General features: G+C 59.4%; 56 protein-coding genes, 1 tRNA gene and 1 pseudogene (1 of these 58 only partly in view). 37 read left to right on the top strand and 21 right to left on the bottom strand.

Annotation, left to right across the window (positions count from 1 at the left end; genetic code table 11):
* The 6 genes from AC2LD7_RS09050 to AC2LD7_RS09025 form a co-directional block, all read right to left on the bottom strand.
* On the bottom strand, window positions 1-171 hold the 5' portion of the coding sequence (locus AC2LD7_RS09050; protein WP_484597420.1) for a winged helix-turn-helix domain-containing protein. It extends 126 nt beyond the left edge of the window; 171 of the gene's 297 nt are visible here — the first part of the coding sequence; its start codon is at window positions 169-171; the stop codon falls past the left edge of the window.
* Between the two features lie 80 nt (window positions 172-251).
* Window positions 252-1,634 carry a sodium:proton antiporter NhaD gene (gene nhaD, locus AC2LD7_RS09045; RefSeq protein ID WP_484597419.1) on the bottom strand — a complete coding sequence of 461 codons (1,383 nt, stop codon included), beginning with the start codon at window positions 1,632-1,634 and terminating at the stop codon, window positions 252-254.
* Window positions 1,635-1,996: 362 nt separating this feature from the next.
* A complete protein-coding gene (locus AC2LD7_RS09040; protein WP_484597418.1) occupies window positions 1,997-4,861 on the bottom strand; it encodes a valine--tRNA ligase in 2,865 nt (954 codons plus the stop codon).
* Window positions 4,862-5,033: 172 nt separating this feature from the next.
* The gene (locus AC2LD7_RS09035; protein ID WP_484597417.1) at window positions 5,034-5,402 is read right to left on the bottom strand and encodes a DNA polymerase III subunit chi; all 369 of its coding nucleotides are present in this window, start codon (window positions 5,400-5,402) and stop codon (window positions 5,034-5,036) included.
* Window positions 5,403-5,528: 126 nt separating this feature from the next.
* Entirely contained in the window at window positions 5,529-5,948 is a 420-nt protein-coding gene (locus AC2LD7_RS09030) for a DNA polymerase III subunit chi (protein ID WP_484597416.1), read from the bottom strand.
* A 22-nt stretch (window positions 5,949-5,970) separates the two neighbouring features.
* A complete protein-coding gene (locus AC2LD7_RS09025) occupies window positions 5,971-7,464 on the bottom strand; it encodes a leucyl aminopeptidase (RefSeq protein WP_484597415.1) in 1,494 nt (497 codons plus the stop codon).
* 186 nt (window positions 7,465-7,650) lie between these two features.
* On the opposite strand from AC2LD7_RS09025, the gene lptF reads away from it, so the two are divergent.
* Both lptF and lptG read left to right on the top strand, forming a co-directional pair.
* The gene (gene lptF, locus AC2LD7_RS09020) at window positions 7,651-8,772 is read left to right on the top strand and encodes an LPS export ABC transporter permease LptF (protein WP_484597414.1); all 1,122 of its coding nucleotides are present in this window, start codon (window positions 7,651-7,653) and stop codon (window positions 8,770-8,772) included.
* The gene (lptG, locus tag AC2LD7_RS09015) at window positions 8,765-9,826 is read left to right on the top strand and encodes an LPS export ABC transporter permease LptG (RefSeq protein ID WP_484597413.1); all 1,062 of its coding nucleotides are present in this window, start codon (window positions 8,765-8,767) and stop codon (window positions 9,824-9,826) included. Before lptF ends, lptG begins: the two co-directional genes overlap by 8 nt.
* A 169-nt stretch (window positions 9,827-9,995) precedes the next feature.
* Here lptG and AC2LD7_RS09010 read toward each other — a convergent pair whose 3' ends face one another.
* The 3 genes from AC2LD7_RS09010 to AC2LD7_RS09000 all read right to left on the bottom strand — a co-directional run bounded on the left by AC2LD7_RS09010 (window position 9,996) and on the right by AC2LD7_RS09000 (window position 11,335).
* A complete protein-coding gene (locus AC2LD7_RS09010) occupies window positions 9,996-10,493 on the bottom strand; it encodes an RDD family protein (RefSeq protein WP_484597412.1) in 498 nt (165 codons plus the stop codon).
* 95 nt (window positions 10,494-10,588) lie between these two features.
* Window positions 10,589-10,801: a cold-shock protein gene (locus AC2LD7_RS09005; RefSeq protein WP_079203013.1), complete on the bottom strand. Its 213-nt coding sequence runs from the start codon at window positions 10,799-10,801 to the stop codon at window positions 10,589-10,591.
* A gap of 447 nt (window positions 10,802-11,248) precedes the next feature.
* Window positions 11,249-11,335, bottom strand: a tRNA-Leu gene (locus AC2LD7_RS09000).
* Window positions 11,336-11,452: 117 nt separating this feature from the next.
* Between AC2LD7_RS09000 and queA the strand changes: the two genes are divergently transcribed.
* The 6 genes from queA to AC2LD7_RS08970 all read left to right on the top strand — a co-directional run bounded on the left by queA (window position 11,453) and on the right by AC2LD7_RS08970 (window position 17,472).
* Complete coding sequence (queA, locus tag AC2LD7_RS08995) at window positions 11,453-12,502, top strand: tRNA preQ1(34) S-adenosylmethionine ribosyltransferase-isomerase QueA (protein ID WP_484597411.1); 1,050 nt, start codon at window positions 11,453-11,455, stop codon at window positions 12,500-12,502.
* A gap of 14 nt (window positions 12,503-12,516) precedes the next feature.
* Window positions 12,517-13,632, top strand: coding sequence for a tRNA guanosine(34) transglycosylase Tgt (tgt, locus tag AC2LD7_RS08990; protein WP_484597490.1), 1,116 nt, complete (start codon window positions 12,517-12,519; stop codon window positions 13,630-13,632).
* A gap of 40 nt (window positions 13,633-13,672) precedes the next feature.
* Window positions 13,673-14,002, top strand: coding sequence for a preprotein translocase subunit YajC (gene yajC / locus AC2LD7_RS08985; protein WP_021209500.1), 330 nt, complete (start codon window positions 13,673-13,675; stop codon window positions 14,000-14,002).
* 67 nt (window positions 14,003-14,069) lie between these two features.
* Entirely contained in the window at window positions 14,070-15,938 is a 1,869-nt protein-coding gene (secD, locus tag AC2LD7_RS08980) for a protein translocase subunit SecD (RefSeq protein WP_484597410.1), read from the top strand.
* Window positions 15,939-15,950: 12 nt separating this feature from the next.
* Window positions 15,951-16,859 carry a protein translocase subunit SecF gene (gene secF / locus AC2LD7_RS08975; RefSeq protein WP_484597409.1) on the top strand — a complete coding sequence of 303 codons (909 nt, stop codon included), beginning with the start codon at window positions 15,951-15,953 and terminating at the stop codon, window positions 16,857-16,859.
* 79 nt (window positions 16,860-16,938) lie between these two features.
* Window positions 16,939-17,472 (top strand): glycine zipper 2TM domain-containing protein, encoded by a 534-nt coding sequence (locus AC2LD7_RS08970; RefSeq protein WP_484597408.1) that lies wholly within the window; start codon window positions 16,939-16,941, stop codon window positions 17,470-17,472.
* A 54-nt stretch (window positions 17,473-17,526) separates the two neighbouring features.
* On the opposite strand, the gene suhB is transcribed toward AC2LD7_RS08970, so the two are convergent.
* The gene (gene suhB, locus AC2LD7_RS08965) at window positions 17,527-18,342 is read right to left on the bottom strand and encodes a type III secretion system regulator SuhB (protein WP_484597407.1); all 816 of its coding nucleotides are present in this window, start codon (window positions 18,340-18,342) and stop codon (window positions 17,527-17,529) included.
* A gap of 148 nt (window positions 18,343-18,490) precedes the next feature.
* Between suhB and trmJ the strand changes: the two genes are divergently transcribed.
* The 21 genes from trmJ to AC2LD7_RS08860 all read left to right on the top strand — a co-directional run bounded on the left by trmJ (window position 18,491) and on the right by AC2LD7_RS08860 (window position 37,203).
* Complete coding sequence (gene trmJ / locus AC2LD7_RS08960) at window positions 18,491-19,267, top strand: tRNA (cytosine(32)/uridine(32)-2'-O)-methyltransferase TrmJ (protein WP_484597406.1); 777 nt, start codon at window positions 18,491-18,493, stop codon at window positions 19,265-19,267.
* The gene (gene cysE, locus AC2LD7_RS08955) at window positions 19,267-20,043 is read left to right on the top strand and encodes a serine O-acetyltransferase (protein ID WP_484597405.1); all 777 of its coding nucleotides are present in this window, start codon (window positions 19,267-19,269) and stop codon (window positions 20,041-20,043) included. Before trmJ ends, cysE begins: the two co-directional genes overlap by 1 nt.
* Window positions 20,044-20,211: 168 nt before the next feature.
* Window positions 20,212-20,703: a Fe-S cluster assembly transcriptional regulator IscR gene (gene iscR, locus AC2LD7_RS08950; protein WP_484597404.1), complete on the top strand. Its 492-nt coding sequence runs from the start codon at window positions 20,212-20,214 to the stop codon at window positions 20,701-20,703.
* A gap of 30 nt (window positions 20,704-20,733) precedes the next feature.
* A complete protein-coding gene (locus AC2LD7_RS08945; protein WP_484597403.1) occupies window positions 20,734-21,948 on the top strand; it encodes an IscS subfamily cysteine desulfurase in 1,215 nt (404 codons plus the stop codon).
* A 42-nt stretch (window positions 21,949-21,990) separates the two neighbouring features.
* Complete coding sequence (iscU, locus tag AC2LD7_RS08940; RefSeq protein ID WP_255980926.1) at window positions 21,991-22,383, top strand: Fe-S cluster assembly scaffold IscU; 393 nt, start codon at window positions 21,991-21,993, stop codon at window positions 22,381-22,383.
* Window positions 22,384-22,394: 11 nt separating this feature from the next.
* Entirely contained in the window at window positions 22,395-22,718 is a 324-nt protein-coding gene (gene iscA, locus AC2LD7_RS08935; RefSeq protein WP_484597402.1) for an iron-sulfur cluster assembly protein IscA, read from the top strand.
* 7 nt (window positions 22,719-22,725) lie between these two features.
* Window positions 22,726-23,247 (top strand): co-chaperone HscB, encoded by a 522-nt coding sequence (gene hscB / locus AC2LD7_RS08930; protein WP_484597401.1) that lies wholly within the window; start codon window positions 22,726-22,728, stop codon window positions 23,245-23,247.
* Between the two features lie 41 nt (window positions 23,248-23,288).
* Entirely contained in the window at window positions 23,289-25,151 is a 1,863-nt protein-coding gene (gene hscA, locus AC2LD7_RS08925; RefSeq protein WP_484597400.1) for a Fe-S protein assembly chaperone HscA, read from the top strand.
* A 5-nt stretch (window positions 25,152-25,156) separates the two neighbouring features.
* On the top strand, window positions 25,157-25,495 hold the full coding sequence (gene fdx / locus AC2LD7_RS08920) for an ISC system 2Fe-2S type ferredoxin (RefSeq protein WP_484597399.1): 339 nt from the start codon (window positions 25,157-25,159) through the stop codon (window positions 25,493-25,495).
* Between the two features lie 14 nt (window positions 25,496-25,509).
* A complete protein-coding gene (gene iscX / locus AC2LD7_RS08915) occupies window positions 25,510-25,707 on the top strand; it encodes a Fe-S cluster assembly protein IscX (protein WP_484597398.1) in 198 nt (65 codons plus the stop codon).
* A gap of 247 nt (window positions 25,708-25,954) precedes the next feature.
* Complete coding sequence (ndk, locus tag AC2LD7_RS08910) at window positions 25,955-26,386, top strand: nucleoside-diphosphate kinase (RefSeq protein ID WP_484597397.1); 432 nt, start codon at window positions 25,955-25,957, stop codon at window positions 26,384-26,386.
* 20 nt (window positions 26,387-26,406) lie between these two features.
* Window positions 26,407-27,555 (top strand): dual-specificity RNA methyltransferase RlmN, encoded by a 1,149-nt coding sequence (gene rlmN, locus AC2LD7_RS08905; RefSeq protein WP_484597396.1) that lies wholly within the window; start codon window positions 26,407-26,409, stop codon window positions 27,553-27,555.
* A gap of 14 nt (window positions 27,556-27,569) precedes the next feature.
* A complete protein-coding gene (pilW, locus tag AC2LD7_RS08900) occupies window positions 27,570-28,328 on the top strand; it encodes a type IV pilus biogenesis/stability protein PilW (RefSeq protein ID WP_484597395.1) in 759 nt (252 codons plus the stop codon).
* Entirely contained in the window at window positions 28,325-29,311 is a 987-nt protein-coding gene (locus tag AC2LD7_RS08895; RefSeq protein ID WP_484597394.1) for a RodZ domain-containing protein, read from the top strand. The genes pilW and AC2LD7_RS08895 overlap by 4 nt, the downstream gene beginning before the upstream one ends.
* Window positions 29,312-29,313: 2 nt before the next feature.
* Window positions 29,314-30,426 (top strand): flavodoxin-dependent (E)-4-hydroxy-3-methylbut-2-enyl-diphosphate synthase, encoded by a 1,113-nt coding sequence (gene ispG, locus AC2LD7_RS08890; protein ID WP_484597393.1) that lies wholly within the window; start codon window positions 29,314-29,316, stop codon window positions 30,424-30,426.
* Window positions 30,427-30,439: 13 nt separating this feature from the next.
* Complete coding sequence (hisS, locus tag AC2LD7_RS08885) at window positions 30,440-31,723, top strand: histidine--tRNA ligase (protein WP_484597392.1); 1,284 nt, start codon at window positions 30,440-30,442, stop codon at window positions 31,721-31,723.
* A gap of 39 nt (window positions 31,724-31,762) precedes the next feature.
* On the top strand, window positions 31,763-32,404 hold the full coding sequence (locus AC2LD7_RS08880; protein ID WP_484597391.1) for a YfgM family protein: 642 nt from the start codon (window positions 31,763-31,765) through the stop codon (window positions 32,402-32,404).
* 4 nt (window positions 32,405-32,408) lie between these two features.
* Window positions 32,409-33,557 (top strand): outer membrane protein assembly factor BamB, encoded by a 1,149-nt coding sequence (gene bamB / locus AC2LD7_RS08875; RefSeq protein ID WP_484597390.1) that lies wholly within the window; start codon window positions 32,409-32,411, stop codon window positions 33,555-33,557.
* 108 nt (window positions 33,558-33,665) lie between these two features.
* Window positions 33,666-35,150, top strand: coding sequence for a ribosome biogenesis GTPase Der (gene der, locus AC2LD7_RS08870; protein WP_484597389.1), 1,485 nt, complete (start codon window positions 33,666-33,668; stop codon window positions 35,148-35,150).
* A gap of 122 nt (window positions 35,151-35,272) precedes the next feature.
* Complete coding sequence (locus tag AC2LD7_RS08865; protein ID WP_484597388.1) at window positions 35,273-36,421, top strand: pyridoxal phosphate-dependent aminotransferase; 1,149 nt, start codon at window positions 35,273-35,275, stop codon at window positions 36,419-36,421.
* Window positions 36,409-37,203, top strand: coding sequence for an amidohydrolase (locus AC2LD7_RS08860; protein ID WP_484597387.1), 795 nt, complete (start codon window positions 36,409-36,411; stop codon window positions 37,201-37,203). The genes AC2LD7_RS08865 and AC2LD7_RS08860 overlap by 13 nt, the downstream gene beginning before the upstream one ends.
* A 31-nt stretch (window positions 37,204-37,234) precedes the next feature.
* Here AC2LD7_RS08860 and AC2LD7_RS08855 read toward each other — a convergent pair whose 3' ends face one another.
* From AC2LD7_RS08855 to xseA, 10 genes are all read right to left on the bottom strand, one after another.
* Window positions 37,235-37,597 (bottom strand): DUF2784 domain-containing protein, encoded by a 363-nt coding sequence (locus AC2LD7_RS08855; RefSeq protein ID WP_484597386.1) that lies wholly within the window; start codon window positions 37,595-37,597, stop codon window positions 37,235-37,237.
* 4 nt (window positions 37,598-37,601) lie between these two features.
* Complete coding sequence (locus AC2LD7_RS08850) at window positions 37,602-38,231, bottom strand: DUF2238 domain-containing protein (protein WP_484597489.1); 630 nt, start codon at window positions 38,229-38,231, stop codon at window positions 37,602-37,604.
* A 104-nt stretch (window positions 38,232-38,335) separates the two neighbouring features.
* Window positions 38,336-39,067 carry an endonuclease gene (locus tag AC2LD7_RS08845; protein WP_484597385.1) on the bottom strand — a complete coding sequence of 244 codons (732 nt, stop codon included), beginning with the start codon at window positions 39,065-39,067 and terminating at the stop codon, window positions 38,336-38,338.
* A 102-nt stretch (window positions 39,068-39,169) separates the two neighbouring features.
* Window positions 39,170-40,024, bottom strand: coding sequence for a carboxylate/amino acid/amine transporter (locus tag AC2LD7_RS08840; protein ID WP_484597384.1), 855 nt, complete (start codon window positions 40,022-40,024; stop codon window positions 39,170-39,172).
* Window positions 40,025-40,141: 117 nt separating this feature from the next.
* Entirely contained in the window at window positions 40,142-41,200 is a 1,059-nt protein-coding gene (locus AC2LD7_RS08835) for an NAD(P)-dependent alcohol dehydrogenase (RefSeq protein WP_484597383.1), read from the bottom strand.
* 436 nt (window positions 41,201-41,636) lie between these two features.
* Complete coding sequence (gene leuA / locus AC2LD7_RS08830) at window positions 41,637-43,307, bottom strand: 2-isopropylmalate synthase (protein ID WP_484597382.1); 1,671 nt, start codon at window positions 43,305-43,307, stop codon at window positions 41,637-41,639.
* Between the two features lie 397 nt (window positions 43,308-43,704).
* Window positions 43,705-45,021, bottom strand: a complete 1,317-nt coding sequence (locus AC2LD7_RS08825) for a mechanosensitive ion channel family protein (protein WP_484597381.1) — start codon at window positions 45,019-45,021, stop codon at window positions 43,705-43,707.
* Between the two features lie 55 nt (window positions 45,022-45,076).
* Window positions 45,077-45,619 carry a hydrolase gene (locus AC2LD7_RS08820; RefSeq protein WP_484597380.1) on the bottom strand — a complete coding sequence of 181 codons (543 nt, stop codon included), beginning with the start codon at window positions 45,617-45,619 and terminating at the stop codon, window positions 45,077-45,079.
* 23 nt (window positions 45,620-45,642) lie between these two features.
* Window positions 45,643-46,461, bottom strand: a complete 819-nt coding sequence (locus AC2LD7_RS08815; protein ID WP_484597379.1) for a peptidoglycan DD-metalloendopeptidase family protein — start codon at window positions 46,459-46,461, stop codon at window positions 45,643-45,645.
* 38 nt (window positions 46,462-46,499) lie between these two features.
* Entirely contained in the window at window positions 46,500-47,879 is a 1,380-nt protein-coding gene (gene xseA / locus AC2LD7_RS08810; RefSeq protein ID WP_484597378.1) for an exodeoxyribonuclease VII large subunit, read from the bottom strand.
* Between the two features lie 139 nt (window positions 47,880-48,018).
* Here xseA and AC2LD7_RS08805 point away from each other — a divergent pair, with 139 nt between their 5' ends.
* From AC2LD7_RS08805 to AC2LD7_RS08780, 6 genes are all read left to right on the top strand, one after another.
* Entirely contained in the window at window positions 48,019-48,570 is a 552-nt protein-coding gene (locus AC2LD7_RS08805; RefSeq protein WP_484597377.1) for a transposase family protein, read from the top strand.
* A 126-nt stretch (window positions 48,571-48,696) separates the two neighbouring features.
* Entirely contained in the window at window positions 48,697-50,166 is a 1,470-nt protein-coding gene (gene guaB / locus AC2LD7_RS08800) for an IMP dehydrogenase (protein WP_484597376.1), read from the top strand.
* Window positions 50,167-50,268: 102 nt separating this feature from the next.
* The gene (gene guaA, locus AC2LD7_RS08795) at window positions 50,269-51,849 is read left to right on the top strand and encodes a glutamine-hydrolyzing GMP synthase (protein ID WP_484597375.1); all 1,581 of its coding nucleotides are present in this window, start codon (window positions 50,269-50,271) and stop codon (window positions 51,847-51,849) included.
* A gap of 301 nt (window positions 51,850-52,150) precedes the next feature.
* The gene (locus tag AC2LD7_RS08790; protein ID WP_484597374.1) at window positions 52,151-53,407 is read left to right on the top strand and encodes a tyrosine-type recombinase/integrase; all 1,257 of its coding nucleotides are present in this window, start codon (window positions 52,151-52,153) and stop codon (window positions 53,405-53,407) included.
* Window positions 53,408-53,467: 60 nt separating this feature from the next.
* A complete protein-coding gene (locus AC2LD7_RS08785; protein ID WP_131651225.1) occupies window positions 53,468-53,743 on the top strand; it encodes a hypothetical protein in 276 nt (91 codons plus the stop codon).
* 4 nt (window positions 53,744-53,747) lie between these two features.
* Window positions 53,748-54,272, top strand: a complete 525-nt coding sequence (locus AC2LD7_RS08780) for a helix-turn-helix transcriptional regulator (protein WP_484597373.1) — start codon at window positions 53,748-53,750, stop codon at window positions 54,270-54,272.
* 20 nt (window positions 54,273-54,292) lie between these two features.
* On the opposite strand, the gene AC2LD7_RS08775 is transcribed toward AC2LD7_RS08780, so the two are convergent.
* Window positions 54,293-54,640: a helix-turn-helix transcriptional regulator gene (locus tag AC2LD7_RS08775; protein WP_021209456.1), complete on the bottom strand. Its 348-nt coding sequence runs from the start codon at window positions 54,638-54,640 to the stop codon at window positions 54,293-54,295.
* A 356-nt stretch (window positions 54,641-54,996) separates the two neighbouring features.
* Between AC2LD7_RS08775 and AC2LD7_RS08770 the strand changes: the two are divergent.
* Window positions 54,997-55,296 (top strand): annotated as a pseudogene (locus AC2LD7_RS08770) (IS5/IS1182 family transposase); the annotation flags it as partial.
* 172 nt (window positions 55,297-55,468) lie between these two features.
* Window positions 55,469-56,149, top strand: a complete 681-nt coding sequence (locus AC2LD7_RS08765; protein ID WP_031311186.1) for an EcsC family protein — start codon at window positions 55,469-55,471, stop codon at window positions 56,147-56,149.
* Window positions 56,150-56,259 lie beyond the last annotated feature (110 nt).

Here is a 56,259-nt window from a genome sequence, read left to right as displayed (position 1 = left end):
ACGGCAATCGATATCGAGATCGATCAGTGCAGCCAGGGTGTCTTGGGCCGTGCGCCTGGGCATTCCGGTCGCCTCCACCAGCGCTGGCACGCTGGTAGCTGCGCCGCTGTCGATCAGCCAGGCGACGTAGAGTCGCCGGTAGAAACTGCTTTTGGTCTTGCTGACGGTCATCGTTATTCCATGACTATTAAAACCTGGCCGTTGAGTCTGCGTTACGCGACATCAGCGGGCCAGGGCTGACGGCGTGTCGGTTAAAGCAGAGCCAGAATGCCGACATAGGTGACGGCGCCGGCAGTGTAGCCGAGGAAAGCCAGCAAGCTGACGCGCTTGACGTACCAGGTGAAGCTGATCCTCTCCATACCCATTGCGGCAACGCCCGCAGCCGAGCCGATGATCAGCGCGCTGCCGCCCGTGCCGGCGCAGTAGGCAAGCATTTCCCAGAAATGTCCATCGACCACGAACTGCGACAACCAATCGGTCTCGGCAGGAGATGCCGCCGCCAGCATGGCTGGGGTAACCAGCGAGTACATCTTCATCGAGCCGGCTACCAGCGGCACGTTATCCACCACTGCCGAAAGCAGGCCGATGGAATAATTGATCGGATAGATATGGCCCAACGATTCACGCAGCGCTGTGGCAACTTGGGTCAGGTGGCCAGCGGTGGCAAGTGCGGCGACCGCCAGCAGGATGCCGAGGAAGAACAATACGCTTGGGGTGTCGACCTTGCGCAAAACGCCGACCACGGAAAGCGGATGCTTGTCTTCGTCATTTTTGTGGCGATGAATGAATTCAGTAGTGATCCAAAGCACGCCGAGGCCGAAGAGGATGCCCATGTAGGGCGGCAGGTGTGTCACGGTCTTGAAGATCGGCACGAACAGTAGTGCACCGAGGCCGAGCACCAGCACCAGGTTGCGTTCGAACGGCGTGGTGCTAGGCGGAATCTCCTCGCCCAGGTGAACGCGGGCACGGGGCCGCGGCGCCTCGCCACGCAAACGGAAGCTGAGAATGATCAGCGGCACCAATAAGCAGACCAGGCTTGGTAGGAACAGCCCGGCGATGATGCCGGATGCGGTGATCTGTCCGCCGATCCAGAGCATGGTAGTGGTCACGTCGCCGATGGGAGACCAGGCACCGCCAGCGTTGGCGGCGATGACCACGACGCCGACGAAGAGCCAGCGCTCGGGGCGGCCACGAATCAGCTTACGCAGCAGCGAGACCATGACGATGGTAGTGGTCAGGTTGTCCAGTGCGGCGGAAAGAAAAAAGGTCAGTAAGCCGACAATCCACAACAAGTGGACGCGCTTGCGGGTCTGGATGCGATCGGTGATGACCTTGAAGCCTTCGTGAGAGTCGATCAGTTCGACGATGGTCATTGCGCCGAGCAGGAAGAACAGAATCTCCGAAATTTCACCCAGATGGTGCCGCAGCGACTCGACCACCACCGTTGATGAGTCGACTGGATCGTGGCTGCCGGACTGCAGCATCGGGACGATCGAGTCGGCGCCCAGTACCAGCACGGTCCAGCAGAACACCGCTGTCAGAATTGCAGCTGCCGCCTTGTCGATCTTCAACGGGTGTTCGAAGGCTATGCATAGATAGCCAATGACAAACACAACAGCCATAAATGCGTACATCTGGAAGCTCCATTTTGAAAAACCGCGCCGGGCGTTCGGGTTGCAATGGCTCGGTTGTCGGCAGGCTCAAAATAGGCGACTGGCTGTGCGAATGAATTAAGTTGGAAACCGCGATACGGAAGGGTGGATACCTGCGTCGTGAGCGGTTGAGCGTACGGTCGCCCCCGCTCGGGGCTCGCTTCGCTGCTTACTTCATGTCGTAGAGCTTTTCTGCTTCGGCTTGGGCCTGCCAGTTATTATTCGTATTTTCCTGTGCGGCATATGCACTAGCGGCACCGGTAGTAACTTGTCACCAGTCAATATTGATGGGCGTTGCTTTTAAGCAAAAAGGCCAGCACATCAAGTGCTGGCCTTCGGCTTCATTACAGACTGGCGATGCGCTTGCGCTGCTCTACCAGGCGGGCTTTAGCCTGTTCGGCTTCGGCCAGTTTGGCGCGCTCCTTCTCGATCACGTCCGCTGGCGCCTTGTCGACGAAGCCAGCATTGCCGAGCTTGCCGCCAACACGCTTCACTTCGCCATCCAACTTACCTATTTCCTTGTCGAGCCGGGCGAGTTCGGCGTCCTTGTCGATCAGTCCGGCCATGGGCACCAGTACCTGCATATCGCCGACCAGCGTCGTGGCGGACAGTGGCGGCTCCTCACCCGCTCCAAGCACGCGGACGCTTTCGAGCTTGGCCAGTTTTTTCAGTAGCGGCTCGTTATCGGTGAGGCGCCGCTGATCCAGTTCCGAGGCGCTGCCGAGGACCACATCGATACGCTTGGCCATGGAGATGTTCATCTCGCCACGAATCTGGCGGATGCCAAGCATGAATGTCTTGACCCACTCGATATCACCCTCCGCAGCTTCGTCGAGGCGCTCCGGATTGAATTCCGGCCAAGGTTGCAGCATGAGGGTTGGGCCAGATTTGCCGGCTAGCGGTGCGACGCGCTGCCAGATCTCTTCAGTGATAAAGGGCATGAACGGGTGCGCCAGCCGCAGCGCGGTTTCCAGCACGCGCACCAGGGTACGACGGGTGCCCCGCTGACGCTCGATGCTGGCGCTTTCGTCCCAGAGCACTGGCTTCACCAGTTCCAGGTACCAGGCGCAGTACTCGTCCCAGATGAATTCGTAGAGGGCCTGGGCGGCGAGATCGAAGCGGAAGGCCTCGAGCTGGCGGGTGACTTCGGCCTCGGTGCGCTGCAGCGCCGAGATGATCCAGCGATCAACCGAAGAAAGTTCGACCGGAGCGTCGGCCGCCGGAGCGCCGGCCGCCGGCTCGCCGTTGACTCCGGTGTCCTTGCCTTCGGTGTTCTCGAAGACGAAGTTCGCGGCGTTCCAGATCTTGTTACAGAAATTGCGGTAACCCTCGACGCGGCCCATGTCGAATTTGACGTCCCGGCCGGTTGAAGCCAAGGAACAGAAGGTGAAGCGCAGGGCATCGGTGCCGTAGCTGGCGATGCCTTCTGGGAACTCCGCGCGGGTCTGCTTGGCGATCTTTTCGGCGAGCTTGGGCTGCATCATGCCGCTGGTGCGCTTTTGCAGCAGCTCATCGAGAGTAATGCCATCGACGATGTCCAGCGGGTCGAGCACGTTACCCTTGGACTTGGACATCTTCTGGCCCTGGCCATCGCGAACCAGGCCGTGCACATAGACCGTCTTGAACGGAATCTGCCCTGTCAGGTGGGTCGACAGCATGATCATCCGGGCGACCCAGAAGAAGATGATGTCGAAGCCGGTGACCAGCACATCGGTCGGGTGGAAAGTCTTGAGGAAGTCAGTCTGCTCGGGCCAGCCGAGGGTCGAGAAGGTCCACAGACCGGAGCTGAACCAGGTGTCCAGCACGTCTTCGTCCTGACGCAATTCGACGTTGTTGCAAAGGTTGTACTTGCTGCGGACCTCAGCCTCATCGCGACCGACGTAGACGTTGCCCGCTTCGTCGTACCAGGCCGGAATACGATGGCCCCACCAGAGCTGGCGGCTGATGCACCAGTCCTGAATGTCGCGCATCCAGCTGAAATACATGTTCTCGTACTGTTTGGGCACGAACTGGATTTCGCCGCTTTCGACGGCGCGAATAGCCTTATCCGCTAACGGCTTGGTCGAGACGTACCACTGATCGGTCAGCCAGGGCTCAATAATGGTGCCGGAGCGGTCGCCGCGCGGGACTTTCAGTGCGTGGTCGTCGATTTTCTCGAGCAGGCTCATGGCCTCGAACTCGGCGACGATCGCCTTGCGCGCATCGAAACGGTCCATATGCGCGTAGCCGTCGGGCAGGCTGGCATCGAGCTTGTTGTTCGGTGTGCCGTCGATATTGAACACCTGCGCCTGGGCGAGTATCGCGGCGTTGCGGTCGAAGATGTTGATCAGCGGCAGGTGGTGACGCTTGCCGACTTCGTAGTCGTTGAAGTCATGTGCCGGGGTGATTTTCACGCAACCGGTGCCGAACTCGAGATCGACGTAATCGTCGGCGATGATCGGAATCAGACGGTTCACCAGCGGCAGCATGATGTGGCGGCCGATCAGGTTCTTGTAGCGCTCGTCTTCGGGATGTACTGCAACGGCAGCATCGCCGAGCATGGTTTCCGGACGGGTGGTGGCCACGACCAGATAATCCTGGCCGCCTGCTGTCTTGCAGCCATCGGCCAGTGGGTAGCGCAGGTGCCAGAGATGGCCCTTTTCGTCGTGGTTTTCGACTTCAAGATCGGAGATCGCCGTGTGTAGCTTGGTATCCCAGTTGACCAGGCGCTTGCCGCGGTAAATCAGGCCGTCTTCATGCAGCCGGACGAAGGCTTCCTTGACCGCGTTGGACAGGCCCGCATCCATGGTGAAGCGCTCACGCGACCAGTCTACCGATGAACCCAGGCGGCGGATCTGCCGCGTGATATTGCCGCCGGACTCGTCCTTCCATTCCCACACTTTCTTCAGGAACTTCTCGCGGCCCAGATCATGACGGCTGACGCCCTGCGCGCCCAGCTGTCGTTCTACCACCATCTGCGTGGCGATCCCCGCATGGTCCGTGCCTGGCTGCCAAAGGGTATTGCGACCTTGCATGCGGCGGAAACGAATCAGCGCGTCCATGATCGCGTTATTGAATCCATGACCCATGTGCAGGCTGCCGGTGACGTTCGGCGGCGGGATCATGATGGTGTAGGACTCGCCTGAACCCTGAGGCGCGAAATAGTTGTTCGACTCCCAGGTCTGATACCAGGAAGTTTCGATGGCGTGCGGCTGGTAGGTCTTGTCCATGCGGCGGGACCCTTAGAACGGCTAATCGGAAAAGCGGGCAAGTATAAAGGCAAAGTGTGTGAGCGGCAGAACCGCGATGCCGCTTTTGTCTCACCGCAGTGGATGATCCTGCCGGGACCGGGGAGCGAGCAGGGGCGCCGTCAGTGACGTCGCTGGGTGTGGCATCGACGAATCAAGGGCGGTGAGACTTGATCAGTTTTTCGGCGTGCGATTCCAGTCGGCGACGCAGCTCGGCTTCTATCTGCGGCACGAAATCATCGATCACCTCCTGCAAAATCAGCTGTGCTGCGGTGCGCAACTCATGATCGAGATGGCGTTCGGCAAGGGTGCGAAAGGCCGTGCGCACGGCCGGCTCGCGTGGCTCTACGTCGCTCTGTGTCGCTATGGCGGGGTCGCTCTCGACGACTTCCGACAGCACGGGAATGCTGTCTGGATCCAACGTCTCGCTCAGCATTGGTGGGTCCTGATCGCCGAGCAGGGCGCGAATGGACTCCAGATCGTCGAGCAGGTGGGCGGGTTTACGAGGTGGCGTTGGCGTCATGTACGGTGGTTCCGGGGGGTTGAGCATCCAGGCGGTAATGACGCTCCTGACACGGGCTTGTGGCCCGATACCGATCTTTGTTGACTGGTCGCTGAGGCGCGGAGTTCGCGGCGTCCGATGCTAGCGCTACAGTTCGACTCTCTTTGGATCATAGCCGCGCTGTCGATAGAGGCGAAAATTGTCGCGGCAAACGGTCAGCAGCTCCGGCTGCTGGTTGACGATCTCGATCACTCGGCTGAACTGGTCGGTATGCGGTGACAGCGTCGGCGAAAGATTGATCAGCAGGCCCTGCGCTGTTGCCGGTGGCTGCTCCAGACCTATTACCACCGGGGCATGCGGATCGTCTTCATGAAGGCCGTGCGGAATGAAGCGTTCGGCACGGAAGCTCCAGAGCAACTCGTCGAGTTCGGCGCACTGATTGGCATCATGGCAGCGAATGAAAACCGCCATGCCGTACTGCCAGCCTTTGCTCGCCAGCTGGCAGGCCGCTCGGGTGCGGCCTGCCGGTTCGCTGTCAGGCAGTACGTAGAACTCGATACGCGTCATGCCGAGGTTCCGCTCGCGTGCCTCATGGCTGCTCCGCTCTATCCAGCAAATACTGAGTCAGCAGCGGTACGGGACGACCAGTAGCGCCTTTTTCCTTACCGCCGCTTATCCAGGCGGTGCCGGCGACGTCCAGGTGCGCCCAAGGGTAGGCTTTGGTGAAGCGCGACAGGAAGCAGGCCGCGGTAATGGTGCCGGCCTTGGGGCCACCGATGTTGGCGATGTCGGCGAAGGGGCTGTCCAGTTGCTCCTGATATTCGTCGAACAGTGGCAGCTGCCAGGCTCGATCGTCAGCTTTTTGGCCGGCACCCAGTATCTGCTCCAGCAACTCGTCGTCATTGCCCAGCAGGCCGGATGTGTTGCTGCCCAGCGCAACGATGCATGCACCGGTGAGGGTGGCCACATCAATGACGGCGCGCGGCTTGAATCGCTCGGCGTAAGTCAGCGTGTCGCACAGCACCAGACGGCCTTCGGCGTCGGTATTGAGAATCTCGACAGTCTGGCCGCTCATGGTGGTGACGATATCGCCCGGTCGCGTGGCACCGCCGCTGGGCATGTTCTCCGCGCAGGCGAGCAAGCCGACAAGATTGATCGGCAATTGCAGTTCCAATGCGGCGCGGAAGGTGCCGAGCACGCTGGCGGCGCCACACATGTCGTACTTCATCTCGTCCATGCCCTGGCCCGGCTTGAGGCTGATACCACCGGTATCGAAGGTGATGCCCTTACCAACGAGCGCATAGGGTTGTTCACCTTTCTTGCCACCGTTGTACTGCATGACGACGATACAGCCCGGCTGCTCGCTACCCTGGGATACCGCGAGAAAAGAACCGGCGCCGAGTTCACGCAGCTTCTTTTCGTCCAGTACCTCGACTTTAAGGCCTTTGAAAGTCTTACCGAGCTGCTTGGCCTGCTCGGCTATATAGCTTGGATGGCAAATGTTCGGCGGCAGATTGCCGAGGTCACGGGCGAAGCTCATGCCGGCGGTGATTGCGGCTGCGTGACGCGCGGCATGCTCAACCTGAGCCTGTTCCGCTTTGTCGGCAAGCAGGGTGATCTTGCGCAGCGCCGGGGCGTCGTTCTTCTTGCTCTTGAACTGATCGAACACGTACTGACCGTCCGTCAGCACTTCGACCAGCACGCGGGTGCGTGCGTAGGTGTCGCGGTCTTTGACCTGGACGTCCTGCAAGGCGAAGGTCGCATCTGTACCGCCCAAACCTTTGAGAATACCGAGTGCGGCACTGACGGCCTTGCGCCACTGGCGACCATCCAGTTCACCGTTCTTACCGGTGCCCACCAGCAAGACGCGATCGGCCTTCAGGTTCGGCAGGTTATGCAGCAGCAGGGTCTGTCCCGGCTTGCCTTGCAGATCACCACGCTTGAGTACGGCACTGATGGCGCCACCGCTGGCCTCGTCCACGCTTTGCGTGGTGACGCCGAGTTCACGGTTCTCACCCACCGCCAGAACCAGAGTGGCTGTTTTTACCGCAACTGCTTTGGTGTTTTTAACAACAAATTCCATGGCGTCGAGTCCCCAAGACAAAGAGTCGGGTTTACAGGATAATGCCGGGCTTATTTTCCGGTGGTTCGTCCACCGGGGCGTTGGGAATGCTGCATGGTTTTCCAACGTCCTGTTGCGGGCGGACCGGCTACTTGGCGGCTAGTTTGAGCGTAGCCGCCGGAGCCTGACAACCCTGGAGTGTCCGGTTTGATCGTCTTTCGTTACCTGTCCCGTGAGCTTCTGGTCACCCTGAGCGCCGTTAGCGCTGTGTTGCTGGTGATCATCATGAGTGGCCGTTTCATCAAATATCTGGCGCAGGCCGCGCAGGGGCTGCTCGATCCGGGCGTGCTGCTGATGATCATGGGTTTTCGCCTGCCGGGCTTTCTCCAACTGATCCTGCCGCTGGGCCTGTTTCTCGGTATTTTGTTGGCTTATGGTCGGCTCTACCTCGATAGCGAGATGACTGTCCTCTCCGCGACGGGTATGAGCCAACGCCGGCTGTTGGTCTACAGTCTGGCTCCGGCCGCGCTGATCGCCGCGCTCGTTGGCTGGCTGAGTCTTGGTTTGGCACCGCAAGGCGTAGCCGAGGTTGATCGCATTCTTAACGAACAGGATTCGCTGACCGAATTCGATACGCTGATCCCCGGACGCTTCCAGACGCTGCGTGACGGCACCCGCGTGACTTATACGCGCGAGTTGACTGACGATCGCACTGAACTGGCCGGCGTTTTCATATCCGAAACCAATCTTTCCAGCGCCACTGGCGAGAAACGCGGGCTATCCGTGCTAGTGGCAGAAAGTGGTCGTCAGGAAATCCAGCCTGACGGAAGCCGTTACCTGATTCTCGAAAATGGCTATCGCTACGACGGTAATCCAGGTCAGGCCAATTATCGAGCGATCCAGTACGACACCTATGGCGTGCTATTGCCCAAGCCGGAAGTCAGCATCGAGCTGAGCGAGCGCGAGGCGCTACCTACCAGCGAACTGCTCGGCAACGATGACATTCGACTGCAGTCCGAGTTGCAGTGGCGGCTGTCGCTGCCGCTGCTGGTATTCATCGTCACATTACTGGCAGTGCCGCTGTCGAAAGTGAATCCACGTCAGGGACGCTTTCTCAAGCTGCTACCCGCGATTCTCTTGTACATGACTTATCTGGCATTGCTGATCGCTGCCCGTGGCTGGCTGGACAAGGGGCGAATTCCAGCGGCATTGGGGCTCTGGTGGGTGCATGGGGTCTTCTTTGCTATCGGAGTGTTGATGCTCTACTGGGAAACGCTGAAACTCGCTATCAGCAAGCGCCGTGCGATTTCGGGGGTGGCACATGCGTAAGCTCGATCGCTATATCGGCAGCCATGTGCTGCTGGCGATTCTGACCGTGCTCGGCATCATCGTCGGGCTGGCGCTGCTGTTCGCGTTCATCGACGAACTGGGCGATGTGAAGGGCAGCTACGGCACGCTGAACGCCGCCGTCTATGTATTGCTCACGACACCCGCGCGGATCTACGAAATGTTGCCGATGGCGGCGCTGATCGGCTGCCTCATCGGCCTCGGCGCGCTCGCCAGCAGCAGCGAATTGACCATCATGCGTGCCGCCGGTGTTTCCCTCGGGCGCATCGTGCTGGCCGTGATGAAGCCGATGCTGTTGCTGATGCTGATCGGCGTGTTGATCGGTGAGTACGTGGCGCCCTGGAGCGAAAACATCGCTCAGGCCAATCGCTCATCGGCGCAGGGTGCGGGTGAGGCGCAAAGCAGCAAGCGCGGTCTCTGGCATCGGCAAGGCGAAGAATTCGTGCACATCAACGCAGTGCAGCCGAGTGGCCTGCTGCTAGGCATCACCCGCTACCGCTTCGATGATCAACGGCAGCTGTTATCGGCCAGCTTCGCTCGTCGGGCGCGCTACGATGACGACCACTGGCAACTCAGTGACGTTTCCACGACACATTTTCGCGGCGATCACACCGAGGTGATTAAGGCTGCTGACGAACGCTGGGATGTGCAGCTGACACCGCAGCTGGTCAGCACGGTAGTGATGGAGCCTGATGCATTGTCCATCACCGGGCTGTGGAGTTATATCCATTACCTGGGTGAGCAGGGTTTGAATAACGGACGCTACTGGTTGGCATTCTGGAGCAAGGTGTTGCAGCCAGCAGTGACGGTTGCCCTGGTGTTACTGGCAATTTCGTTCATTTTCGGCCCGTTGCGCTCAGTCACACTCGGACAGCGCATCTTCACCGGAGTCATCGTCGGCTTCGTGTTCCGCATTTTGCAGGACTTGCTAGGCCCCGCCAGCCAGGTGTTCGGCTTCTCGCCCTTGCTGGCGGTGGCGGTTCCGGCTGGGATCTGTGCGCTGGCAGGTGTCTGGTTGTTGCGGCGGGCGGGCTAAGCGGGAAAACGACAGAAGCGCTGAAGGCTGGGAAAGCGGGCGAAAAAGCGGGCCGGACTTTATTGGAGTGCAATGAGCGAGAGTGGCATGGCAGGGATTTGGCACAAACCGCATCCTGTCCTCCAGCCTCCAGCCTCCAGCCTCCAGCCTCCAGCCTCCAGCCTCCAGCCTATTTCTTATGAATGTTCTTCGGTAGCTGAACGACCTGACTCTCTGAATATATGTCGTGCCAGGTACGGTGCTGCTTATCCCAAAGCATCCACCAATAGCCCAGTCCGAAGACAAGCCAGGAGATGATGGCGATCAGAAAGCGCAGCAGTGCCTGCCAGGGGTCGAGGGCGCTGCCGTCGGCATTCTGGATGCGTACACCCCAGACCTGCATGCCGAGCGTCTGACCGTTGTGTGTCCAAAACTTGGCGAAGAAGCCGAACAGGCTGAACAACAATAGGGTGGACAGGATCGGGTCGATATCCAGACCACCTGTTTCTGCCAGCGCCGTGAGCCCTTCGCTGCCATAGAGCAGGCGCAATACGACCTGCTGGTAGAGCAGGGTAACCACCATCATCAGTGCAATCGAAAGAAATGAATCGTAGAAGATTGCGGCGAGTCGGCGGATCAGGCCGGCGGCTGGGAACTGGCCTTGCGGGCTGAGCAGATGGTTGCGCATGGGCGTCTCGTTGGAAATGGCAGGCGCGCATTCTACGGAATCGCGCACATAAAAAAGCCCCTGATGTCGCCATCAGGGGCTTTTCGGAGCGGGGCTTATTCCTGGACTTGAACCTGGTCAGCCTGCATGCCTTTTTGACCTTGCACAGCGACGAAGCTAACTTTCTGACCTTCTTTCAGGCTCTTGAAGCCATTGCCTTCGATCGCGCGGAAGTGCACGAACAGATCCGGACCGCTCTCGGGAGTGATGAAACCAAAACCTTTCTCGTCGTTAAACCACTTGACGGTACCGCTCTGACGATTCGACATAGCTTTGTGTCCTTGAAACTCAATAGTAGAAACGCCTCTGCAAAGGGCAGAAAGCGGAGACTGGTTGCAAGGAGTAAAGAGTCGAGCGGGATGTAGCGGATCTGAAGATCTACTGCACCAGGTCACGATTCAACGGCGACCCATGCAAACACAGTGGGCACACTCTACGATAACTCGCCGGCCGATGCCAAGCCCTCGGAGTCATAGAATTTGTCCGCTGCAAGCAGCGTTTTTCAGCAGATTGAGGTGTTGCGGGTGAACTTGTTGATGCCGCTCGGACCCACCTTCGGTGGCTCCAGTTGAATCGCGACGATGCCGTTATAACGAATGACTTGAAGTGTCGCTCCGCTATATCGACTCGATGAAGCGTGTTGCGAGGGGGCGGATACCGCTACTGCTGTGCGGCTCCCCAATACCAAAGGCTTCGGCTGCCCGTGGTTCTGATTATGGTGCCTCGAGAGAGACTCGAACTCTCACGTTGTTACCAACGGCGGATTTTGAATCCGCTGCGTCTACCGATTCCGCCATCGAGGCACAGTGGCGGCGAAGTATAAGGATGCGATACGAAGCGGTCAATCGTCTGGCGTGGTCAGATTGAGGTGTTTCCGCTAAGCTTTGCGCCCCCAAAGCCCCGTGCTGATCAAATTTTCAATGCAAGTCTCCGATTTCTCCTTCCAGCTCCCAGATTCACTGATCGCTCGTCATCCACTGGCCGAGCGTCGTGCCAGTCGGCTGCTGGTGCTCGATGGCCCGACCGGCCAGCTGGCCCATCATGGCTTCGCCGAGCTACTCGACTATTTGCTCCCCGGCGATCTGATGGTCTTCAACGATACGCGAGTGATTCCGGCGCGCCTGTTTGGGCAGAAGGACACCGGCGGCAAGGTCGAGGTGCTTGTCGAGCGGGTGCTCGATGACCGTCGGGTGCTGGCGCATGTCCGCTCGAGCAAATCGCCTAAGCCGGGAGCGAGAATTCACATTGATGGGGGCGGCGAAGCGTTGATGCTGGCTCGGCATGAGGCGTTGTTCGAGTTGGAGTTCGGAGAAGACGTGTTGCCGTTGCTGGAGCGCGTCGGTCATATGCCGTTGCCCCCTTATATAGATCGCCCGGACGAAACCGCTGATCGTGAGCGTTACCAGACGGTTTATGCGCAGCGGGCGGGTGCCGTTGCGGCGCCCACTGCGGGTCTGCATTTCGACACGGCGTTGCTGGCGGCGCTGCAGGAGAAAGGCGTCGAGCGTGCGTTCGTCACGCTGCACGTCGGTGCGGGCACCTTCCAGCCAGTGCGTGTCGATCACATCGAAGAGCATCACATGCATCGTGAATGGCTCGAGGTCGGTCAGGATGTCGTCGACGCGGTCGCGGCTTGTCGGGCGAGGGGCGGCAGGGTGGTTGCGGTAGGCACCACCAGTGTTCGGTCGTTGGAAAGCGCGGCTCGCGACGGCGTGCTCAAGCCCTTCAGCGGCGACACGGACATTTTTCTTTACCCGGGCAAGCCCTTTCATGTCGTCGATGCACTGGTCACCAATTTTCATCTGCCTGAATCGACGCTATTGATGCTGGTTTCCGCGTTTGCAGGTTATCCGCAAACCATGGCTGCCTATGCCGAGGCTATCGCCAGGGGTTATCGGTTCTTCAGTTATGGCGATGCCATGTTCATCACGCGTAATCCGGCCCCGCGCGGCCCCGAGGATTCCCAATGAGTCGTACCAGCCACATGTCCTTCGAATTGCTCGCGACCGAGGGAAGGGCGCGCCGTGGGCGTCTGACCTTTCCGCGCGGCACAGTGGAAACTCCGTCGTTCATGCCGGTGGGCACTTACGGCACGGTAAAAGGCATGCTGCCCCGGGATATCGAGGCGATCGGGGCGCAGATAATTCTGGGTAACACGTTCCATCTATGGCTGCGGCCCGGGACCGAGGTGATCAAGGCGCACGGTGACCTGCATGATTTCATGCAGTGGCAAGGTCCGATCCTGACCGACTCCGGCGGTTTCCAGGTGTTCAGTCTGGGTGCGATGCGCAAGATCAAGGAGGAGGGCGTCTACTTCGCTTCGCCGGTCGATGGCGCAAAGGTCTTCATGGGGCCGGAAGAGTCGATGCAGGTACAGCGCGAGCTCGGATCGGACATCGTGATGATCTTCGACGAATGCACGCCCTATCCGGCCGACGAAGATGTTGCGCGGCGTTCGATGGAGCTATCGCTGCGCTGGGCGCGTCGTTCCAAGGATGCCCACGGCGACAGCTCGGCCGCTCTGTTCGGTATCGTCCAGGGTGGTATGCATGAGTCGCTGCGCATGCGCTCGCTTGAGGGTCTCAGCGAGATCGGTTTCGATGGCTTGGCGATCGGCGGGCTCTCAGTTGGCGAGCCGAAGGAAGAAATGATCCGTGTGCTCGATTTTCTTCCGCCACAAATGCCGGCCGACAAACCGCGCTACCTGATGGGTGTAGGCAAGCCGGAAGACCTCGTTGAAGGCGTACGCCGCGGTGTGGATATGTTCGATTGCGTGATGCCAACCCGCAACGCACGCAACGGTCATTTGTTTACCGACAGCGGAGTAGTCAAGATTCGCAACGCCATGCATCGACATGACGATTCGCCGCTGGATGCCGGTTGCGACTGTTACACCTGTAAACACTTCTCCCGCGCATATCTTCATCATCTGGACAAATGCGGCGAAATGCTGGGCAGCATGTTAAATACAATCCATAACTTGCGACATTACCAGCGGCTTATGGCTGGTTTACGCGATGCTATCCAACAGGGTACATTGGCGGCCTTTGTCGACGCCTTCTATGCCAAGCGCGGCCTGCCAACCCCGCCGCTTGCGTGACGAATCCATAACTAACTGATCTCTGCAACAGGAGTGCTACATGAGCTTTCTGATTCCCGCCGCCTACGCTCAAGAGGCTGCCGCTGGTCCCGCTGGTAGTGGTTTCGAGTGGCTGTTTCTGGTCGGCTTTCTGGTCATCTTCTATCTGATGATCTGGCGTCCGCAGGCCAAACGCGCCAAAGAGCACAAGAACCTCATCGGCGGCCTGCAAAAGGGCGACGAAGTGGTTACCTCTGGCGGCATCGCGGGCAAGGTCACCAAGGTGTCCGACGACTTCGTCGTAATCGAAGTTTCCGATTCGGTGGAGCTGAAGTTCCAGAAAGTGGCGATTGCCGCAACGCTGCCCAAGGGCACGCTGAAAGCCATCTGAGCTGACTTCTACTCAATACCAACGACGGGGCGCGCAAGGCGCCCCGCGTCATTAGACGGGCTGCGTCATGCTCAATAGATTTCCCCTTTGGAAGTACCTGCTGATATTGGTCGTGCTAGGCATCGCGGTCATCTACTCGGCACCCAACCTGTACCCGGACGATCCGGCCGTTCAGATCACCGGAGCCACGACCTCGCTCGACGTCACCGAAGCCGATCTCGATCGCGCCAGCAAGGCGCTTGTCGAGGCCGGCATCGATGTCAAGGCAACGAGTCTGGACGAGCAGGGCCGCGGTGGCCTGTTGCGACTGACCGATCAGGACGACCAGCTCCCGGCCAAGGACTTGGTTCGTCGTGCGCTGGGCGATGCTTACGTGGTTGCGCTCAACCTGGCGCCGACGACGCCCGATTGGTTGCGCAATCTGGGCGCGAGCCCGATGAAGCTAGGGTTGGATCTGTCCGGCGGCGTGCATTTCTTGCTCGAAGTCGACATGGACAAGGCCATCGAGACGCGCCTCAACGTCTATGAAGGCGAGGTTAAGAGTCTGCTGCGCAAAGAGCGCGTGCGTTATCGTAGCCTTCCGCAAGCGACCAACGCGGTTCAGCTCGGTTTCGCCGATGAGGCGACCCTGTCGGCGGCTCAGTCGCTGATCCGCAAGAACTTCAACGATTTCGACCTGACCTCCATCGAGCGCAATGGCCAGCAGGTGCTGCGCCTGACTATTACCGAGGCCAAGCTGGCCGAGATTCGTGAGTACTCGATCAAGCAGAACCTGACGACCGTCCGTAATCGGGTCAATGAGCTGGGTGTCTCCGAGCCGTTGGTTCAGCGCCAGGGCGCCAACCGCATCGTCGTCGAACTGCCGGGCGTACAGGACACTGCAGAAGCCAAGCGTATTCTCGGCAAGACCGCGAACCTGGAGTTCCGCCTCGCTGCCGAGCCTGATGCGCCGCGCGCTACGACCGAAGCCTTCGAGTTCCGTCAGGAGGGCCGTCCGCCTGCTCAGTTGGAGCGTAGTCTGATCATCACCGGTGACCAGGTCACCGATGCCCAGGCTAGCTACGACGAGAATGGTCGTCCGCAGGTCAATATCCGCCTGGATGGTCATGGCGGCGACCTGATGAGTCGCGCCACGCGCAACAACGTCGGCCGCAGCATGGCGGTAATCTTTATCGAGCAGCGTCCGACCACGCGTTACGTCAAGCAGATGGTCGACGGTGTCGAGCAGGAAGTGCGCATCGAGACCTTCCAGGAAGAGAAGAAAATCATCAGCCTGGCGACCATCCAGTCGCCGCTGGGCAGTCAGTTCCGTATCACCGGTCTGGATGGTCAGGGTGAATCGTCCGAGCTGGCTTTGCTGCTTCGTGCGGGCGGCCTCGCTGCGCCGATGTATTTTGCCGAAGAGCGCACCATTGGCCCAAGCCTTGGTGCGGAGAACATCAAGCTCGGTGTTGAAGCTGCAATGTGGGGTTTTCTCTTCGTCGCGGTATTTATGGTGCTGATCTACAAGTTCTTCGGTGTGTTGGCAACCGTTGCACTGATGTTCAACATGGTTGTGTTGACTGCGTTGATGTCGTTGCTGGGTGCGACCCTGACGCTGCCTGGTATTGCCGGTATCGTGCTCACCATGGGTATGGCGGTGGACGCCAACGTGCTGATCTTCTCGCGTATACGGGAGGAGATAGCCAACGGCATGTCGATCCAGCGAGCGATTCATGAAGGTTTCGATCGAGCGTTCTCGGCGATTGTCGACGGAAACCTGACCACGCTGCTGGTCGGCGGCATTCTGTTTGCCATGGGCACTGGTCCGATCAAAGGGTTCGCCGTCACGCTTTCACTCGGGATTTTGACCTCCATGTTCACCGCCATCATCGTGACCCGCGCCATGGTCAACCTGATCTATGGTGGCCGCGATCTCAAGAAGTTGTGGATTTAAGGGGCTAGCACGATGAAACGTGTAATCAATTTCATGGGCGTGCGCCATGTGGCGTTTGCCCTGACTGTACTGCTCACGCTTGCTTCGCTCGGTAGTCTGGCGGTGAAAGGACTGAATTTCGGCCTGGATTTCACTGGCGGAACATTGATCGAGCTGTCCTACGAGCAGCCGGTGGCGCTGGATCAGGTGCGGGAGCAGCTTTCCAATTCTGGCTTCGGTGAAGCCGTGGTGCAGAGCTTCGGTGCGACGACCGACGTGCTGGTGAGGATGCCAGGCGACGATCCGATGCTGGGTGAGCGTATCGCCGATGCACTGCGAGGCGGTGAAGGCGTCAGTGTCATCACTGTCAAGCGCGTCGAGTTCGTAGGGCCGGCGGTAGGTGAGGAGCTGCGTGATCAGGGTGGGCTCGGCATGTTGCTCGCGCTGGGCGGCATTCTCGTCTATGTCGCCTTTCGCTTTCAGTGGAAGTTCGGGTTGGGTGCGGTGCTTTCGCTGTTCCACGACGTGATTCTGGTGCTGGGTGTCTTTTCGTTGTTCCAAATCTCCTTCGATCTGACAGTGCTGGCGGCAGTGCTCGCGGTGATCGGGTACTCATTGAACGACACCATCGTAATCTTCGACCGGATCCGCGAGAACTTCCGCATGCTGCGCAAGGCCGAGCTGCTGGAAAACATCAATATATCCACGACGCAGACATTGCTCCGTACCCTGGCTACCTCGGTATCCACATTGCTTGCGGTGGGCGCGCTGATGGTCTTCGGTGGCGAAAACCTCTGGGGGTTCTCGTTGGCGCTCTTGATTGGTGTCGGTGCCGGCACTTACTCGTCGGTCTATATCGCAGGCATGTTGCTGGTGTGGCTCAAGCTGACACGTGACGACCTGATCCCGCCGGTGGTCGAAGAGGTTGATGAGCGACCCTGACTATTTTCTGAACTACTGACGGGCTGGTTTGTCCAATTGCGCCGCAGTGGGTCTCGCCCGTCAGAAGAAGGAAGATGCAGTGAACAAGTCGATGCTGGTTGGTACCGTTCTAGGTGCGGTAGTAGTCACCGCGGGTGGTGCTTTCGCCACCTACACGCTGGTTGGTCGAGGGCCGCAGTTCGCCGAAGTGCTGGCGGTTGAGCCAATCAAGGAAACCATCAAGACGCCCCGAGAGGTCTGCAAGGAGGTGACGGTCACGCGGCAGCGGCCGGTTCAGGACGCCAATAGAATTGCCGGTACGGCAGTAGGTGCGGTCGTTGGTGGGTTGCTCGGCAACCAGATCGGCGGCGGCAATGGCAAGAAGATCGCCACGGTTGCCGGTGCAGTAGGTGGCGGTTATGCCGGTAACCAAGTGCAGGGCCGGATGCAGGCGAATGACACCCACACCACCACCGAAACTCGCTGCAATACCGTGACAGACAGCCACGACAAAGTCGTCGGGTATGAAGTCAAGTACGATCTGGATGGGGAGATCGGTCAGGTTCGGATGGATCGAGATCCTGGCAACAGAATTCCGTTTCGCGATGGTCAGCTGGTGCTGACGCAGCAGTGAGCTGGCTCGAGGAACAAAAAAACGCCCATTTGGGCGTTTTTTTTAGCTGTTTTTCTAGCGCTTCAGCGAGGGCGTCAAGTGTGGCTGGATTGCGGTCAGTACAGCCTTGAAGCACTTGGTATTGCCGGCGACGATCTGGCCTTTTTCGAGAAAGTCGTGGCTACCGCTGAAGTCGCTGACCAAGCCGCCCGCTTCCTGAATCAGTAGCGCGCCGGCGGCCATGTCCCATTCGGAAAGTCCGAACTCCCAGAAAGCGTCGTAACGACCGGCGGCAACATAGGCCAGATCTAGGCTGGCAGCGCCGGCGCGACGCAGGCCAGCGGTCTGTCCAACCAAGCTGCGAAACATGTTGAGGTAGCTGTCCAGGTTGTCCATCTGCCCATCGCGGAACGGAAAGCCAGTGCCGAGCAGGGCGCCTTCAAGGCTTTTGCGCGTGCCCACACGCAGGCGGCGCCCGTTGAGTGCGGCGCCACGGCCGCGGCTCGCAGTGAATTCTTCTTGGCGCACCGGGTCGAGGACCACTGCATGCTCAAGGCGGCCACGATATTTGCAAGCGATGCTCACTGCGTAGTGTGGGACGCCTCGCAAAAAGTTGGTGGTGCCATCCAGCGGGTCGATCACCCACAGATAATCTGCGCCGTCACCGCTGCCTTCCAGCAGGCCGCCTTCTTCCCCGAGAATGCCGTGGTTCGGATAGGCCTTGCGCAGAGCCGCAGTGATGAGTTGCTCCGCGGTGCGATCGATTTCGGAGACGTAATCGCGCGCATCCTTTTCGCTAACCGAGATCACGTCCAGGCGCTCGGTGGAACGAACAATCATTTCGCCAGCGCTTCGGGCGGCGCGCAGCGCGATATTCAGCATGGGCTGCATCGATCAAATACCTGGTCGTTTAAAGAAAGCCGGCAATTCTATCAGAAAGCTTGGTCGGATGTTGCGGTGGAGGTCATCGAGACGGCCAATAGCGAAGGCGCGGGCGCTTCCTGTAAGCTTTCGGTTTGCTTTCCCTGCGAGAACGACAGTGTCGCTTCAGAACATTCGTGTGGTGTTGGTCAATACCAGTCACGCTGGCAACATCGGTGGTGCGGCCAGGGCCATGAAAAATATGGGGCTGTCCCGATTGATCCTGGTGGATCCAGAGGATTTCCCTAGCCCGAATGCCGTTGCGCGCGCATCTGGCGCGACGGATATTCTCGATTCGGCGCAGATAGTGGCAACGCTTGAGGAGGCGCTGGTGGGTTGCAGTCTAGTGCTGGGCACCAGCGCACGTGACCGGCGTATACCCTGGCCACTGTTAGATCCACGTGAAACCGGCTCGGTCTGTTTGGAGCAGATCGAGCGGGGCGGCGAGGTCGCGTTGGTGTTCGGGCGCGAATATGCCGGGCTGACCAATGAGGAGCTTCAGCGTTGTCAGTATCATGTGCACATTCCGTCCGACCCAAATTTCAGTTCGCTGAATCTGGCTGCGGCGGTTCAGGTACTTGCCTATGAAGTGCGTATGGCTTGGCTGGCGGCAAGCGGTAAGCCAAGCAAGGTGGAGAGGCTTGAGACCACTTCGATGCTCAACTCGCAGCCGGTAACTGCGGACGAGCTCGAACACTACTATGGGCATCTAGAGCGGACTCTGATCGAGATAGGCTTTCTCGATCCGCTGAAACCCCGGCACCTGATGCCGCGTCTGCGCAGACTCTACGGCCGCAGCGGTATAAGCAGGCTGGAAATGAATATTCTGCGCGGGATTCTTACCGAAACCCAAAAAGCCGTCCGCGGCGAACCCCACAAGCGGAGATCAGATTGATGTTCGAACGCATGCGCGAAGATATCCAGAGCGTCTTCCATCGCGATCCGGCAGCGCGTAACGCATTCGAGGTGATCACCTGCTACCCGGGGCTGCACGCTGTCTGGTTTCATCGGGTTTCCCATTGGTTGTGGGTAAGCGACTGCAAATGGCTGGCGCGGATGACCTCGAATTTGGCGCGCTGGCTAACCGGAATCGAGATCCATCCGGGGGCACAGATCGGTCGGCGTTTCTTTATCGATCATGGAATGGGCATCGTTATCGGCGAGACAGCCCAGATCGGCGACGATGTGACGCTTTACCATGGGGTGACTCTGGGTGGCACCAGCTGGAACAAGGGTAAGCGTCACCCCACGCTCGAGGACGGCGTGATCGTTGGTGCCGGGGCGAAGATTCTTGGCCCGTTCACGATCGGCGCAGGGGCTAAGGTCGGTTCCAATGCGGTCGTTACACGGGCGATTCCGGCTGGCGCAACTGCTGTCGGAATTCCAGGTCGCGTCATTATCAAGTCGGACGATATTCGGGAGGCCAAGCGCAAGGCCATCGCCGAAAAGATCGGCTTCGATGCCTACGGCGTGACCGAAGACATGCCCGACCCTGTGGCGCGAGCCATTGGCCAACTGCTCGATCACGTCCAGGCTGTCGAGGAGCGTATGGAAGGCATGTGCAAGGCATTGACGGCGCTCGGCAGCGATTACTGCGCGAAGAAAATGCCGGAGCTGCGCGAAGAAGATTTTGCCGAGGTTAAAGATGGCGGTGACGAGGCTCGCCCCTGAGTGCGGTCGGCCGGGCGGACTGCTATGATGAGCGCCGCTCGTCGAGCGCTGCTTTATCTTTTTCCTCAACTGTGCGGCTAAGTCCGAGTGATTTAATAGGTCTTATAGTTGATCTAAATACTCGGGTATTGCATACTTGCGCCAAACCATGATGCTTGGTGCAAACCGATGCGATTGACTACTAAAGGCCGTTACGCCGTCACTGCGATGCTCGACCTTGCGCTGCATGCGCAACACGGGCCGGTGTCTCTTGCGGATATTTCCGAGCGGCAGGGCATCTCCCTTTCCTATCTCGAACAGCTATTCGCCAAACTGCGCCGTGGCAGTCTGGTGACAAGCGTTCGCGGGCCGGGTGGGGGCTATCAGCTCTCTCGAGAAATGGCTGGTATTCAGGTTGCCCAAGTCATCGACGCGGTCAACGAATCCGTCGATGCCACTCGCTGTCAGGGATTGGGCGATTGTCATTCGGGTGATACCTGTCTGACCCATCATTTATGGTGCGATTTGAGTCAGCAGATTCATGAGTTTCTAAGCGGTATCAGTCTGGCGGACCTGGTTATGCGCCGCGAGGTGCAGGAAGTTGCACTGCGCCAGGATATGCGCCGCGCCAATGGCCACACTCCGCGACTAGATAAGATCGAAGCGTCCGCCGTTGAATGAGCGGGACGACTGCCTGATAGGAGATACCTGATGAAGTTGCCGATTTACCTGGATTACTCCGCTACCACACCGGTCGATCCTCGCGTTGCCGAGAAGATGGTCGAGTGCCTCACTGCCGAAGGTAACTTCGGGAATCCGGCTTCGCGTTCTCACGCATTTGGCTGGAAGGCGGAAGAAGCTGTTGAGAATGCACGTCGCCAGGTTGCCGAGCTGGTCAATGCAGATCCTCGCGAAATCGTCTGGACCTCGGGTGCGACCGAGTCGGACAACTTGGCGATCAAAGGTGTCGCGCATTTCTATGCCTCGAAGGGCAAGCACATCATCACCAGCAAGATCGAGCATAAAGCGGTTCTTGATACGACCCGCCAGCTTGAACGCGAAGGTTTCGAGGTCACGTACATTGAGCCGGGCGAAGACGGTGTGATCACCCCGGCGATGGTCGAAGCGGAACTGCGCGATGACACCGTGCTGGTCTCCATCATGCATGTGAATAACGAGATCGGAACGATCAACGATATCGCCGCCATCGGTGAGCTCACTCGCTCCCGTGGCGTGCTGTTTCATGTCGACGCCGCCCAGTCCACCGGTAAGGTCGAGATCGACCTTGAAACCATGAAGGTCGACCTGATGTCCTTCTCGGCGCACAAAACCTACGGCCCTAAAGGTGTCGGTGCCCTGTATGTCCGTCGCAAGCCGCGTGTTCGTCTGGAAGCGCAGATGCACGGTGGCGGCCATGAGCGCGGCATGCGTTCGGGTACGCTGGCAGCCCATCAGTCGGTGGGCATGGGTGAGGCGTTCCGTATTGCCAAGGAAGAAATGGCGGCAGAGAACGAGCGGATTCGCTCGCTGCGCGATCGCTTTTTCAAACAGGTCGAACATCTCGAAGAGCTTTACGTGAACGGTAGTATGACGTCCCGGGTTCCTCACAACCTGAACCTGAGCTTCAACTACGTGGAAGGCGAATCGCTGATCATGGCGCTCAAGGATCTGGCGGTTTCTTCCGGTTCGGCTTGTACCTCTGCTTCGCTGGAGCCGTCCTACGTGCTCCGGGCGCTTGGCCGCAACGACGAGCTTGCGCATAGCTCGATTCGTTTCACTTTCGGCCGTTTCACCACTGAAGAAGAAGTCGACTATGCCGCGCAGAAGGTCAGCGAGGCGGTCACCAAGTTGCGTGAGCTTTCACCCTTGTGGGACATGTTCAAGGATGGCGTAGACATTTCGCAGGTCGAGTGGGCTGCCCACTGAACCGTCGAGTTCCGCATAGCCTGATTCATTGAGGATTGCACCATGGCATACAGTGACAAGGTCATCGACCATTATGAAAATCCCCGCAACGTCGGCAAGTTCGACGCTGAGGATCCATCCATCGGCACCGGCATGGTCGGCGCCCCGGCCTGCGGCGATGTAATGCGCCTGCAGATCAAGGTCAACGAACAGGGCATCATCGAAGATGCCAAGTTCAAGACCTATGGCTGCGGTTCGGCCATCGCCTCCAGCTCCCTTGCTACCGAGTGGATGAAGGGCAAGACGCTGGAAGAGGCCGAAACCATCAAGAACACTCAGCTGGCCGAAGAGCTGGCGCTGCCGCCGGTGAAGATCCACTGCTCGGTATTGGCTGAGGATGCCATCAAGGCGGCCGTTCGCGATTATCGCGAGAAGAAAGGGTTGCCACAGGTCTGAAGGAGGTATCGATGGCTATCAGCATGACGGCCGCCGCCGCCGACCACGTACGCCGCTCCCTTGATGGACGCGGCAAGGGCCTTGGCGTTCGGTTGGGCGTACGCACCACAGGCTGTTCCGGTTTGGCATATGTGCTTGAGTTTGTTGATGAGGCGGCTGCAGAGGATTCGGTCTTCGACAATCACGGCGTCAAGGTCATCATCGATCCGAAGAGCCTGGTTTATCTCGATGGTACGGAGCTCGACTTCGTGCGCGAGGGGCTGAACGAAGGGTTCAAGTTCAATAACCCCAACGTCCGTGGCGAATGCGGCTGCGGCGAAAGCTTCAACATCTGAGGACGCTGTGGGAACTCCCTGTCATTACGCGCTGTTCGAGCTTCAGCCTGCCTTCGATATCGATCTCGAAATGCTTTCGGGCCGTTATCGAGAGCTGGCGCGCAAAGTCCATCCTGATCGGTTTGCCGATGCGGGCGAAGCTGAACAGCGCTACGCGATCGAGCGCTCGGCGAATCTGAACGAGGCCTATCAGACGTTGAAGGGCCCGTCGCGCCGAGCCCGGTATTTGCTGACGCTGCAAGGCCGGGAGATGCCGCTAGAGGCGACCGTTCAGGACCCCGCTTTCCTCATGCAGCAGATGCACTGGCGAGAAGAGCTGGAAGAGCTGCATGACGAGGCGAACATCGCTGGCGTCGCGGCTTTCAAGGCTCGCCTCAAAGCTGCGCAGCAGGATCTCAACGATTCATTCTCCCGCGTATGGCAGGACGAATCGCAGCGAGAGGAGGCGGAGCGGCAAGTGCGTCGGATGCAGTTCCTCGACAAGCTGTCCCAGGAAGTGCGCCAGTTGGAAGAGCGCCTCGACGATTAACCCCGCGTAGCGCCAGACGCTGCGCCTGATATCAGACAGACATGGCCTTACTTCAGATAGCTGAGCCCGGACAAAGCCCGCAACCTCACCAGCGTCGCCTGGCGGTTGGTATCGATTTGGGCACCACCAATTCACTTGTGGCAGCGTTGCGCAGCGGCATCACTGCACCGCTGGCTGACGGCGATGGGGAAGTTATCCTGCCTTCCGCGGTGCGCTATCACGCTGACCGCGTCGAGGTTGGCGGCGCGGCCAAGCGGGCTGCCGCTATCGATCCACTGAATACCGTCATCTCGGTCAAGCGCCTCATGGGGCGAGGTGTCGGTGACGTGAAGCAGTTGGGCGGGCAATTGCCTTATCGGTTCAGTGAAGGGCAGTCGCAAATGCCGTTCATCGAGACGGTACAGGGCGCCAAGAGTCCTGTGGAGATTTCCGCCGAGATCCTTCGTACGTTGCGCGAGCGTGCCGAAGCGGTGCTAGGCGGCGAGCTGGTCGGTGCCGTGATTACGGTGCCGGCATACTTCGACGACGCCCAGCGACAGGCAACCAAGGACGCTGCGCGGCTGGCGAACCTCAACGTGCTGCGCCTGCTCAATGAGCCCACCGCCGCTGCCGTCGCCTATGGTCTGGATCGTCAGGCCGAAGGAGTTGTGGCGATCTACGACCTGGGTGGTGGGACTTTTGATATCTCCATCCTGCGTCTGACGAAGGGTGTCTTCGAGGTGCTCGCCACTGGCGGTGATACGGCTCTGGGTGGTGATGACTTCGATCACGCGATTGCAGGCTGGATTCTGGCTCAGTCCGGGGCTTGCGCAGATCTCGATCCGGGCGCTCAGCGCGAGGTGCTGAAGATTGCCTGCGACGCCAAGGAGCAGCTTAGTGGCAGTGAGTCCGTCGAGGTGCGCTATGCCGGTTGGCAAGGCCTTCTGACGCGCGCCACGTTCAACGAGCTCATTGATCCGATGATTGCCCGCAGCCTTAAGTCCTGCCGGCGGGCATTGCGCGATTCGGCTGTTGAGCTGGAAGACGTTCATGCTGTGGTGATGGTTGGCGGTTCCACGCGAGTGCCGCGGGTCCGAGAGTTGGTTGGCGAGATGTTCGGTCGGCAACCGCTTACCGATATCGATCCCGACCAGGTCGTCGCCATCGGTGCGGCCATTCAAGCCGAGACTCTTGCGGGCAACAATCGCGATGGCGAAGAGCTCCTTTTGCTCGATGTGATTCCGCTGTCGCTGGGGCTGGAGACCATGGGCGGCCTGATGGAGAAAATCATTCCGCGCAATACCACCATTCCGGTCGCGCGGGCGCAGGATTTCACCACTTATAAAGATGGCCAGTCGGCCATGATGATTCACGTGCTGCAAGGCGAGCGCGAGCTCATCGCCGACTGTCGGTCACTGGCTCGCTTCGAGCTGCGCGGCATTCCGTCGATGGTCGCCGGTGCGGCGAAGATTCGCGTCACCTTCCAGGTCGATGCCGACGGACTGCTCAGCGTGTCCGCCCGCGAGCTCGCATCCGGCGTCGAGTCGAGCATTCAAGTGAAGCCATCCTACGGGCTCACTGATGGTGAGATTGCTCGTATGCTCGAGGACTCCTTCCATAAGGCCAGCGAGGACAAGGCAGCCCGTGCGTTGCGCGAGCAGTTGGTCGATGGCCAGCGTTTGCTCGAGGCAGTCGAGGCCGCCATGAACGCGGATGGCGAGCGTTTGCTCAGCGACGAAGAGCGCGTTGCGATCGAGTCGCAGATGCAAGCGCTGCGAGTGTTGCTCGACGGACAGGACGGTGTCGCCATAGAGCGTCAGGTCAAGCGCCTGAGTCAGATTACCGACGCCTTTGCTGCGCGCCGGCTAGATTCTACCGTCAAGGCCGCACTGGCCGGGCGGCGGCTTAACGATATCGAGGAATGATCCAGATGCCGCAGATTGTTTTCCTACCCCACGTCGACCACTGCCCGGAGGGGGCGGTGGTGGAAGCGCAGCCCGGTGAAACGGTGCTTGATGCCGCGCTGCGTAGCGGTATCGACATTGAGCATGCCTGTGAAAAATCCTGCGCCTGTACCACTTGTCACGTCGTGGTTCGTGAGGGCTTCGCTTCGCTGGAGGCATCCGACGAGTTGGAAGATGACATGCTGGACAAGGCGTGGGGGCTTGAGCCTACCTCGCGGCTGTCCTGCCAGGCTGCTGTTTCGGATGTCGATCTGGTGGTCGAGATCCCCAAATACACGATCAATCAAGTCTCCGAAGGCCATTGAAGGCGAGGTGATGCATGGCGCTTAAATGGGCTGATGTGCTGGACATTGCAATCGAGCTTGCCGAGTGCAAGCCGGATGTGGACCCTCGCTACGTGAACTTTGTCGAATTGCATCGCTGGGTGATCGAGCTGCCGGATTTTTCTGACGATCCCACTCGCGGTGGCGAGAAAGTTCTTGAAGCCATACAGGCTGCCTGGATAGAAGAGGCCTAGAGCAGCGGCAAGCTTTAGGGTAGGGTGGACGTCAATCCATCGGCATCGGCATCGGCATCGGCATCGCCTGAGCTCTGGTGGGCTGAAGCCCGCCCTACGGTGCTTGAAGATTTTCGTTCGGCTTTCAAGCCCCAGCGCTTTTATCGTCTATTAGCTCTTCCGGTCGCTCTTATATTTTCCTTCTCGACCCGCGTATAATTCGCGGGTTTACTTGTTTGCTTTAACTTATCGATTTCTGGAGTTTTACATGGCCCTGCAACGCACTTTCTCCATCATCAAGCCTGACGCTGTCTCCAAGAACGTTGTCGGCGAAATCACTTCTCGTTTCGAGAAAGCCGGGCTGCGTGTCGTCGCTTCGAAGATGGTCCAGCTGTCCGAGCGTGAAGCTGGTGGTTTCTATGCCGAGCACAGCGAGCGAGGCTTCTTCAAGGATCTGGTTGCCTTCATGGTTTCCGGCCCGGTTATCGTTCAGGTACTTGAAGGCGAAGACGCCATCGCCAAGAACCGTGAACTGATGGGCGCTACCAACCCGAAGGAAGCCGCTGCGGGTACCATTCGTGCCGATTTCGCCGTTTCCATCGACGAGAACGCTGTTCACGGTTCCGATTCCGAAGCCTCTGCTGCGCGCGAAATCGCCTACTTTTTCTCTGCCACCGAAGTGTGTGCCCGCATTCGCTGATCAGGCGAGGGTGAATCCAGATGACTATCACGACCGGTAAAGTAAATCTGCTGGGGCTGACTCAGTCGCAGCTTGAAAGCTTCTTCGATTCAATAGGGGAGAAGCGCTTTCGTGCCGGTCAGGTCATGAAATGGATTCACCATTTTGGCGTCGATGACTTCGACGCCATGAGCAACATCGGCAAGGCCTTGCGCGAAAAGCTCAAAGCCTCCGCCGAGATCCGTGGTCCTGAGATTGTCAGTGAAGACATCTCCACTGACGGTACCCGTAAATGGGTAGTTCGTGTGGCTTCGGGCAGCTGCGTGGAAACGGTGTACATTCCTCAGGGCGCACGCGGCACGCTTTGTGTGTCTTCCCAGGCCGGCTGTGCGCTGGACTGCAGTTTCTGCTCCACCGGCAAGCAGGGCTTCAACAGCAACCTCACTGCTGCCGAAGTCATCGGTCAGGTATGGATTGCCAACAAGTCATTCGGCACCATCCCGGCCAAGGTCGATCGCGCCATTACCAACGTGGTGATGATGGGCATGGGCGAGCCGTTGCTGAATTTCGATAACGTCGTCGCTGCCATGCAGATCATGATGGACGATCTCGGCTACGGTATTTCCAAGCGCAAGGTGACGCTCTCGACATCTGGCGTCGTGCCGATGATCGATGAGCTTTCCAAGGTTATCGACGTATCGCTGGCACTGTCGCTGCACGCACCGAACGATGCGTTGCGTGACCAGTTGGTGCCGATCAACAAGAAGTATCCGCTGGAGACGCTGCTCGCTGCATGTCAGCGCTATATCTCCAATCTGGGCGAGAAGCGGGTGCTCACCATCGAATACACGCTCTTACAAGGCATCAACGATCAGCCCGAGCATGCTGAGCAAATGATCGCGTTGCTGGCGAAAATTCCCTGCAAGATCAATCTGATCCCCTTCAATCCTTTCCCTCATTCCGGATATGAGCGGCCGAGCAACAATGCCATCCGCCGTTTTCAGGACATCCTGCACAAAGCCGGGCACAATGTGACGGTGCGTACCACTCGTGGCGAGGATATCGATGCAGCCTGCGGCCAATTGGTCGGGCAGGTGATGGATCGCACACGCCGAAGCGAGCGTTACATCGCAGTGCGTGAACTGCAATCCGAGCCAGGTACGGCATCCATTGCTACGAACCGTTCCTGAGGGGGATGCTACTGATGACCTTGCGCGTTGCGCTGCTGCTTCTATTGGCCGGCCTTATGGCCGGTTGTGTTTCTACCGGGACCGGGAATCCCATGCGTACCGCGGAAGGCCGTGACGAGGCGCGAGACGCCTATATCCAACTTGGTATTGGCTATCTGCAGCAGGGCGAGGCTTCTCGGGCCAAGACGCCCTTGCGCAAGGCACTCGAGCTAGATCCTGACAGCGCGGACGCGCACGCGGCGCTGGCCCTAGTATTCCAGAACGAGATGGAAAGCCAGCTGGCTGACGAGCATTACCGCAAGGCCCTGTCCAGCCGCAAAGACGCCCGCATTCTGAACAACTATGGCAGTTTTCTATTCGAGCAGAAGCGCTACCAGGAAGCCATGGATCGGTTTGCCGAGGCATCCAAAGACAACCTGTATCCCGAGCGCTCGCGGGTATTCCAGAACATGGGGATGACTGCCTTACAGCTTGGACAGCGTGAGCAGGCTGAAACCTATTTTACCCGCGCGCTGCGCCTCGACAGTCGCCAACCCAATGCTTTGCTCGAACTTGCATTGCTGGCCTACGATGCCAAGCAGTATGTCCCGGCGAAACGTTATTACGACAGCTTCAGTAGTCTTTCCGAGCAAAATGCTCGCAGTCTGCTGCTGGGCATTCGTCTGGCGAATATCCATCAAGACCGAAATCAGGCTGCGAGCCTTGGCCTGCAGCTCAAGCGTCTGTATCCGGGTACGTCTGAATTTCAACAGTTTCTTTCGGAGCAACGATGATAGCGCCACATTCTGAAGCCGCTGCCCCGGCCTTCGCCAATCCAGGTGAAACGCTTCGCGCGGCGCGTGAGAGCAAGAATTGGTCGCTTTCGTCAGTGGCTCAGCAACTCAATCTATCGGAGCGTTCGCTGACTCAGATTGAGGCCGGTGACTTCAGTCAGTTACCTGGCCATACATTTTCCCGTGGCTACGTTCGTGCCTACGCCAAGCTGCTGGGGCTGGATCAGAATCGTCTGGTGCAGCAATTCGATCATCATACCGGCACGGATGCTACCGGCAGCAGCGTAAACAGCCTTGGACACATCGACGAACCCGTGCGCCTTTCACGCAGCATGGTGCGCTTCTTTGTATTCGCATTGACGCTGGTGGTTGGCGCCGCTGCGTTTTTCTGGTGGCAGGACCAGTCGGCACGCAACCAGTCGGGCCCATCGGTCACTGCGCTGGAGCGAATCGAGGTCGAGGCGGCAGACGGTACCACCGAGATCCATCTACTGGATCGCACCGAAGATCCCGTTGAGTCTATCGTCGATGAGTCGATCGATTCGACGCCGCCAGCGGTAGCTGAAGATGCCCCCGCGGCAGCCGAATCGTTGCCCCTGGCCGAGCCGTCTGCAACCGCTGAAACAGTCGACGCTCCAGACGAGCAGAGTGAATCCGTATCAACCGAGGGGGCTGCTGCCGCCACAGAAGGACCGGTCATGGCCGCACCTCAGGCCGCTGAAACGGCTTCGGTGGCGCCTGGCGAGGGCCGATTAACGCTGGACTACACAGCAGATTGCTGGACCCGCGTAACCGATGCTGATGGCGAGATTCTCTACAGCGCCCTGGCCAGGGCCGGCACCAGCCGGACCCTGGTCGGCAAGACCCCAATGGATCTGCATCTCGGCTTCGCCTCCGGCGTGCAGGTCAGCTTCAACGGCGAAGCCGTCAGTCTTTCTGGCAAAACGCGTGGCGAGACTGCACGCCTCAAGCTCGGACAGTAATCATGCATAGTGAGTCTCCCATCAAGCGTCGCCACACCCGCAAGATCTGGGTGGGCAACGTGCCGGTCGGCGGCGATGCGCCTATCGCCGTACAGAGCATGACAAATACCGAAACCTGTGACGTCGATGCGACTGTCGCCCAGATCCAGCGACTTCAGGATGCCGGTGCCGATATCGTTCGGGTGTCGGTGCCCTCGATGGAGGCAGCCGAGGCATTCGGCAAGATCAAGCAGCGCGTCGATCTGCCGCTGGTGGCCGACATTCACTTCGACTATCAAATCGCGCTGCGTGTGGCTGAACTCGGTGTTGATTGCTTGCGCATCAATCCAGGCAACATTGGGCGCGAAGATCGGGTACGTGCCGTCGTCGAGGCCGCTCGGGACCGGGGAATTCCGATCCGCATCGGGGTGAATGCGGGCTCGCTGGAAAAGGATCTGCAAAAAAAATACGGCGAGCCGACGCCTGAGGCGCTGGTGGAATCTGCTTTGCGTCATGTCGAACATCTCGATCGGCTGAACTTCCCTGATTTCAAAGTCAGCGTGAAGGCGTCCGACGTGTTCATGGCCGTGGCCGCGTATCGGTTGCTGGCAGACAAGATTGAGCAACCGTTGCACCTGGGCATTACCGAGGCCGGCGGTTTGCGTTCGGGTACGGTTAAATCGGCGGTGGGGTTGGGCATGTTGCTTGCCGAGGGCATCGGCGACACCATCCGTATTTCGCTGGCGGCAGACCCGGTGGAGGAAATCAAGGTTGGCTTCGATATTCTCAAGTCGCTTCGCCTGCGTTCTAGGGGGATCAACTTCATCGCCTGCCCAAGTTGCTCTCGACAGAACTTCGACGTAGTCAAGACCATGAACGAACTCGAAGGTCGACTCGACGACCTGCTGGTGCCGTTGGACGTCGCGGTGATCGGCTGTGTCGTCAACGGCCCCGGCGAGGCTAAAGAGGCGCACATCGGCCTTACAGGTGGAACACCGAACAACTTGATCTACATCGATGGCAAGCCGGCCCAGAAACTGAACAATGAAAATCTGGTAGACGAACTGGAACAGTTGATTCGTCGCAAGGCCGCCGAAAAGGCCGAGATTGACGCCGCGCTGATTGTGCGCAGCTGATTAAGGAATTGAATTGAGCAAGTCCCTGCAAGCCATCCGTGGCATGAACGACATCCTGCCGGCGCAGACGCCGGTCTGGCGTTATCTCGAAACCACCTTCGCGCAGCTGCTCGATAGCTATGGCTACAGCGAGATCCGCCTGCCGATCCTTGAATTCACCGATCTGTTTGCGCGTGGGATCGGCGAAGGAACGGACGTGGTCGACAAGGAGATGTACACCTTTCTCGACCGTAACGAGGAATCCCTGACATTGAGACCCGAAGGAACCGCGGGCTGTGTCCGGGCGGTTCTCGAGCACGGAATGACAGGCGGCGGCCAAGTGCAGAAGCTCTGGTACAGCGGCCCGATGTTCCGTTATGAGAAGCCGCAAAAGGGTCGCTACCGTCAGTTTCATCAGATCGGCGTGGAGGTTTTCAATCAGCCCGGGCCGGATGTGGACGCCGAATTGATCGTGCTCACGGCGCGGCTGTGGAAAAAGCTCGGTATGTCCGATGCGGTCGTTTTGCAGTTGAACAGCCTAGGCTCCAGTGAGGCGCGCGCGACCTACCGGGACGCGCTCGTCGCCTATCTGCAGCAACATTTCGAGCAGCTTGACGAGGATAGTCAGCGTCGCCTTACCAGCAACCCGCTGCGTATTCTCGACAGCAAGAACGCTCAGACCCAGGCTTTGCTGGCCGATGCGCCGACATTGCACGACTATCTGGACGACGAGTCGCGCGCGCATTTTGATGGCCTTAAAAACCGTCTCGAAGCGGCCGGGATCGCCTATCAGATCAATCCGAAGCTGGTGCGCGGCCTGGATTACTACGGACGCACCGTATTCGAGTGGGTGACCGATAAGCTGGGCTCGCAAGGCACAGTATGCGCCGGCGGCCGCTACGACGGACTGGTCAGCCAGTTCGGTGGCAAGCCGACGCCGGGCGTGGGCTTTGCTATGGGCATCGAGCGTTTGGTGCTGCTACTGGAAACGCTGGAACTGGTCCCGGAAGAGCTCAATCAGCCGGCACATGCGTTCATTTGTGCCTTCGGCGAAGCGGCTGAATTGGCAGCACTGGCGCTGGCCGAACGACTTCGTGATGAATTGCCGGGCCTGCGCCTGCTGGTCAATGCAGGTGGGGGCAGTTTCAAGAGCCAATTCAAGAAGGCTGACAAGAGCGGCGCGCGCTTCGCACTGATTCTGGGTGACGACGAACTGGCCGGGCGCGTGGTAGGTTGCAAGCCGCTGCGCGACGACAGCGAACAACAATGCATTGCCTGGGATGCTCTGCCCGAGCGTCTGGCCACCTGTCTGGCTTGATCGACAGGTCTGAATTCAGCGAATGAAAGGAGTGACAGTGTGACCTCGGGTACCGAAGAAGAACAACTGGCGCAAATCAAAGATTGGTGGCAGCGCAACGGCATGCCGTTGCTGCTGGGGGGCGCGTTGGCTCTGGTATTGGTGTTTGGTTGGCAGTTCTGGCAGAAGCATCAGCTCAATCAGGCGCAGAGCGCCTCGGCTGTTTATCAACAATTACTGAATGCAGCCTTGGATGAGGGTGGTGTGGACAACGCGGAAGTTTCGCGCCTGGGCAATTTGCTTCAGACAGAATTCGCAGGCTCGCATTACGCGCAGTACGGCCACCTTTTCGTCGCCAAGGTGGCGGTGGAATCTGGGCGTCTCGATGAAGCGGCCGCTGAACTGCAGGGTGTGCTGGACAATCCCGCCGATAATACGCTCGAAGAGCTTGCTCGTCAGCGCCTGGCCCGTGTACTGGCAGCGCAGGACAAGGCCGACGCCGCGCTTGCGCTGCTCGATGGCGAGGCCGTGGAGGCATTCGCCGCCAGTCGTGAAGAGCTGCGTGGCGATCTGTTGGTCAAGTTAGGGCGCAATGACGAGGCCCATACAGCCTATTCCAAGGCAAAAGAGTCGCTGTCGCAGGATGCCGCTATCGGCGGCCTGCAACTGAAATTGGACGATCTGGCTCGTGGAGAGGCGTGAATTGATGCGTTGGAAAATTGCCGCGCTGCTGGCCCTGGCCGTCCTGGCTGCAGGGTGCAGCAGCAACGATAAGAAAGAACCCGAGCCGGCCGAACTGGTCAAGTTCGACGCGGAAATCGAACTGAACAAGGAATGGAGCCGCTCGATCGGCGAAGGCCAGGGTGAGACCTACAACCTTCTGGCGCCAGTCGTCTACGGCAACGAGATATTCGCCGCCGACGTTGAAGGTCTGGTGGTCGCAATGGATCGTCTCACCGGCGACGTTAACTGGAAGACGGACCTGGAAGTGCCAATTTCCGGTGCCGTCGGCGCTGGCTACGGTCTGGTCTTGGTCGGCACCCTGCGTGGCGAAGTGCTGGCGCTGGACGTCTCGACCGGTGAAGAGCGGTGGCGCAGCCAGGTCAGCAGCGAAGTTCTCGCCGCTCCTGCCGTCAATGGCGACGTAGTGGTTGTTCAGACCCAGGATGACCGAGTTATCGCGCTGGAAATCGACACTGGCGAGCAGCGCTGGAGCTACGAAAGCTCCCCTGCCGTGCTCACACTGCGTGGTACTGGGGCGCCGTTGCTGACCAATCAACTGGCAGTTGCCGGACTCTCCAGCGGCAAGGTGGTCGCGCTGGATACCAGTCGTGGGTTGCCGGTGTGGGAACAACGCGTAGCCATTCCACAAGGCCGCTCCGAGCTAGAGCGCGTCGTTGATATCGATGGGGGGCTGCTACTGTCAGGCGGGACCTTGTATGTCGCCTCCTTCCAGGGACGCGCCGCCGCGCTGGATTTGGAAAGCGGTCGAGTTCTCTGGCAACGGGACGCCTCGACTGCATCCGGCGTAGCCTTGGGTTATGGCAGCGTTTACATCAGCCAGGCTGATGGCACGGTTACAGGAATCGATGAACGATCGACGACCGTGCTGTGGAGCAATGACTCGCTGGCTCGCCGCGAACTTTCCGCGCCGGCAGTCTTTTCTAGCTACGTAGCGGTTGGAGACAAAGAGGGCTATCTGCATCTGCTGAGCCAGGTCGATGGCCGTTTCGTCGCTCGGACCCGCATCGACAGCGCCGGGCTGCGTGCCCGCCCGGTAGTCGAGGGCGACTGGCTGTACGCTTATGGCAACGATGGCAAGTTGGTTGCGTTGACCATTCGCCAGGCAGACTGAGCGCTTCAAGTTATCCGTCTGCTGTTTCGCTTCGGCGGAACACCTAATATTTGGCCGCTGCCCTGCAGCGGCCTTCGTGTTTTCTGAAATATCGCAGTGGAGAGCCGTATGGTTCCCGTAATCGCCCTGGTGGGCCGCCCGAACGTCGGTAAATCGACTCTGTTCAACCGTCTGACCAAGAGCCGTGATGCCATCGTTGCGGAATACGCCGGTCTGACTCGCGACCGCCAGTATGGCGAGGCCAAATGGCAAGGCCGTACCTACATCGTCATCGACACCGGTGGCCTGACAGGCGATGAGCAGGGCATCGATGCCAAGATGGCGGAGCAATCCCTGCAAGCCATGCAGGAAGCCGACGCCGTGATGTTCATGGTCGATGCTCGCGCCGGCATGACGCCAGGCGATCAGATGATCGCCGAGCACCTGCGCAAGATGAACAAGCGCCACTTCCTGGTGGCTAACAAGGTCGACAGTATCGATCCAGACATTGCCCGCGCCGAATTCAGTCCGCTGGGGCTTGGTGACGCGCTGCCGATCGCCGCTGCCCATGGTCGCGGCATTAGCCACATGCTGGAGCAGGCGCTCGGGGTCTTTCCTAAAGACAACGCCGACGAGCCCGAGGCTGAGGGCGACGGCGAAGAGGGCGAGACGGTTGCAGAAGGCCAGGAGCTCAAGCGCATTCCCGGCCCGAGCGAGAAGGACGGAATCAAAATCGCCATTATTGGCCGTCCCAATGTGGGTAAGTCGACCCTGGTTAACCGCATGCTCGGCGAGGAGCGGGTCATCGTTTACGATCAGGCCGGTACGACACGCGACAGTATCTATATTCCCTTCGAACGCGATGACGAGAAGTACACCCTGATCGATACCGCTGGCGTACGCCGTCGCGGCAAGATCTTCGAGGCGGTGGAAAAGTTTTCGGTGGTCAAGACGTTGCAAGCGATCCAAGACTCCAACGTGGTGATCTTCGTCATGGATGCACGTGAGGGTGTGGTGGAGCATGATCTCAATCTGCTCGGATTCGTCCTTGAGAGCGGCCGGGCGTTGGTGATCGCGCTGAACAAGTGGGATGGCATGGAGCCTAGCGAGCGCGACTATGTGAAGACCGAGCTGGAGCGCCGGCTATTCTTCGTCGAGTTCGCCGATATCCATTTCATCTCAGCCAAGCACGGCACCGGCGTCGGCAACCTCTACAAGTCGGTACAGGCATCGTTCACTTCGGCTGTCACGCGCTGGCCAACTAGCCGCCTTACGCAGATTCTTGAGGACGCTGTTCGCGAGCACGCGCCACCGATGGTTGCCAGTCGCCGTATCAAACTGCGCTATGCACACCTGGGGGGCGCCAACCCACCGCTGATCGTGATCCACGGTAACCAGGTCGATTCGATACCCAAGTCCTACACGCGTTATCTGGAAAATACCTACCGGCGCGTTCTGAAGCTGGTCGGTACGCCTATCCGTATCGAGTACAAGGGCGGGGAAAACCCCTTCGAGGGTAAGAAGAACACCCTCACTGATCGTCAGGTAAACAAGAAGCGCCGCCTCATGTCGCACCACAAGAAGGCCGAGAAGAAGCGCAAGGACAAGCGTTAAGCCGATCAGGACGTTAGAGGTTGGAAAGCTGGACGAGCAACACAGCTGCGTGCATTCTCAGCCTCCAGCCTCCAGCCTCCAGCCTCCAGCCTCCAGCCTCCAGCCTCCAGCCTATCGATACCATGATTACCAGCAAACTCCCAAACGTCGGCACCACCATTTTCACCACCATGTCGCAGCTGGCGGCGCAGACCGGCGCGCTTAACCTGTCCCAGGGTTTTCCCGACTTCGACGGCCCTGATGCGTTGCGTGAGGCTGTGGCTCGCCATGTCATGGCGGGGCACAACCAGTACGCGCCGATGACCGGCTTGCCGGCGCTACGCGAGCAAGTGGCGATCAAGGTTGCTGCGCTTTATGGGCGCCAGGTCAGCGCCGATGCCGAGATCACCATTACCCCCGGGGCGACTCAAGCCATCTTCTGCGCGATTCACGCGGTCATCCGCCCGGGCGATGAGGTCGTCGTCTTCGATCCCTGCTACGACAGTTACGAGCCGGCGGTGGAACTGGCTGGTGGAGTCTGTATACACCAGCCGCTGAGTCTGCCGGATTTCTCCATCGACTGGCAGAAGCTGGCTGATGCGATTACACCTCGTACCCGCATGATTGTGTTGAACACACCGCACAACCCCAGCGGCGCACTGATCGACATGGCGGACCTGGATCGTCTGGCGACCTTGATCCGTGACCGCGATATCTACCTGCTCAGTGACGAAGTTTATGAACATTTGGTGTTCGACGGCCGCGAGCACGCCAGTGTGTTGCGCCATGACGAGTTGTATCAGCGCGCCTTTGTCGTCAGCTCCTTTGGTAAGACTTATCACGTCACCGGCTGGAAGACCGGTTACGTGGTGGCGCCCGCTGCGCTAAGCGTCGAATTGCGCAAGGTGCATCAGTACGTCAGCTTTACCGGCGTTACGCCGTTGCAATGGGCGCTGGCCGATTTCATGGCCGCGCATCCCGAGCACCTCAGCGAACTGCCGGCGTTCTATCAGGCCAAGCGCGATCTGTTCTGCGATCTGCTGGCCGGCTCGCGTTTCCGCTTTACCCGCGCGGCGGGTACCTATTTTCAATTGGCCGACTATTCGACGATTCGCCCGGATCTCGATGACGTCGCCATGGCTGAATGGCTGACCCGCGAGCACGGTGTGGCGAGTATCCCGATATCGGTGTTCTACCAAACGCCTCCCGCAGAGTCGCGGCTTGTTCGCTTCTGCTTCGCCAAACGGGAGGAGACGCTGCGTCAGGCAGCGGAACGACTATGCGCGATCTAAGCACCTTGCCCGATCTCGAACTGGCCCTGATCCAGACCTCTCTCGTCTGGCAGGATGCCAAGGCTAACCGCGAGCGTTTCGTCGACCTGTTGGAGCAGGCCCGCGGTGCCGACCTGATCGTGCTGCCTGAGATGTTCACCACCGCCTTCTCGATGAACTCGTCTGAACTGGCCGAGCCGGAGGAAGGGCCGACCTATGCCTGGCTGCGAGAGCAGGCGGCACGTCTGGACGCAGTAATCACCGGTAGCGTCATCATCGAGGCGGCCGATGGCAGCCACCGCAACCGCTTGCTCTGGGCGCGTCCGAACGGCGACGTCTCGCACTACGACAAACGCCACCTGTTCCGCATGGCTGGCGAACACAAACACTACACCGCCGGCGATCAGCAGGCTCTATTCGAGCTCAACGGTTGGCATATTCGACCATTGATCTGCTACGACCTGCGCTTCCCCGTGTGGAGCCGTGATCCTCACGACACCGATTTGCTGCTTTACACGGCCAACTGGCCCGCTGCACGCCGCAATGCCTGGAACCGCCTGTTGCCGGCCCGAGCCATCGAAAATCTTTGCTACGTCGCGGCGGTGAATCGCGTCGGAGAGGACGGCAACGGTTATCCCTACAGTGGTGATAGTCAGGTGCTGGATTATCTGGGCGACCCGCTGCTGGAAGCCGGAGATGCCGAAGGCGTATTTCGTACGACGCTTCGGGCTGCTGATCTGGCTAAATTCCGCAACAAATTCCCCGCGTACCACGATGGCGATGCCTTCGAACTGAAGCTGTAACGAGAGCCGGGCTTCAACGATAGGCTGCCGATTAGCGCCGCCGACGCCACGCCAGGCCGCCGTAGATCAGCATGTTGGCTAGCACAACTACGGCGGCGAGCAGGTATTGCACCGGCACGCTCAGCCAGGCGGGGTAGATTAACGGCAACAGGTAATGCTCGATGAAGCCTGCCTCGTAGCCTGCGCTGCCCGCAAGCCGTCTCAGCAGGTTCTCCCAGTGAGTCAGTGGACATGGCCTGCCGGTCAACTCAACGAATATTCCCCAGGCGACTGCTGGCAAATGCAGCAGTACGAAGCCGCGCCTCCAGGCGACGAGCAGCCCACCCAGCAACACGAAGATGATGAAGCAAAGATGCAGTAGCAGCACCGCATCAGCCCCGAGCCGATACAACATGTTGCTAGACCGCTGCCGGGTTCGACCGGCTCAGACCAGCCATCTGACGGTCCTGTGTTGTTGCCAGCAAGGTGATCGACAACAGCGCTCCGAGAAAGGCCATGAACATATCGGATTGCGTGTCCCAAGGATCGCCCTGAGTTCCGAGAAAGTCCTCCGCACCTTGACCTGCCATTAGCGCAACCCACCATTCGATCAGCTCGTAGAAAGCGCTGAATGCCAGCGCGACGCAGACTGCCAGAAAGCCCAGCATTTTTCCGTACGCAACGAAGCGACGGCGCAGCAGGATTTCTCTCGCGAGCAGTGCCGGTGTTACGCCCTGTATGAAATGACCAAGTTTGTCGTAGGGGTTGCGGCTGAGATCAAACCATTCCTGAACCCAAAAGCCCGGCGGCACACGGGCGTAGCTGTAAGCGCCGCCGAGAATGAGGACCAGAGCATGGACGGCGATTACCCCATACAGCAGACGCGTCAATGGGAAGCGCGGATAGCTCCAGAGCAGCAGTGGGGCTGCGATGAGAACCGGCGCGACCTCCAGCAGCCAGGTCGCGCGGTCATACGGGGCGATGCCAGAGAAGATCAGCGCCAGCAGCACCGTCGAGCCGAGCATTGCGTAGAGCGTCTTGTCCTGCATAGAGGCGGCCATGGTTGCTAATCTGCCGGCAGCATGCAGCGCAAAACGGCGGACGTGCAACAGCATTGAAGTAGCCTGTGATGGCAATTAGACCGACCCGAGTTTTAGCCTTGTCGGCGAGCAGGCGGGGCCGAGCGGGAAATCGATCGGGTGCAGCGCCGCAAGTCCACCGAGCCGACAAAGCGATTGGCATTGCCCTGAGCGCAAGCGACGCTGCGGTTTCGCCATTGTTCCCACTCGTTGACCGGATGCTGGCGATTCCAGATGTCGTACAGGCGCCGGTCTTGCTTCGACAGCCGCAAGCCATAGCGCTCGCTCATATAGAGATAGGTGCGTGCGATGGCGCCCCGGCTATAGTCCGGCGGCATCGCCGTGCGCTGCTTGAAATTAACCACGAACGGGCAGGCGCCATACTGGTTGGGCTTCTCGCTGAGCATGCCGAAGCCGTAGTTGCTGCGGTCCCCATTGACCTCGCCGACCACCGGGACCAGGTTATGCAAGTCGGCCTCGGCTTTGCTGAACACCGGATCGGTCAAGGTGCAGCGCTTACGACCACCTTGTTGCCAGCATTGACGTTGATGGCCGATCACCCACGCCGGGACGATGTGTTCCCATTCGACGCGTGCGGCGCGCTTGGGCTGTTTGCGAGGGATGTAACCACAGCTGGCGAAGTCGATCCGTTTGCCCTTGAAGGCGCAGCGGCAGTAGAAATCCACCGGTCGCTCAGCGTAGATGTTCCAGGCGATCTTCTTCGCCTCGCGAAAGGTGCGCGGCGCCTCGGCGTGAGCGCTCGCCGATAAAAGAAGGAGAAGCAGAAGCAGGCTGTAACGTCGCATGGAGATCTCGACGACTGACTGAGAGTCGCATCCATGCGGGGCGCGCCATGTTACCGATGATTCAAATAAAGTCCATATAGAACAATAAGTTACATGATGTCATTAAGCCTGCTTGCGGCTCAGTCGATTGATCTGCAGCGAGGCGAGAATGATCAGCCCGCCGATGCTCAGCAGCAGGAGATTGGTTTCCGTCGTCCAGAACAATAGATTCAGAACAAGCCCCACCGGTACCGCCATATTGTTCATAACCGCCAAGGTGCCGGCATCGACCAGCGTGCCGCCTTTGTTCCAGCAGAACTGTCCCAGTGCGGTAGCCAACACGCCCATCCACACAAGCACGCCCCATTGAATCGGGGTTGTGGGCAGCTTTTCGGCATTGCCGAACAGCAGCCAGGCAGGCAGTACGATGATCAGGGCACCCAGGAAGAAATAGCCGAAGCGTCGATGCAACGGGACGTCCGAAGGGTAGCGCTGCGCCAGATGCTTATAGCCAATCTGGCCGGCGGCGAACGTGAAGTTGGCCAGCTGCATCAGTAGAAAACCACCCAGGAAATCGCTGGAGACGCCGTCATAGCGAATCAGCCCGGCACCGAATACTGCAACAGCGGCTGCCACCAGCGCCCAAGGGTTGAAACGACGGTTCAGTGCATCGTCGATCAGCGTCACATGCAGCGGCGTAAGCACGGTGAACAGCAGCACTTCTGCCACGCTCAGTACGTTGAAACTCAGGTACAGGCACAGATAGGTAATGCCGAATTGCAACGCCCCGACCAGCGTTACCCCAGCGATGAAGCCCGGCGCAACGCCACGCCAGCGGGTCAGCGGAAGGAATACCAAGCCGGCCAAGATCACGCGGGTGAGCACAGCGAAATAGCTGTCGACCTGTCCAGCCAAATAAGCGCCGATCAGGTTGAAGGAAAACGCCCAGAGTAGGGTGACGAAAATCAGGTAGCGCATGCCGGCTCCTCAGCAGAAGGCGGCGACCTTAGCGGCTCTGCTGAAAAGAAGGAAGGCCTGGCAATGGGCGTATCGCAGGCTGCTGGCGCGCGTTGGGCCGGCGTGCCAGCAGGAACATCAGGCAGACTTGAGTGAAGCCATATCGATCACGAAACGGTACTTCACATCGCTTTTGAGCATGCGCTCATAGGCTTCGTTGATGTTTTGAATATCGATCATCTCGATGTCCGAAACGATGTTGTGCTCGGCACAGAAATCCAACATCTCCTGGGTTTCGGCGATCCCACCGATCAGCGAGCCCGCCAGACGGCGACGCTTGAAAATGAGCCCGAAGACATTCGGCGACGGGTGTGGTGAAGCCGGTGCGCCTACCAGCGTCATGGTCGCGTCGCGCTTGAGTAGTGCCAGGAAGGCATCGAGATTGTGCGGAGCCGCAACGGTATTGAGGATGAAATCGAAGCTGTTCAGGTGAGCGGCCATCTCGTCCTTGTTCTTCGACACCACGACTTCGCTGGCGCCAAGGCGCAGCGCGTCTTTCTTCTTGTCTGGTGACGTGGTGAAAAGCACTACATGGGCGCCCATGGCGTTGGCGATCTTAACCGCCATGTGGCCGAGGCCACCGAGACCCACTACGCCGACTTTCTGTCCGGGGCCGACTTTCCACTGGCGCAGCGGTGAGTACGTCGTGATACCGGCGCACAGCAGCGGCGCGACGGCGGCAAGGTTGTCTTCGGTATGAGAGATGTGCAGAACGAATTTCTGGTCCACCACGATGTTGTCCGAGTACCCGCCAAAGGTGTTTTCGCCACCACCGAACGCGGGACCATTGTAGGTGCCGACAAAACCGTTCTCGCAGTATTGCTCAAGGCCCTCGCCGCAAGAGGAGCAGCTCTGGCAGCTGTCCACCAGGCAGCCGACGCCAGCGATGTCACCGACCTTGAAGCCGCTGACCGACTCGCCCACCGCTGTCACGCGGCCGACGATCTCGTGGCCTGGGACGGAGGGGTAGAGCGTGTTGCTCCATTCGTTGCGGGCGGTGTGCAGATCCGAATGGCAGACGCCGCAGTAGAGAATCTCGATCTGCACATCGCTGGGTCCCACGGCGCGGCGCGAGAATGAATAGGGCGCGAGTGGCGTGCTCGGGGCGAATGCGGCGTAACCGATGGTGTTGCTCATGGGAGCTCCTTTGAAATGAACATTCGAATGGGAAGGCCTAGCGTAATACCGATTTCGGCAAGACCGATTGCACGATCCTGCCGACGGCTGATGTGTTTCTGCTAAAACATCGGAACGATGTGCGGCGACGGTCCGTTCATTCGTTCCGCTGCGATATGACATGGCGATAGGCGGGAAGAGGACGAATGTCTTTTGCCGATACAGGTGAGGCTTATCGGAAGACCCGCCGCATGCATACGCCTGATGCGTAAATGAGAGGGCTGGTACGGGCTGATGGTTCGGCATTCACGCGGCCTGCGGCCAGAGCAACCGCCGAGAAATTGCTTCAGTTTCGCCGCGGAGCGCGGCGGCCAGCGATGTTCGTGCCTGATAGCCGTGCGTGCCGGCTCTTTTCTATAAGTACGGCGAGCCCACGAACGGGGCTCGCCGATCAGGGTCAGGCTGCTTTCACCTCGGCCTCGCGTCGGGCCCGGTTCAACGCGCTGAACAGCGCACGGATGCTGGCCGTGGTGATGTTCTCGTCGATGCCAATCCCGTGCAGCGGACGCTCGCCATCCAGACGCACCTCGATATAAGCCGCCGCTTTGGCATTGCTGCCGGCACCGATCGAGTGCTCGTGGTAATCCATGATCTCCAGCTTGACCGGCAGCCCGGCCACCAGCGCTTCCAGCGGGCCCTTGCCGATGCCGCGCCAGTGCATGGTCTCGCCGTCGCTGACAACTTCCACATCCACTGCGCTGGTGCCGTTCTCTTCCTGCAGGCGATGGCTCTTCAGCGTATAGGGCGTGGTGGCCTGCAGGTATTCGGCTTCGAGCAGCGCATAGATCTGCTTGGCGCTCATTTCTAGGCCCAGGCGATCCGTCTCCTTCTGTACCACCTGGCTGAACTCGATCTGCATGCGCCGAGGCAGGCTGATGCCGTATTCCTGCTCAAGCAGATAGGAGATGCCACCCTTGCCGGACTGGCTGTTGACGCGAATGACCGCCTCGTAGCTGCGGCCGATATCGGCTGGGTCGATCGGCAGGTAAGGCACCTCCCAGACACCGTTCGGGTCCTGCTGACTGAAACCCTTGCGGATCGCGTCCTGGTGCGAGCCGGAGAAGGCTGTGTGCACCAAGTCGCCGACGTAGGGGTGACGTGGATGCACCGGTAACTGATTGCATTCCTCGACCACTTTGCGCACGGCGTCGATGTCGGAGAAGTCCAGTTGCGGATCGACACCCTGGCTGTACATGTTCAGCGCCACGGTGACCAGGTCGACATTGCCCGTGCGTTCGCCATTGCCGAACAGACAGCCTTCGACGCGGTCGGCGCCGGCCATCAGGCCCAGCTCGGTAGCGGCCACGCCAGTGCCGCGATCATTATGGGTGTGCAGGCTGATCAGCACGCAGTCGCGCTTGTCGATATGGCGACCGAAGTACTCGATCTGGTCGGCGTAAATGTTCGGGGTAGCCGCTTCGATGGTGGCCGGCAGATTGAGGATCAGCTTCTGCGCCGGCGTCGGCTGGAACACTTCGATAACCGCGTTGCAGACCTCAATCGCGAAATCGGTTTCGGTAGAGCTGAACACCTCGGGCGAATATTCGAAGCGCCAGTTGGTTTCAGGTGCGGCAGTGGCCAGACGTTTGACGATCTGAGCGGCGCTGACCGCAATATTCACCACGCCGGCTTTGTCCTGATTGAAGACGATGCGGCGGAAACTCGGCGCGGTAGCGTTGTAATAATGGACGATGGCCTGCTTGGCGCCCTTGAGGGATTCGAAGGTGCGGGTGATCAGGTCTTCCCGTGCCTGGGTCAGGACCTGAATCGTGACGTCATCGGGAATGTGGCCACCTTCGATGAGCTCGCGAACGAAGTCGAAATCGGTCTGCGATGCGGAGGGGAAGCCCACCTCGATTTCCTTCACGCCGATCTGCACCAGCGTCTTGAAAAAACGCATCTTCTTCGCCGCGTCCATCGGCTCGATCAGCGACTGGTTGCCGTCGCGCAAATCGGAACTCAGCCAGATCGGTGCCTGGGTAATGGTCTGCGACGGCCAGGTACGGTCAGGCAGATTGATCACCGGAAACGGACGATATTTCTTCGACGGATCTTTGAGCATGGTCATGGCGATTCCCTTTGAGCAGCTTCCCAGGCGTGACGCGTCGGGGAGCACGGAGCAGATCGATACGGAGTTGATGGTTCGAATGTAGAGTCTGATCGCGCTGTATTGCAACAACCTTGGAAAAATTGGTGTTTTTATCCAATAATCCTGTTTTTTAAGATATTAGTGCTCATAAAAGCGCTGAAATAGAATTTCGATTGCTGGGCAGTTGCAGCGCGTGCCGGGTTGCGTGTCGAGGCGAATGAAGCGCAGCAGCTGTGTTCACTTCCTGGCTCAATGAGGCGAAAGCCAGGTTTCATCCGGAACGTCGGTTCAAGACCTACTGAGGAGGCTGGAGCCTCGAACGCTTGGGTCGTCGGGAAGCACGCGCCATGCGCTGACGCCGCTCTTCTGTCTTCGCTCAGCCTTCCAGCTTCCGAGCTTCGCTGTGCGCATCGCTAGGTTTCGACTGTTCGGGCCGTTCGGGCACCGGCCGGCTGAGCAGCTGGATGACCGAGCCATAACCCTCGCGCATATCGGCACCGCTCGGGTGCTGGAACACACGCAAGCCGAACTCCGGAAGAATCGCCAGCAGATGGTCGAAGATGTCCGACTGAATGCTTTCATATTTCGCCCACTCCACGGTGTTGGCGAAGCAGTAGAGTTCCAGCGGTAACCCGTCTGCCGTGGGGCTGAGCTGGCGCACCATCAATGTCATGCCCTGGTGCACGCCGCTGTGGCTGCGCAGGTAGCGCTCAACGTAAATCCGGAAGCTTCCGATGTTGGTGATGCGCCGGGTGTTCACCGGCTCTTTGCCACGTTCTTCCAGCTTGGCGTTCCACTCGTCGATCTCTCGGCGCTTGTCGGTGAGGTAGTCATCCAGCAGGTTGAAGCGGTGCAGGTGCTCGCATTTTTCCGCGCTCAGGAAATGCACGCTTTGCTGATCGAGATACAAGCTGCGCTTGATCCGCCGCCCGCCACTTTCCTGCATGCCCCGCCAGTTCTTGAACGAATCGCTGATGAAGCGCTTGGTCGGGATATTGGAGATGGTCTTGTCCCAATTCTGCACTTTCACCGTATGCAGGGCGATGTCGATGACATCGCCGTCGGCGTTGAGTTGTGGCATCTCGATCCAGTCGCCGACGCGGATGATGTCGTTCGACGAAATCTGCACGCTAGCCACCAGCGAGAGGATGGTGTCCTGAAAGATCAGCATCAGTACAGCGGCCATGGCGCCGAGGCCGGACAGCAGGATCAGCGGCGACCGATCGATCAGCGTCGCGATGATCAGGATGGTCGCTATCGCGTACAGGACGATCTTGACCACCTGCAGGTAGCCCTTGATCGGGTGCACATGGGCATCGGCGCGGCGCTGGTAGAGCAGGTTGATGATGTCCAGCAGCGCACCCAAAGCCAGAGCGATGGTCAGCACGATGAAGCCGCCACAGACGTTGCGCACCACAGTCACGGCTGCCTCGGGTAGACCCGGTACGGCATTCACTCCGACTGATAGCACTAGCGCTGGAACGATATTCGATAATCGGCGGATGATGCCGAAATCCTGTAGTTGCGCGTCGCGGGCGTGACGCAGCGCTTTGTACAGGCCGCGCACCAAGATTCGTTTGACCACCCAATTAGCCAGCCAGGCGGCGAAGATCAGCGCGACGCTGGCGACCAGAGTTTGCAGCTCAGGGTGAGTTCTGAGCCATTCCAGCCACACGTTTAGCTCTTCCTGCATTTAGGTGCTCCCATTAGTTGGCTATCTCAGGCACCGCTGCGGCCGTGAAATTGGACTAGCGGATAAATTCGCGGCTGATCGAACGGAAGAGGTCGGTCCCGGCCTGTTCCATCCATTCGAATGCGACCATCTCCCGCGACACGATGCTGGCACCGGCCTGCTGCATGCGCGCCAGGCCTAGCGCCTTATCGCTGGCACGGCGTGAGCCGACAGCCTCATCTACGACGAAGACCTGATTGCCGCGGCCTATCAGATCAAGAACCGTCTGCAGCACGCAGATGTGGGTTTCGGTGCCGCAGATCACGAACTGCCGGCGCTCGCCGCCGGGGCGCTTGAACAGCTCGCCATCGCGGGCGGCGGAAAAATGCAGCTTCTCGACGATCGAATCCTCGCCGATGCCGTCGCGTAGCATGGCGATGGTCGAGCCCAGGCCCTTGCTGTATTGCTCGGTGGCTAGCACCGGCACGCCGACGCGCTTGGCCACTTGAATCAGCCACGCGCTGTGCTCGGCCAGCGCGGTGTTGCCCTCAATCGCGGGGAACAGCCGCTCCTGGATATCGATGATGACGAGCGTGGATTCCTGCGCATTGATGAGCATTGTGGTTTTCCTTGCAGACCGAATCAGGGCTTGAACGCGCCGATGAAAATGGACGGATCGATGCGCACATCGTTGAGGCTGACGTTCCAGTGCAGGTGCGGCCCGGTGGCTCTGCCGGTAGAACCGACCTTGCCGAGCACGGCGCCGCGAGAAAGCTCGTCGCCGACCTTTACATCGATCTTCGACAGGTGGCAGAACATGCTTATCAGCCCTTGGCCATGGTCGACGAATACCGTGTTGCCATTGAAGAAATAGTTGCCGATGAGGATCACCTTTCCGGCGGCCGGAGCCTTGATTGGTGTGCCTGCCGAGGCGGCAAAGTCCAGTCCTGAATGCGGGTTGCGCTCTTCGCCGTTAAAGAAGCGGCGAAGGCCGAACGGCGAGGACAGCGGTCCGTTCACGGGCTTGTCGAACAGCAGGTTACTGGGCTGGCGAGGGCTGAACTGACGGTAGGCGCGGGTCTGCTCATCCAGTTCGCGTTCGATGCGCTTGAGGTCGGCAGGATTTGGATTCACCTGCCGTTGATTCTTCAATGTGATGTGCTGCTCGCGGTAGGTCCGGGGTTCGACACGGAAGCTATGCGCCTGGCCATCGACGTCCAGCGACTGCTGGCCGGCCTTTACCGTCAGCGGGATGCCGACGATGGCGATCCAGCGCTGGCCATCCTCGCGCACCACTAGCACAGGCTTGCCTTCGTAACGTGCTGTCGGCGCATTCGCATCGCTGCCAAGACCAATCACCGCGACGCCACCGGGTACGGGCTTGTTCAGCAGACGGGTAAGAAAACCTTCGGCGTGGGCGGGGAGCGTCAGACAGAGCAGCAACACGAAAACAAAACGCATGGTGATTCCTTCGTAAAGCGGGTGGCGCCCGGTGCCGCTCAGTCCAACAAGGAGAGCGTCACCGGCGTTTGATGATTGTCCTCGACGCGAACCTCCAGCTCGCCATCCCCGAGGCGCGCCTTCAACCGCTGGCCGGGCTGGGTCTGGCCGGCACTGCGAATCGCCTGGCCGCGCTCGTTGAGCAGAATGCTGTAGCCGCGTGACAGTGTCGCCAGTGGACTCACGACATTCAGCGTCTGCGCCAGCCCCAGCAGATGCTGACGGCGGCTTTTCAGTGCGTCTTGCATGGCGCGCGGCATGCGTCCGGATAGATGCTCAAGCCGCTGACGCAGCAGATTGAGTGCGCGCCCGGGATGTTGCGCGGCGAGGCGTGTATCGAGTCGGGCGAGGCGTTCCTGACCCGCGCAGAGGCGGCGATCGATACCGCGCAGTAAGCGTTGTTCCAGATGATCGATGCGCTGGGCCTGTTGTTGCAGACGCTCACCGGGATGGCGCAGGCGCCGGGTCAGGCCTTCGAGACGCGATTCTTCGCGATGCAGACGATCGCGCATACGAAGCAACAAGCGTTGACGCAGACCGTCCAGGCGTTGCCGAACATCAGCACTGCTCGGTGCCAGCAACTCGGCTGCGGCGGAAGGTGTCGGCGCGCGGACATCAGCAACGAAATCGGCGATGGACACGTCGGTCTCGTGCCCGACGGCGCAAACGATCGGCGTCTCGCAGGCTTCGACGGCGCGCGCCACGGCCTCTTCGTTGAAGCACCAGAGATCCTCCAGCGAGCCGCCACCACGCGCGAGAATCAATGCATCGAAACCGCCGCGATCAGCCAGTTCAATGGCTCGCACGATCTGAGCTGTCGCCTCACGGCCCTGCACCGGTGTCGGCACCAGGGTCAGCGCAACATGCGGGGCGCGTCGGCGAAACACCGAAATGATGTCGCGAATCACCGCGCCGGTAGGCGAACTGACGATGCCGATGCGCTGTGGATGGGCGGGCAGGGCGCGTTTGCCTGCGGCGTCGAACAGGCCTTCGGCGCTGAGTTTTTCCTTCAGCGCCTCGAAGGCCAGGCGCAACGCGCCATCGCCGGCGGGCTCGACATTGTCGAGAATCAACTGATAGTCGCCACGACCCTCGAACAGCGAAACCCGGCCGCGCACCTTCACGGCCAATCCATCGCGCAAGGCCTGGCGCACGCGTAATGCGTTCTGTCGGAACAGTGCGCAGCGGACCTGGGCGCTCTTGTCCTTGAGGGTGAAATAGATGTGGCCGGAGGCTGGCTTGGACAGGTTGGAAATTTCGCCTTCGACCCAGACTTGGGAAAATACGTCTTCGAGCAGCAGCCGCGCGCGACCGTTGAGCTGGTTGACGGTCAGCACCTCGCGGTCGAGATTCAGGCGTTGGAAAGGATCTTTGAGCATGGCGGCGATGATAAGGGAAAAGCGCGGAAAGAGCGCTGGAGGCGAAAGGCTAAACGAACGACAGGCGACGAGGCATCATTGACCTGTGTGAAGGGCGTATTAAGCTGCGCGGCTTTCTCCATCTTTGTTCGAGCAAGCCATGGGCCACAGCCAAGCCATCGTCGTGCCGCGTATTTCCACGTTTCCCGGCCATGAAGCCAAGGCGCGGATGATCCTGCGCTGGCTCTCCGAACGACGGATCGTCGAGGCATTGCCAACCACCTGCGGTCGCGGAGTAGGCGGTATGGGGTACGCCATCGCGGCGGGTGCACGCAGCGTCGTAGAGCATCCTGAGCGACTGCCGTTCGGCGAGGCGATCAATGGGCTGGAAGTGGTGACCACGCGCTGCATCTACACCCCGACCCGGGATTTTGCCGAGGAAGCTGGCTGCCCCGAATGTCGCCGCGAGATTGGAGAGGCGCTGTTCGAGAGTCTCGACGAGTGGATGCCTGCACAGACCGATACGTTCGTCTGTCCGGAATGCGGGTTCGAAGACGACATCAATGGTTTCCTGTTCATCCCTGCCTGCGGATTTTCCAATCTGGGGTTCATCTTCAACGGCTGGGGTGAGGCTGGCTTCCGCCAGGCGTTTCTTGCGGAATTCACCGGGCGCCTGGGTTTCGCGGCGGCTTTGGTGACGGAGCGTTCGTGACCAGCTGGTCAGTTCGTCGATTCTTCCATGGCGAACGTGCGCGGCGGACCGCACAACCGCATTGAGCGCAAGGGGTCCTGTGGGTATAATGCCGCGCTTCCTTTTTCCCGCCTGGGAGCCCCCGCCATGCTGCGTATCAGCCAAGAAGCCCTGACTTTCGATGACGTTCTCCTGATCCCGGGTTATTCCGAGGTCTTGCCGAAGGATGTCAGCCTCAAGACCCGCCTGACCCGCGACATCGAGCTGAACATTCCCCTTGTTTCCGCGGCAATGGACACTGTCACCGAAGCCCGCCTGGCCATCGCCATGGCACAGGAAGGCGGCATCGGCATCATTCACAAGAACATGAATGTCGAACAGCAGGCGGCGGAGGTTCGCAAGGTCAAGCGCCACGAAACGGCGATCGTTCACGATCCGGCGACCGTGACGCCTGAAACCAAGATCAGCGAACTGCTGCGCAAGGCGCGCGAGCTGGGTTTCTCTGGTTTCCCCGTAGTGTCGGGCAAAGAACTGGTGGGTATTGTCACCGGGCGCGACCTGCGCTTTACGCCGAACGTCGGTGATTCCGTTGCCGCGATCATGACGCCGAAGGAAGAGCTGATCACCGTTCAGGAAGGCACCGGCCTCGAAGAAATCAAAACCAAACTCTACGAGCACCGCATCGAGAAGATGCTGGTGGTCGACAGTAATTTCCACCTGCGCGGGCTGGTCACCTTCCGTGACATCGAGAAGGCCAAGACCTACCCGCTGGCATCCAAGGATGATCAGGGCCGCCTGCGTGTCGGTGCTGCCGTAGGTACTGGCGCTGATACGGCCGAGCGTGTCGAAGCATTGGCTGCAGCCGGCGTCGATGTGATCGTGGTCGATACCGCTCATGGCCATTCGCGCGGCGTGCTCGATCGCGTGCGCTGGGTCAAGGACAACTTCCCGCAGGTACAGGTGATCGGCGGCAACATCGCCACCGCCGAGGCCGCTCTGGATCTGGTCAAGGCGGGAGCCGATGCGGTCAAGGTCGGTATCGGCCCCGGCTCGATCTGCACCACCCGCATCGTCGCCGGTGTCGGCGTGCCGCAGATATCCGCAATCGCCAATGTCTCCGCCGCGCTCGAAGGCACCGGCGTGCCGATGATCGCCGACGGCGGCATCCGTTTCTCCGGTGACCTGTCCAAGGCCATCGTGGCCGGCGCCAACGCCGTGATGATGGGCTCGATGTTCGCCGGAACCGAAGAGGCGCCGGGCGAGATCGAGCTGTTCCAGGGTCGCTCGTACAAGGCTTACCGCGGCATGGGCTCGCTGGGCGCCATGTCCCAGGCGCAGGGTTCGTCGGATCGCTACTTCCAGGACTCCTCCGCTGGTGCCGAGAAGCTGGTGCCCGAAGGCATCGAAGGGCGCGTGCCGTACAAGGGCTCGCTGGCCGCGATCATTCACCAGCTGATGGGCGGCCTGCGCGCCTCCATGGGCTACACCGGTAGCGCGACCATCGATCACATGCGTACCCATCCGCAGTTCGTGCGCATCACGGGCGCCGGCATGGCCGAGTCGCACGTGCACGACGTACAGATCACGAAAGAAGCCCCGAACTATCGGGTTGGCTGATCAAGCTCTTTTCGCTGGAGGCTAGAGGCTAGAGGCTGGACGATGTTGCTTTCTCGTTCAGCCTCCAGCCTCCATCCTCCGGCCATTATTCAGGTAAAGAAAATGGCCCACCCCGACATCCACGCTCACCGTATCCTGATTCTCGATTTCGGCTCCCAGTACACGCAGCTGATCGCTCGGCGCGTGCGCGAGATTGGCGTCTACTGCGAGCTGCATCCGTTCGACATGAGCGATGAAGATATTCGCGAATTCAATCCGCGCGGCATCATTCTCGCTGGCGGTCCGGAGTCGGTACACGCCGAAGGTAGCCCACGTGCGCCGCAGGCAGTGTTCGATCTGAACGTGCCGCTGTTCGGCATCTGCTATGGCATGCAGACCATGTCCGAGCAGCTCGGCGGCAAGGTCCAGGGTTCCAATGAGCGCGAGTTCGGCTATGCGCGCGTCGATCTGGTCGGCAAGTCCAAGCTGTTCGACGGCATCGAAGACCACATGGACGACGACGGCGTGTTCGGCCTCGACGTCTGGATGAGCCACGGCGATAAGGTGACCAACCTGCCGGAAGGTTTCCATATCCTCGCCAGCACGCCGAGCTGCCCAATCGCTGCGATGGGCGACGACCACCGCGGCTACTATGGTGTGCAATTCCATCCAGAAGTGACTCACACCCGCCAGGGCGGGCGCATCCTGTCGCGTTTCCTGCTGGAAATATGTGGTTGCGAGGCGCTGTGGACACCGTCGAATATCGTCGATGATTTGATCGAGCAGGTCCGGACTCAGGTCGGTTCGGCCAACGTGCTGCTGGGCCTTTCCGGCGGTGTCGATTCCTCGGTGGTCGCGGCGCTGCTGCACAAGGCCATCGGTGATCAACTGACCTGCGTGTTCGTCGACAATGGCCTGCTGCGCCTGCACGAAGGCGATCAGGTAATGGCGATGTTCGCCGAGAACATGGGCGTCAAGGTGATCCGCGCGGACGCCGAAGCGCAGTTCCTCGACAACCTCGCCGGCGAAGCCGACCCGGAGAAGAAGCGCAAGATCATCGGCCGCACGTTCATCGACGTCTTCGATGCCCAGGCCAGCAAGCTCGACAACATTCAGTTTCTCGCCCAAGGCACCATTTACCCGGACGTCATCGAGTCCGCCGGTGCCAAGAGCGGCAAGGCGCATGTGATCAAGTCGCACCACAACGTCGGTGGCCTGCCGGAAGAAATGAACCTCAAACTGGTCGAACCCCTACGTGAACTGTTCAAGGACGAGGTCCGCAAGATCGGTCTCGAACTGGGTCTGCCCTACGACATGGTGTATCGCCATCCATTCCCGGGTCCGGGTCTGGGCGTGCGCATTCTCGGCGAGGTGAAGAAGGAATACGCCGACCTGCTGCGTCGTGCCGACCACATCTTCATCCAGGAACTGCGCAACTTCGATTGGTACCACAAGACCAGCCAGGCCTTCGTGGTCTTCCAGCCGGTCAAATCGGTGGGTGTGGTCGGCGACGGTCGTCGCTACGCCTGGGTCGTCGCGCTGCGCGCAGTGGAGACCGTCGATTTCATGACCGCACGTTGGGCGCATCTGCCTTATGAGCTGCTAGAGAAGGTTTCGAACCGGATCATCAACGAGATCGAAGGCATCTCGCGCGTCACTTACGATGTATCGAGCAAGCCGCCTGCCACCATCGAGTGGGAGTGATATCAGGTCCTTCGAGGACTATCGATACCTATCGATAAGGTGCTGTAACGTGTTGATTTATAATAAAATGCGTCGCGTCACCTATCGGTAGCTATCGCCAGGCAGCGGAATGTTTTGGCGGTACTGGTAACGGTAAGAACCGAAGGCCGGATTCAGACCCTCCCGTTTACTATCGAGACCAAACCGGTCTTTGACGGTAAATCTCTCCTCCGGAAAGCTTCTGTCATGCGGCTTTCCCGGCATCAGCAGGTCTCCTGAACCTGGACGGTAAAAGCCGTCCTGAACAGGAGGAAAAACCTCAATGCTGACCGACACCGCACTGCGCAAACTAAAGCCCAAAGCCAAGCCCTACAAGGCTTCCGATCGCGACGGCATGTACGTAACGGTATCGCCCGGCGGTACCGTCACCTTTCGCTACGATTACCGTCTCAATGGACGCCGGGAAACGCTGACCATCGGACGGTATGGGCCAGCGGGGATTTCATTGGCCATGGCGCGCGAAAAGCTGCTGGATGCCAAGCGAATGGTTGCTCAAGGCATATCTCCCTCCTTGGAAAAACAGCGAGCCAAGCGGCGACTGACAGCTGCCAAGTCGTTTGGCGACATGCTGAAGAGATGGCTGACTGATACGCGTATGGCCGACAGCACGCGATCCATGCGTAAGAGCATCATTGATCGCGACATCCTGCCGGTCTTCGAGAACCGTCTCCTGACCGAAATCACTGCAGACGATCTCCGCATGCTCTGCGCCAAGGTGAAGGGGCGTGGTGCGCCGGCAACGGCCGTCCACATTCGCGACATCGTGAAGCAGGTCTTTGCGTTTGCAATCCTGCACGGTGAGAAAGTGGAGAATCCGGCCGACGGTGTTAAGGCAGCATCGATCGCCACCTTCGTGCCGAAAGACCGAGCGCTGACCCCGACCGAGATTCGCCTGGCTTTTCACCAGTTGGAGTCGATTGCGGCGTACCCCACCATTCGATTGGCCTTGCGCCTGGTACTGCTGACCTTGGTGCGTAAAAGCGAGCTGATCGAAGCTACTTGGAATGAGGTGGATTTTGAGAACGCCACGTGGACGATCTCCAAGCAGCGTATGAAGGGACGCAATCCCCACGTGGTCCACCTGTCGCGCCAAGCTCTGGACATCTTCGTGGCATTGCACACGTGTGCTGCAGGCTCGAGGTTCGTGCTGCCCTCGCGCTATGACATCCACCGCTGCATGTCGCACGCCACCTTGAACCGGATCACCCAACTTATCGCATCGCGGGCCAAGGAAGCAGGGCTGCCGCTGGAGCCGTTTACGGTGCACGACCTGCGCAGGACTGGCTCTACGCTACTCAACGAAGTGGGCTTCAACGGTGACTGGATCGAGAAGTGCCTGGCGCATGAGGACGGGCGTTCCTCGCGCTCGGTCTACAACAAGGCCGAATATGCGGAGCAGCGGCGCCACATGTTGCAAGAGTGGGCAGACATGGTTGATGCCTGGATCGATGGTCGGACTCACCTTCCGAAGCTGTTGCCGGACAATGTGTCCGTGCCGGTATTGAGTGCAGCCGTATAAAGGAATGGACAGGTTGTCAGTTGACAACCTGTCGAAGCATACGAATACTGGAGACCATCCATGGCCCGTCCTTCACATCCTAAGAAAGAGATCGAAGAAGCGCTTAAACATGCCGAAGGGCAGGGGTGGCGCATCGAAGTTGGCGGCAGTCACGCCTGGGGGCGGATTTACTGTCCCTATAACGACGAGGAATGTCGCTGCGGCGAGTTCTGCATCACCAGCGTGTGGAGTACGCCGAAGAACCCCAGCAACCATGCACGCGCCTTACGCCGCGTGGTGGACAACTGCACCACGCATCGTACGCAGCAGGATACTGCCAACGGTGCAGAGGAGTAGCACGATGGAATACACCTTCACCCTGAAATACCAACTCGCTGAGGACGACCGTACCCCGGATATTCTGGTCGAGCGCCTTGGCGAAGCGGGCTGCGACGATGCTCTGGTCGGCATCGGCCAGCCGGGTCGGCTGGCTCTGGAGTTCACTCGAGAGGCGGAGAATGCGGATGCGGCTGTGCGCAGTGCACTGGCCGATGTGCGCCATGCGGTGCCCTCGGCCAGGCTGATAGAGGTCGCTCCGGATCTGGTCGGCCTCACTGACGTGGCCGAAATGGTTGGTGTATCGCGACAAAACATGCGCAAGCTGATGCTGGCCAATCCGGGCAGCTTCCCCGCACCGGTGCACGAGGGCAGTGCGTCAATCTGGCACCTGGCGGACGTGCTGGCCTGGTTGCAGACCAAGGGCAGCTACTCGCTGGCCTGGGATGTTCTGGAGGTGGCTCAAGTGGCTTTGCAGGTCAATCTGGCGAAGGAAAGTCGGCGTCTACCTCGCTCGACTTCTACGGAGCTGGAAGCTCTAGTTGGCTGAGGCCTGCATCGGCCGCATACCTAATCTGAGCTCGACCGAACCGGGCGGGTTTTCCGTAGGCGGACATCCGGGCCACTGATGTTTTTACGAGGCGCCTGCTTGCGCTCCTCGATCCACGCCTCCACCTCAGCTAAGTCCCATACGACGCAACGCGGTGTCAGGTTAAAGCGTCTAGGGAACTCGCCACGACGCTCCATCTCGTAGATGGTCGTTTCGGACAGAGGGATGATCTGTCTTAGCTCTTGTCGCCGGATGGTGCGCCGAAACGGTAGGGGGCTTTGCTTCGGAAACTGTGGTAGCACGTCGTAGCCGTCTGTCTCTGGAATGGGCAGTGGCTCGCTGTTTTTAGAAATCAGTAAGCTGGGCATAGGCGATTGTGGTTCCACGTTGACTAAGGGAGTCTGCGGAATAGCGGCATGGTGCGGTTCGGTACCTATCGAGACAACCTGTTGCAGCGTAGAGGAACGAAACCTAGATCCATCTGCAATGCCCTTGTAGTCGCGGGATTCAGTTGATGCCAGCGAGCGAAGGACAACACCACCACGAAGGCTTACGGGCAATTGCAGCCGGTCACGACTGGCAGCTACAGCCAAAAGCAGACAGCCAGGTGCGGTCAAGTCGAGGTTGGAGGGGCTAGAAGGTAGGTCATTAACAGGTGGACGGGCCGCTAATACGGTCCGTTTTGTTGGAAGGCCACCTTGTCCGGTCTCTGCCCACGAAACAGATGACCCTCGCCGACGCCCAGTATGCCAGCAACCATAAGCAGAACCGCAAGGAGCTGTTCCTGATCAGAATGAATCAGGTGCTGCCATGACAAGACTTTATTACCCTGATCGAGCCGCATTACCCGAAGGGTGAAGGCGGTTGCCCTGCCTATCCGCTGCTACAGCGACCCGGCTATGGCGGGGGCGCTGTACGAGACGACCCTCCTGTACCAGTTGCCGGGTTGCCCGGAGCGCATCCCCGACGAGACCGCCATCCTCAACTTCCTTCGTCTGATGGACGCCACAAACTGGCGGCAGGTACGTGCCAAGGTCGACCACCCGATTCGGGTTAAACCGCTGAAGTGAGGGTAAATCCCTAGCGACGCGAGGCCACGGGTGCAATGTTATTTTGATATCAAATATGCCACTCTCTGAGTCAGTGCTCGGCCTCGAAAAGGCTGCCTATAAACTATTCTTGGAACTAAATTTGGCATGACTACAGAAAAAGACGAAAGCAGCTCTTCATTGATGAAGATGGTGGAGGCTATCGCCATTAGCCCGCAGGATGCCCGAGAAATGGTTACGCAGTACGAAAACCAGGCACGCAGCTCGGCGCCGTCCGCAACGGACGAAAAGATTCAGGATGCTGTCGTCGACAAAATCATTAGCCGCTATTCAAAGCTGGCCGCGACGTCTGGCGCCGCCACTGCTCTTCCGGGTGTCATTCCCGGTATCGGTACTGCGGTGAGCGCTGTGGGGGGCGGGCTGGCGGATATCTCGGTGTGCATGAAGCTGCAGATCGACATGACCATGTGTCTGGCGGTTGCCATTAACGGCAAGATGTCCAACGAAGATGCTAAGCACATGTCGTACATCATCGCGCTGTACGGCTCCTTGGAGCAGCTGGGGTCTTCCGGGGCTACCAGAATTGCCAGCAAGGCCGGCGTGCGTATGGTGCACCAATATTTGAAGGGCCCGACGCTTCAGATTATCAAGGAGTTGTTTGCGAAGATCGGCATTTCGTTCACTCAGAAAGCCGCGGCGAAAGTAATCCCGTTTGGGATCGGGGTCATCGTCGGCGGAACGGCGAATTACGCGCTCACCACCTATGTAGGAAAAACCGCTCGCGACACCTTCCTTCTGAATCTGAAAGAAGAGGTGGCCACGGAGTAACTGTCAGAAGAGGGAAAGGGAACGTATTTATTTATCGGATAGACCGGTCGCTTCTGGCCCAGAGTGTGTAAAAACGTCCGTACAAACCTTTGCTATGATTTCTGAGAACT

It is taken from the genome of Stutzerimonas sp. (genome assembly GCF_982611455.1).
Note: the sequence above shows the minus strand (reverse complement) of the source record. Positions and strands in the feature narration are given on the sequence as shown.

Bases quoted from the DNA above. Each gene is read 5' to 3' on its own strand.
- nhaD (WP_484597419.1), bottom strand. From the start codon at position 1,634: ATGTACGCATTTATGGCTGTTGTGTTTGTCATTGGCTATCTATGCATA.
- AC2LD7_RS09040 (WP_484597418.1), bottom strand. From the start codon at position 4,861: ATGGACAAGACCTACCAGCCGCACGCCATCGAAACTTCCTGGTATCAG.
- AC2LD7_RS09035 (WP_484597417.1), bottom strand. From the start codon at position 5,402: ATGACGCCAACGCCACCTCGTAAACCCGCCCACCTGCTCGACGATCTG.
- AC2LD7_RS09030 (WP_484597416.1), bottom strand. From the start codon at position 5,948: ATGACGCGTATCGAGTTCTACGTACTGCCTGACAGCGAACCGGCAGGC.
- AC2LD7_RS09025 (WP_484597415.1), bottom strand. From the start codon at position 7,464: ATGGAATTTGTTGTTAAAAACACCAAAGCAGTTGCGGTAAAAACAGCC.
- lptG (WP_484597413.1), top strand. From the start codon at position 8,765: ATGCGTAAGCTCGATCGCTATATCGGCAGCCATGTGCTGCTGGCGATT.
- AC2LD7_RS09010 (WP_484597412.1), bottom strand. From the start codon at position 10,493: ATGCGCAACCATCTGCTCAGCCCGCAAGGCCAGTTCCCAGCCGCCGGC.
- AC2LD7_RS09005 (WP_079203013.1), bottom strand. From the start codon at position 10,801: ATGTCGAATCGTCAGAGCGGTACCGTCAAGTGGTTTAACGACGAGAAA.
- queA (WP_484597411.1), top strand. From the start codon at position 11,453: ATGCAAGTCTCCGATTTCTCCTTCCAGCTCCCAGATTCACTGATCGCT.
- tgt (WP_484597490.1), top strand. From the start codon at position 12,517: ATGTCCTTCGAATTGCTCGCGACCGAGGGAAGGGCGCGCCGTGGGCGT.
- yajC (WP_021209500.1), top strand. From the start codon at position 13,673: ATGAGCTTTCTGATTCCCGCCGCCTACGCTCAAGAGGCTGCCGCTGGT.
- secD (WP_484597410.1), top strand. From the start codon at position 14,070: ATGCTCAATAGATTTCCCCTTTGGAAGTACCTGCTGATATTGGTCGTG.
- secF (WP_484597409.1), top strand. From the start codon at position 15,951: ATGAAACGTGTAATCAATTTCATGGGCGTGCGCCATGTGGCGTTTGCC.
- suhB (WP_484597407.1), bottom strand. From the start codon at position 18,342: ATGCAGCCCATGCTGAATATCGCGCTGCGCGCCGCCCGAAGCGCTGGC.
- cysE (WP_484597405.1), top strand. From the start codon at position 19,267: ATGTTCGAACGCATGCGCGAAGATATCCAGAGCGTCTTCCATCGCGAT.
- iscR (WP_484597404.1), top strand. From the start codon at position 20,212: ATGCGATTGACTACTAAAGGCCGTTACGCCGTCACTGCGATGCTCGAC.
- AC2LD7_RS08945 (WP_484597403.1), top strand. From the start codon at position 20,734: ATGAAGTTGCCGATTTACCTGGATTACTCCGCTACCACACCGGTCGAT.
- iscU (WP_255980926.1), top strand. From the start codon at position 21,991: ATGGCATACAGTGACAAGGTCATCGACCATTATGAAAATCCCCGCAAC.
- iscA (WP_484597402.1), top strand. From the start codon at position 22,395: ATGGCTATCAGCATGACGGCCGCCGCCGCCGACCACGTACGCCGCTCC.
- hscA (WP_484597400.1), top strand. From the start codon at position 23,289: ATGGCCTTACTTCAGATAGCTGAGCCCGGACAAAGCCCGCAACCTCAC.
- fdx (WP_484597399.1), top strand. From the start codon at position 25,157: ATGCCGCAGATTGTTTTCCTACCCCACGTCGACCACTGCCCGGAGGGG.
- iscX (WP_484597398.1), top strand. From the start codon at position 25,510: ATGGCGCTTAAATGGGCTGATGTGCTGGACATTGCAATCGAGCTTGCC.
- ndk (WP_484597397.1), top strand. From the start codon at position 25,955: ATGGCCCTGCAACGCACTTTCTCCATCATCAAGCCTGACGCTGTCTCC.
- rlmN (WP_484597396.1), top strand. From the start codon at position 26,407: ATGACTATCACGACCGGTAAAGTAAATCTGCTGGGGCTGACTCAGTCG.
- pilW (WP_484597395.1), top strand. From the start codon at position 27,570: ATGACCTTGCGCGTTGCGCTGCTGCTTCTATTGGCCGGCCTTATGGCC.
- AC2LD7_RS08895 (WP_484597394.1), top strand. From the start codon at position 28,325: ATGATAGCGCCACATTCTGAAGCCGCTGCCCCGGCCTTCGCCAATCCA.
- ispG (WP_484597393.1), top strand. From the start codon at position 29,314: ATGCATAGTGAGTCTCCCATCAAGCGTCGCCACACCCGCAAGATCTGG.
- bamB (WP_484597390.1), top strand. From the start codon at position 32,409: ATGCGTTGGAAAATTGCCGCGCTGCTGGCCCTGGCCGTCCTGGCTGCA.
- der (WP_484597389.1), top strand. From the start codon at position 33,666: ATGGTTCCCGTAATCGCCCTGGTGGGCCGCCCGAACGTCGGTAAATCG.
- AC2LD7_RS08865 (WP_484597388.1), top strand. From the start codon at position 35,273: ATGATTACCAGCAAACTCCCAAACGTCGGCACCACCATTTTCACCACC.
- AC2LD7_RS08860 (WP_484597387.1), top strand. From the start codon at position 36,409: ATGCGCGATCTAAGCACCTTGCCCGATCTCGAACTGGCCCTGATCCAG.
- AC2LD7_RS08855 (WP_484597386.1), bottom strand. From the start codon at position 37,597: ATGTTGTATCGGCTCGGGGCTGATGCGGTGCTGCTACTGCATCTTTGC.
- AC2LD7_RS08850 (WP_484597489.1), bottom strand. From the start codon at position 38,231: ATGCAGGACAAGACGCTCTACGCAATGCTCGGCTCGACGGTGCTGCTG.
- AC2LD7_RS08845 (WP_484597385.1), bottom strand. From the start codon at position 39,067: ATGCGACGTTACAGCCTGCTTCTGCTTCTCCTTCTTTTATCGGCGAGC.
- AC2LD7_RS08840 (WP_484597384.1), bottom strand. From the start codon at position 40,024: ATGCGCTACCTGATTTTCGTCACCCTACTCTGGGCGTTTTCCTTCAAC.
- AC2LD7_RS08835 (WP_484597383.1), bottom strand. From the start codon at position 41,200: ATGAGCAACACCATCGGTTACGCCGCATTCGCCCCGAGCACGCCACTC.
- leuA (WP_484597382.1), bottom strand. From the start codon at position 43,307: ATGACCATGCTCAAAGATCCGTCGAAGAAATATCGTCCGTTTCCGGTG.
- AC2LD7_RS08825 (WP_484597381.1), bottom strand. From the start codon at position 45,021: ATGCAGGAAGAGCTAAACGTGTGGCTGGAATGGCTCAGAACTCACCCT.
- AC2LD7_RS08820 (WP_484597380.1), bottom strand. From the start codon at position 45,619: ATGCTCATCAATGCGCAGGAATCCACGCTCGTCATCATCGATATCCAG.
- AC2LD7_RS08815 (WP_484597379.1), bottom strand. From the start codon at position 46,461: ATGCGTTTTGTTTTCGTGTTGCTGCTCTGTCTGACGCTCCCCGCCCAC.
- xseA (WP_484597378.1), bottom strand. From the start codon at position 47,879: ATGCTCAAAGATCCTTTCCAACGCCTGAATCTCGACCGCGAGGTGCTG.
- AC2LD7_RS08805 (WP_484597377.1), top strand. From the start codon at position 48,019: ATGGGCCACAGCCAAGCCATCGTCGTGCCGCGTATTTCCACGTTTCCC.
- guaB (WP_484597376.1), top strand. From the start codon at position 48,697: ATGCTGCGTATCAGCCAAGAAGCCCTGACTTTCGATGACGTTCTCCTG.
- guaA (WP_484597375.1), top strand. From the start codon at position 50,269: ATGGCCCACCCCGACATCCACGCTCACCGTATCCTGATTCTCGATTTC.
- AC2LD7_RS08790 (WP_484597374.1), top strand. From the start codon at position 52,151: ATGCTGACCGACACCGCACTGCGCAAACTAAAGCCCAAAGCCAAGCCC.
- AC2LD7_RS08785 (WP_131651225.1), top strand. From the start codon at position 53,468: ATGGCCCGTCCTTCACATCCTAAGAAAGAGATCGAAGAAGCGCTTAAA.
- AC2LD7_RS08780 (WP_484597373.1), top strand. From the start codon at position 53,748: ATGGAATACACCTTCACCCTGAAATACCAACTCGCTGAGGACGACCGT.
- AC2LD7_RS08775 (WP_021209456.1), bottom strand. From the start codon at position 54,640: ATGCCCAGCTTACTGATTTCTAAAAACAGCGAGCCACTGCCCATTCCA.
- AC2LD7_RS08765 (WP_031311186.1), top strand. From the start codon at position 55,469: ATGACTACAGAAAAAGACGAAAGCAGCTCTTCATTGATGAAGATGGTG.